The 56495-nt window shown below is 65.1% G+C and carries 50 protein-coding genes and 1 pseudogene (1 of these 51 running past the window's edge); 31 read left to right on the top strand and 20 right to left on the bottom strand.

From position 1 onward, the window contains the following. Both ACVWYQ_RS04305 and ACVWYQ_RS04310 read left to right on the top strand, forming a co-directional pair. Window positions 1–117, top strand: partial view of a DUF2950 domain-containing protein gene (locus tag ACVWYQ_RS04305; protein ID WP_271542175.1) — the end only. It extends 801 nt beyond the left edge of the window; only the last 117 of its 918 coding nucleotides appear in the window; its start codon lies beyond the left edge, outside the window; the stop codon is at window positions 115–117. Then, the gene (locus ACVWYQ_RS04310) at window positions 101–559 is read left to right on the top strand and encodes a hypothetical protein (RefSeq protein ID WP_271542176.1); all 459 of its coding nucleotides are present in this window, start codon (window positions 101–103) and stop codon (window positions 557–559) included. Before ACVWYQ_RS04305 ends, ACVWYQ_RS04310 begins: the two co-directional genes overlap by 17 nt. A 20-nt stretch (window positions 560–579) precedes the next feature. On the opposite strand, the gene ACVWYQ_RS04315 is transcribed toward ACVWYQ_RS04310, so the two are convergent. Continuing rightward, window positions 580–1098, bottom strand: a complete 519-nt coding sequence (locus ACVWYQ_RS04315) for a GNAT family N-acetyltransferase (protein ID WP_333919458.1) — start codon at window positions 1096–1098, stop codon at window positions 580–582. A gap of 154 nt (window positions 1099–1252) precedes the next feature. Here ACVWYQ_RS04315 and ACVWYQ_RS04320 point away from each other — a divergent pair, with 154 nt between their 5' ends. Genes ACVWYQ_RS04320 through fabI form a run of 4 tightly spaced genes read left to right on the top strand, consistent with a single transcriptional unit; the run spans window position 1253 to window position 6470 of the window. Continuing rightward, a complete protein-coding gene (locus tag ACVWYQ_RS04320) occupies window positions 1253–3481 on the top strand; it encodes a DUF3141 domain-containing protein (RefSeq protein WP_271542178.1) in 2229 nt (742 codons plus the stop codon). Between the two features lie 29 nt (window positions 3482–3510). Continuing rightward, the gene (locus tag ACVWYQ_RS04325) at window positions 3511–4473 is read left to right on the top strand and encodes a phosphate acetyltransferase (RefSeq protein ID WP_157284353.1); all 963 of its coding nucleotides are present in this window, start codon (window positions 3511–3513) and stop codon (window positions 4471–4473) included. Window positions 4474–4478: 5 nt separating this feature from the next. Next, a complete protein-coding gene (locus ACVWYQ_RS04330; protein ID WP_271542179.1) occupies window positions 4479–5672 on the top strand; it encodes an acetate/propionate family kinase in 1194 nt (397 codons plus the stop codon). A gap of 9 nt (window positions 5673–5681) precedes the next feature. Further along, window positions 5682–6470 carry an enoyl-ACP reductase FabI gene (fabI, locus tag ACVWYQ_RS04335; protein WP_025035483.1) on the top strand — a complete coding sequence of 263 codons (789 nt, stop codon included), beginning with the start codon at window positions 5682–5684 and terminating at the stop codon, window positions 6468–6470. Between the two features lie 19 nt (window positions 6471–6489). On the opposite strand, the gene ACVWYQ_RS04340 is transcribed toward fabI, so the two are convergent. Together ACVWYQ_RS04340 and ACVWYQ_RS04345 are read right to left on the bottom strand one after the other, a co-directional pair. Further along, window positions 6490–7089, bottom strand: coding sequence for a hypothetical protein (locus ACVWYQ_RS04340; RefSeq protein ID WP_157284357.1), 600 nt, complete (start codon window positions 7087–7089; stop codon window positions 6490–6492). Next, complete coding sequence (locus ACVWYQ_RS04345; RefSeq protein ID WP_271542180.1) at window positions 7086–8012, bottom strand: alpha/beta fold hydrolase; 927 nt, start codon at window positions 8010–8012, stop codon at window positions 7086–7088. Before ACVWYQ_RS04345 ends, ACVWYQ_RS04340 begins: the two co-directional genes overlap by 4 nt. A 132-nt stretch (window positions 8013–8144) precedes the next feature. Between ACVWYQ_RS04345 and ACVWYQ_RS04350 the strand changes: the two genes are divergently transcribed. After that, complete coding sequence (locus ACVWYQ_RS04350; protein ID WP_157284361.1) at window positions 8145–10652, top strand: alpha/beta hydrolase; 2508 nt, start codon at window positions 8145–8147, stop codon at window positions 10650–10652. Between the two features lie 9 nt (window positions 10653–10661). Then, the gene (locus ACVWYQ_RS04355; protein ID WP_271542182.1) at window positions 10662–11546 is read left to right on the top strand and encodes an alpha/beta fold hydrolase; all 885 of its coding nucleotides are present in this window, start codon (window positions 10662–10664) and stop codon (window positions 11544–11546) included. A 197-nt stretch (window positions 11547–11743) separates the two neighbouring features. Here the strand turns inward: ACVWYQ_RS04355 and ACVWYQ_RS04360 are convergent, their stop codons facing one another. From ACVWYQ_RS04360 to ACVWYQ_RS04370, 3 genes are read right to left on the bottom strand one after another with little or no spacing between them, the layout of a single operon-like run. After that, a complete protein-coding gene (locus tag ACVWYQ_RS04360) occupies window positions 11744–12202 on the bottom strand; it encodes a MaoC family dehydratase (protein WP_036028008.1) in 459 nt (152 codons plus the stop codon). Window positions 12203–12214: 12 nt separating this feature from the next. After that, window positions 12215–12865: a 3-oxoacid CoA-transferase subunit B gene (locus tag ACVWYQ_RS04365; protein ID WP_036039471.1), complete on the bottom strand. Its 651-nt coding sequence runs from the start codon at window positions 12863–12865 to the stop codon at window positions 12215–12217. Between the two features lie 4 nt (window positions 12866–12869). Next, entirely contained in the window at window positions 12870–13517 is a 648-nt protein-coding gene (locus tag ACVWYQ_RS04370) for a CoA transferase subunit A (RefSeq protein ID WP_035999395.1), read from the bottom strand. Between the two features lie 382 nt (window positions 13518–13899). On the opposite strand from ACVWYQ_RS04370, the gene ACVWYQ_RS04375 reads away from it, so the two are divergent. The 5 genes from ACVWYQ_RS04375 (at window position 13900) to ACVWYQ_RS04395 (ending at window position 20565) form a co-directional block, all read left to right on the top strand. Next, window positions 13900–14079: a hypothetical protein gene (locus ACVWYQ_RS04375; protein WP_128261698.1), complete on the top strand. Its 180-nt coding sequence runs from the start codon at window positions 13900–13902 to the stop codon at window positions 14077–14079. Between the two features lie 137 nt (window positions 14080–14216). Beyond that, entirely contained in the window at window positions 14217–14879 is a 663-nt protein-coding gene (locus ACVWYQ_RS04380) for a protein-L-isoaspartate O-methyltransferase family protein (protein WP_271542184.1), read from the top strand. Between the two features lie 204 nt (window positions 14880–15083). Continuing rightward, the gene (locus ACVWYQ_RS04385; RefSeq protein WP_157284370.1) at window positions 15084–16469 is read left to right on the top strand and encodes a TolC family outer membrane protein; all 1386 of its coding nucleotides are present in this window, start codon (window positions 15084–15086) and stop codon (window positions 16467–16469) included. 303 nt (window positions 16470–16772) lie between these two features. Next, the gene (locus ACVWYQ_RS04390; protein ID WP_271542185.1) at window positions 16773–17537 is read left to right on the top strand and encodes a PopZ family protein; all 765 of its coding nucleotides are present in this window, start codon (window positions 16773–16775) and stop codon (window positions 17535–17537) included. A 151-nt stretch (window positions 17538–17688) separates the two neighbouring features. Next, window positions 17689–20565: a valine--tRNA ligase gene (locus ACVWYQ_RS04395; protein ID WP_456725464.1), complete on the top strand. Its 2877-nt coding sequence runs from the start codon at window positions 17689–17691 to the stop codon at window positions 20563–20565. A 92-nt stretch (window positions 20566–20657) separates the two neighbouring features. On the opposite strand, the gene ACVWYQ_RS04400 is transcribed toward ACVWYQ_RS04395, so the two are convergent. Beyond that, window positions 20658–21260: a DNA-3-methyladenine glycosylase gene (locus tag ACVWYQ_RS04400; protein WP_271542187.1), complete on the bottom strand. Its 603-nt coding sequence runs from the start codon at window positions 21258–21260 to the stop codon at window positions 20658–20660. Window positions 21261–21388: 128 nt separating this feature from the next. Between ACVWYQ_RS04400 and lipA the strand changes: the two are divergent. From lipA to ACVWYQ_RS04415, 3 genes and pseudogenes are all read left to right on the top strand, one after another. Further along, window positions 21389–22346, top strand: a pseudogene (gene lipA / locus ACVWYQ_RS04405) (lipoyl synthase). A gap of 6 nt (window positions 22347–22352) precedes the next feature. Continuing rightward, a complete protein-coding gene (locus ACVWYQ_RS04410; protein ID WP_157284379.1) occupies window positions 22353–22823 on the top strand; it encodes a type II toxin-antitoxin system RatA family toxin in 471 nt (156 codons plus the stop codon). Between the two features lie 288 nt (window positions 22824–23111). Then, entirely contained in the window at window positions 23112–23894 is a 783-nt protein-coding gene (locus ACVWYQ_RS04415; RefSeq protein WP_404541139.1) for a mechanosensitive ion channel family protein, read from the top strand. Between the two features lie 6 nt (window positions 23895–23900). Here ACVWYQ_RS04415 and ACVWYQ_RS04420 read toward each other — a convergent pair whose 3' ends face one another. Together ACVWYQ_RS04420 and ACVWYQ_RS04425 are read right to left on the bottom strand one after the other, a co-directional pair. Then, on the bottom strand, window positions 23901–24509 hold the full coding sequence (locus ACVWYQ_RS04420; RefSeq protein WP_271542188.1) for a CinA family protein: 609 nt from the start codon (window positions 24507–24509) through the stop codon (window positions 23901–23903). A gap of 3 nt (window positions 24510–24512) precedes the next feature. Further along, window positions 24513–25694 (bottom strand): bifunctional 2-C-methyl-D-erythritol 4-phosphate cytidylyltransferase/2-C-methyl-D-erythritol 2,4-cyclodiphosphate synthase, encoded by a 1182-nt coding sequence (locus tag ACVWYQ_RS04425; protein ID WP_271542189.1) that lies wholly within the window; start codon window positions 25692–25694, stop codon window positions 24513–24515. A gap of 274 nt (window positions 25695–25968) precedes the next feature. Here ACVWYQ_RS04425 and dusB point away from each other — a divergent pair, with 274 nt between their 5' ends. From dusB to ntrC, 3 genes are read left to right on the top strand one after another with little or no spacing between them, the layout of a single operon-like run. Then, the gene (gene dusB, locus ACVWYQ_RS04430; protein WP_271542190.1) at window positions 25969–26970 is read left to right on the top strand and encodes a tRNA dihydrouridine synthase DusB; all 1002 of its coding nucleotides are present in this window, start codon (window positions 25969–25971) and stop codon (window positions 26968–26970) included. Further along, the gene (locus ACVWYQ_RS04435) at window positions 26967–28142 is read left to right on the top strand and encodes a two-component system sensor histidine kinase NtrB (protein WP_128261689.1); all 1176 of its coding nucleotides are present in this window, start codon (window positions 26967–26969) and stop codon (window positions 28140–28142) included. The genes dusB and ACVWYQ_RS04435 overlap by 4 nt, the downstream gene beginning before the upstream one ends. A 9-nt stretch (window positions 28143–28151) precedes the next feature. Beyond that, window positions 28152–29594, top strand: coding sequence for a nitrogen regulation protein NR(I) (gene ntrC, locus ACVWYQ_RS04440; protein ID WP_128261688.1), 1443 nt, complete (start codon window positions 28152–28154; stop codon window positions 29592–29594). Between the two features lie 166 nt (window positions 29595–29760). On the opposite strand, the gene ACVWYQ_RS04445 is transcribed toward ntrC, so the two are convergent. Further along, window positions 29761–29907: a hypothetical protein gene (locus ACVWYQ_RS04445; RefSeq protein WP_167361662.1), complete on the bottom strand. Its 147-nt coding sequence runs from the start codon at window positions 29905–29907 to the stop codon at window positions 29761–29763. 173 nt (window positions 29908–30080) lie between these two features. Here ACVWYQ_RS04445 and ACVWYQ_RS04450 point away from each other — a divergent pair, with 173 nt between their 5' ends. The 4 genes from ACVWYQ_RS04450 to hflX all read left to right on the top strand — a co-directional run bounded on the left by ACVWYQ_RS04450 (window position 30081) and on the right by hflX (window position 35769). Next, complete coding sequence (locus tag ACVWYQ_RS04450; RefSeq protein ID WP_456725465.1) at window positions 30081–32489, top strand: ATP-binding protein; 2409 nt, start codon at window positions 30081–30083, stop codon at window positions 32487–32489. A gap of 17 nt (window positions 32490–32506) precedes the next feature. Further along, window positions 32507–33877, top strand: a complete 1371-nt coding sequence (ntrX, locus tag ACVWYQ_RS04455) for a nitrogen assimilation response regulator NtrX (protein ID WP_036039494.1) — start codon at window positions 32507–32509, stop codon at window positions 33875–33877. A gap of 249 nt (window positions 33878–34126) precedes the next feature. Next, window positions 34127–34375, top strand: coding sequence for an RNA chaperone Hfq (hfq, locus tag ACVWYQ_RS04460; protein WP_007591126.1), 249 nt, complete (start codon window positions 34127–34129; stop codon window positions 34373–34375). Window positions 34376–34386: 11 nt separating this feature from the next. Beyond that, complete coding sequence (gene hflX / locus ACVWYQ_RS04465) at window positions 34387–35769, top strand: GTPase HflX (protein WP_198399778.1); 1383 nt, start codon at window positions 34387–34389, stop codon at window positions 35767–35769. Between the two features lie 92 nt (window positions 35770–35861). Here hflX and mazG read toward each other — a convergent pair whose 3' ends face one another. Then, complete coding sequence (gene mazG / locus ACVWYQ_RS04470) at window positions 35862–36707, bottom strand: nucleoside triphosphate pyrophosphohydrolase (protein WP_157284390.1); 846 nt, start codon at window positions 36705–36707, stop codon at window positions 35862–35864. Between the two features lie 127 nt (window positions 36708–36834). Between mazG and queC the strand changes: the two genes are divergently transcribed. After that, window positions 36835–37548, top strand: coding sequence for a 7-cyano-7-deazaguanine synthase QueC (gene queC, locus ACVWYQ_RS04475; protein WP_456725466.1), 714 nt, complete (start codon window positions 36835–36837; stop codon window positions 37546–37548). A 107-nt stretch (window positions 37549–37655) separates the two neighbouring features. Here queC and ACVWYQ_RS04480 read toward each other — a convergent pair whose 3' ends face one another. From ACVWYQ_RS04480 to nthA, 3 genes are read right to left on the bottom strand one after another with little or no spacing between them, the layout of a single operon-like run. Beyond that, window positions 37656–38033 carry a nitrile hydratase accessory protein gene (locus tag ACVWYQ_RS04480; protein WP_404541132.1) on the bottom strand — a complete coding sequence of 126 codons (378 nt, stop codon included), beginning with the start codon at window positions 38031–38033 and terminating at the stop codon, window positions 37656–37658. Continuing rightward, on the bottom strand, window positions 38033–38692 hold the full coding sequence (gene nthB, locus ACVWYQ_RS04485) for a nitrile hydratase subunit beta (RefSeq protein WP_275509875.1): 660 nt from the start codon (window positions 38690–38692) through the stop codon (window positions 38033–38035). The genes ACVWYQ_RS04480 and nthB overlap by 1 nt, the downstream gene beginning before the upstream one ends. Further along, window positions 38689–39321 carry a nitrile hydratase subunit alpha gene (nthA, locus tag ACVWYQ_RS04490; protein ID WP_404541130.1) on the bottom strand — a complete coding sequence of 211 codons (633 nt, stop codon included), beginning with the start codon at window positions 39319–39321 and terminating at the stop codon, window positions 38689–38691. Before nthA ends, nthB begins: the two co-directional genes overlap by 4 nt. Window positions 39322–39439: 118 nt before the next feature. Between nthA and ACVWYQ_RS04495 the strand changes: the two genes are divergently transcribed. From ACVWYQ_RS04495 to ACVWYQ_RS04505, 3 genes are all read left to right on the top strand, one after another. Next, window positions 39440–40246, top strand: a complete 807-nt coding sequence (locus ACVWYQ_RS04495; RefSeq protein ID WP_271542196.1) for an enoyl-CoA hydratase/isomerase family protein — start codon at window positions 39440–39442, stop codon at window positions 40244–40246. A gap of 228 nt (window positions 40247–40474) precedes the next feature. Beyond that, on the top strand, window positions 40475–41608 hold the full coding sequence (locus ACVWYQ_RS04500; RefSeq protein ID WP_404541128.1) for a methionine ABC transporter ATP-binding protein: 1134 nt from the start codon (window positions 40475–40477) through the stop codon (window positions 41606–41608). Beyond that, on the top strand, window positions 41598–42263 hold the full coding sequence (locus ACVWYQ_RS04505; RefSeq protein ID WP_057029183.1) for a methionine ABC transporter permease: 666 nt from the start codon (window positions 41598–41600) through the stop codon (window positions 42261–42263). The genes ACVWYQ_RS04500 and ACVWYQ_RS04505 overlap by 11 nt, the downstream gene beginning before the upstream one ends. A 6-nt stretch (window positions 42264–42269) precedes the next feature. On the opposite strand, the gene ACVWYQ_RS04510 is transcribed toward ACVWYQ_RS04505, so the two are convergent. Beyond that, window positions 42270–43259, bottom strand: a complete 990-nt coding sequence (locus ACVWYQ_RS04510; RefSeq protein ID WP_404541126.1) for a helix-turn-helix domain-containing protein — start codon at window positions 43257–43259, stop codon at window positions 42270–42272. Between the two features lie 182 nt (window positions 43260–43441). Between ACVWYQ_RS04510 and ACVWYQ_RS04515 the strand changes: the two genes are divergently transcribed. The 3 genes from ACVWYQ_RS04515 to ACVWYQ_RS04525 all read left to right on the top strand — a co-directional run bounded on the left by ACVWYQ_RS04515 (window position 43442) and on the right by ACVWYQ_RS04525 (window position 49202). After that, window positions 43442–44632, top strand: coding sequence for a serine hydrolase domain-containing protein (locus ACVWYQ_RS04515; protein ID WP_271542199.1), 1191 nt, complete (start codon window positions 43442–43444; stop codon window positions 44630–44632). 15 nt (window positions 44633–44647) lie between these two features. Continuing rightward, window positions 44648–46636, top strand: a complete 1989-nt coding sequence (locus ACVWYQ_RS04520; RefSeq protein WP_271542200.1) for a primary-amine oxidase — start codon at window positions 44648–44650, stop codon at window positions 46634–46636. A 577-nt stretch (window positions 46637–47213) separates the two neighbouring features. Further along, window positions 47214–49202 (top strand): TonB-dependent siderophore receptor, encoded by a 1989-nt coding sequence (locus ACVWYQ_RS04525; RefSeq protein WP_271542298.1) that lies wholly within the window; start codon window positions 47214–47216, stop codon window positions 49200–49202. Between the two features lie 52 nt (window positions 49203–49254). Here the strand turns inward: ACVWYQ_RS04525 and ACVWYQ_RS04530 are convergent, their stop codons facing one another. Genes ACVWYQ_RS04530 through ACVWYQ_RS04550 form a run of 5 tightly spaced genes read right to left on the bottom strand, consistent with a single transcriptional unit; the run spans window position 49255 to window position 55281 of the window. Next, the gene (locus tag ACVWYQ_RS04530) at window positions 49255–50706 is read right to left on the bottom strand and encodes an aldehyde dehydrogenase (protein ID WP_271542201.1); all 1452 of its coding nucleotides are present in this window, start codon (window positions 50704–50706) and stop codon (window positions 49255–49257) included. Window positions 50707–50741: 35 nt separating this feature from the next. Next, complete coding sequence (locus ACVWYQ_RS04535; protein ID WP_271542202.1) at window positions 50742–51473, bottom strand: ABC transporter ATP-binding protein; 732 nt, start codon at window positions 51471–51473, stop codon at window positions 50742–50744. After that, a complete protein-coding gene (locus ACVWYQ_RS04540; RefSeq protein WP_404541123.1) occupies window positions 51466–53136 on the bottom strand; it encodes a branched-chain amino acid ABC transporter ATP-binding protein/permease in 1671 nt (556 codons plus the stop codon). The genes ACVWYQ_RS04535 and ACVWYQ_RS04540 overlap by 8 nt, the downstream gene beginning before the upstream one ends. Next, window positions 53133–54008: a branched-chain amino acid ABC transporter permease gene (locus ACVWYQ_RS04545; protein ID WP_404541121.1), complete on the bottom strand. Its 876-nt coding sequence runs from the start codon at window positions 54006–54008 to the stop codon at window positions 53133–53135. Before ACVWYQ_RS04545 ends, ACVWYQ_RS04540 begins: the two co-directional genes overlap by 4 nt. 58 nt (window positions 54009–54066) lie before the next feature. Next, the gene (locus ACVWYQ_RS04550; protein WP_404541119.1) at window positions 54067–55281 is read right to left on the bottom strand and encodes an amino acid ABC transporter substrate-binding protein; all 1215 of its coding nucleotides are present in this window, start codon (window positions 55279–55281) and stop codon (window positions 54067–54069) included. A gap of 255 nt (window positions 55282–55536) precedes the next feature. Here ACVWYQ_RS04550 and ACVWYQ_RS04555 point away from each other — a divergent pair, with 255 nt between their 5' ends. Then, window positions 55537–56412 carry a helix-turn-helix domain-containing protein gene (locus ACVWYQ_RS04555; RefSeq protein WP_404541117.1) on the top strand — a complete coding sequence of 292 codons (876 nt, stop codon included), beginning with the start codon at window positions 55537–55539 and terminating at the stop codon, window positions 56410–56412. Window positions 56413–56495: the final 83 nt, after the last annotated feature.

Genomic DNA, 56495 nt, shown 5'->3' on the forward strand with positions numbered 1-56495 from the left:
CATGACGGCGTCGTCTATCAGAAGGATCTCGGCAAGCGCACGGCGTTCATCGCCGAGCGCACAACATTGTTCGATCCCGACGAGACCTGGAAGAAGGTCGATGCCGCAAAACCCTGAGCCGCGCGTGCGCGCATTTCGCCTGATCGCGCTGCTCCTGCTCGCGCTCGGGCTGACCCTGCCGGCGGCGCCGTCCTTCGCGCAGGCCACCGGTCAGGTCAGAGTGAAGATCGTCAAAGCGGGAGTCCTGGCCGGCGGTGGCGTGGGCAGCGGCGTGTTGACGTACCGGGGCAAGACCTATCCCTTCAAGGTCAGCGGCGTGAGCTTGGGCATCACGGTCGGTGCAACTGTCGGCCGCCTCGACGGCTGGGCATCCGGCATCCGGGAGGTCAGTGACTTCGCCGGCAACTACAGCTCCGTCGGCGGCGGCTTTGCGCTGGTCGGCGGCGCCAACGGTGTGCACCTCCGCAACGAAAAGGGCGTCACGATGGTGCTGCAAGGCCCGAAGGCGGGGCTCGAGTTGGCGGCCAATATCAGTCGGATCACGATCGCTTTGAGGTGAGGCTCAGGCCGCTCGCGCGATCAAAGCAAGAGCGACAGGCGCACGGTTCTCGGATCGTCACTCCGCGCAGGCTTGAAGCCCGCCTTCGCGAACACGGTTCGCATGGCTCCGTTGTCGGATAGAACCTCGGCCACGAGCTCTCGTAGACCTTGCGCGCGCGCAATCTCCGTCAGATGCTTCAACAACAGCGAGCCCACGCCGCGACCTTGCCAGGCATCCACCACGACGAAGGCCATCTCGGCCTGGCCGGGCTCGATGACGACATACCGGCCGCCGCCGACAATGGTGTATCGCCCCTGTTCTTCGGCGAGAGCGGCCAGCGCGACGTGATTGCTGAAATCCACGTCCATGAAGAAGGCGCGCTCCTTCTCGGAGAAATGCCGTTTCAAAACGAAGAACCGGTTCTGCAGCGACTGCGGTCCTGTACGCGCGACGGCGGCGAGCATGTCCGCCTCGTCGCTGGCGCGAAGCGCGCGGACCTGGATCGGGGTGCTGTCCTTCAGCACGGTTTGCACGCTGTAAGTTGCAGCTTGGGACATTGTCGATGTCGCTCTTTCAAAACCGCCCGGCCGGGTCTCTTGCCCTATAATGCAGGATAGACGCCTCCGAAGCGTGCAGATCATCTTGACCTAGATCAACGTTCGTCCTCGCTCAGCGCCGTCAATTGGCCAAGGCGACGGAGAGGTCGAGAACATGTCCATGCACAAGATGCAAATTCCGGGCGGTCCCATGTCGGGGCTGGTCGCCTCGGCAGTCGAATACCTCGTCGATGCGGGACAGCGCAGTATCCTGTTCCTGGATATCATGCGCCGGCGCGGGGACCAGTACAGGGAGCACCTCGCGCAAACCGCCCCGCATGTTCTGCAATATGCGGCGGAGTTGATCATCGACGGGCGCCAGCTCGCCGAACCCGTCAATTACGCGCTGGTGCGCATCGTTCCGCCCGCCAACGTCGAGATCGACATGAACCGGCGGCCGTTCGTCGTGGTCGATCCGCGTGCGGGCCACGGCCCCGGCATCGGCGGCTTCAAGGCCGACAGCGAGATCGGGGTGGCGATGAAGGCAGGCCATCCCTGCTATTTCATCGGCTTCCTGCCGGACCCGATGCCCGGTCAGACCATCGAGCGCATCGCGCGTGCCGAAGCCATCTTCATCGAAAAGGTCATGAGCCTTCACCCGGATGCCGACGGCAAGCCCTGCGTGATAGGCAATTGCCAGGCCGGATGGGCCGTCATGATCCTGGCCTCGCTACGTCCCGAGCTATTCGGCCCGCTGATCATCGCCGGCGCGCCGCTGGCCTATTGGGCCGGCGTGCATGGAAAATATCCGATGCGCTACTCGGGCGGGCTGTTGGGCGGAAGCTGGTTGACGGCCCTGACCTCCGATCTCGGCGCCGGCAAGTTCGATGGTGCTTGGCTGGTGCAGAACTTCGAGAACCAGAACCCGTCGAATACGCTCTGGACCAAGCAATACAACGTCTATTCCAAGGTCGACACCGAGGCGGATCGTTATCTCGAATTCGAGCGTTGGTGGGGCGGCCACGTCAACCTGAACGCCGAGGAGATCCAATTCATCGTCGATGAGCTGTTCGTCGGCAACAACCTCGCGGCCGGCAACATCGAAATGTCCGATGGCCGGAAGGTCGACCTTCGCAACATCAGATCCCCGATCGTGGTGTTCTGCTCGGAGGGCGACAACATCACGCCGCCGCAGCAGGCGCTGCATTGGATCCTCGATTGCTATGCCGATGTCGATGAGATCAGGGCCTATGGCCAGACCATCGTCTACACCGTGCACCAGAACATCGGCCATCTCGGCATCTTCGTCTCGGGCGGCGTTGCCAAGAAGGAGCACGCGGAATTTTCCAGCAACATCGACCTCATCGACGTTCTGCCGCCCGGACTCTATGAAGCGACTTTCGAGGCGAAGGATGAGGAAACCGCAAGTTCGGATCTGGTCGTCGGCCAGTGGGTGATGCGCTGCGAAGCGCGGACGCTCGACGACATCCGCGCCATGGGCGGCAATTCGCCTGAGGACGAGCGACGCTTTGCCACCGCCAAACGAATCTCGGAAATCAACCTGGCGGCCTATCGAAAATTCGTCCAGCCATGGCTCAAGCGCATGGTGACGCCACAGATGGCCGAATGGGCTCACAACATGCATCCGCTGCGGCTGCAATACGAGCTGTTCAGCAGCCAGAATCCTTTCATGGCGACGGTGAAATCATTGGCCGAGAAGGCCGCCGAGAAGCGCAAGCCGGTCGCTGCGGACAATCCGTTCCTGGCGTTCCAGGAGCAGATCTCGAAGCAGGTCGTTCACGCCCTCGACAGCTGGCGCGATTCACAGGAGGCGCTCAGCGAAGCGATGTTCCTCAGCGTCTACGGATCCCCGGCGCTCCAGGCGGCGGTCGGGATCGATCCGACGTCCACGCCGTCGCGTCGGCGTGAGATGTCCGCCGAGCATCGCACCATGCTCGAGAAGCGCATTGCCGAGCTGAAGTCGCGGATCGGTGAGGGCGGCCTCCGTGAAGCGGCGTTGCGCGCTTTGCTCTATGTCGGCTCGGCACGGGGGATGGTGGACGAACGCAGCATCGAGGCTCTGCGCCGGGTCCGCCGGGATCATGGCGGCGCACGCATGTCTCTTGCCGAGTTCAAGATGCTGGTACGCGAGCAGTTCTTCATGCTGCTGCTCGACCGGGAAGGGGCGCTCGCTGCAATCCCGAAATTGCTGCCTGACGACATGAACGTTCGCCGCGCAGCATTCGAGGCGATCGAGCAGGTGCTGTCGGCCAGTGCGGATGTCACCGGCGAGCGCGCAAACCGGCTGCGGCAGATCGCTGGCCTGTTTGGCCTCGACTCCGCGGAAGGTACCGAAAGGGCGTCGAACGTTGCCCCTTTCGATCCCAAGGCGAAGGCGTCGTAGCGCGAGTTGCAAGGATCGGGAGCGACATCATGTCAGCAGATGCGACGGCCACGCAGTCTCCCAGCAAGTATGATCGTCTGATCGCCGCTGCCAAGGCAATCCCGCCGACGCCGACCGTCGTGGTGCATCCCTGCGATGAGACATCCTTGCGCGGCGCTGTCGACAGCGCGTCTGCCGGCATCATCCGGCCGCTCCTGGTCGGACCGGAGCGGAAGATCCGGGATACGGCTGGCACGTTCGGCCTGGACATCTCGGGTTATGAGATCGTGGATGCCGCGCACAGCGACGATGCCGCGGCGAAGGGTGTCGAATTGATCCATGCCGCGCAGGGCGAATTGCTCATGAAGGGCAGCCTGCACACCGACGAGCTGATGCGGGCCGTCACGGCCAAGGTCGGGGGGCTGCGCACCGATCGGCGCATCAGCCACGTTTTCGTCATGGATGTGCCGGCCTACGCCGAGACGATCTTCGTCACTGACGCCGCCATCAACATCTTCCCAGATCTGGACGCCAAGCGGGACATCATTCAGAACGCGATCGACCTCTACAATCAGGCGGGCTTCGGCAAGTTGCCGCGGGTGGCCATCCTCTCCGCAGTCGAAACGGTCACCTCGAAAATTCCGTCCACGATCGAGGCCGCGGCGCTCTGCAAGATGGCGGATCGCGGCCAGATCACGGGCGGCGTGCTCGACGGGCCGCTGGCGTTCGACAACGCGATCGACCTCGAATCCGCGCGGATCAAGGGCATCAAGTCCGAGGTGGCCGGCCGCGCTCAGATCCTGGTCGTGCCCGACCTCGAAGCGGGCAACATGTTGGCCAAGAACCTCGCCTATTTCGCCAAGGCCGACGGCGCCGGCATTGTGCTCGGCGCGCGCGTCCCCGTCGTCCTGACCTCGCGTGCGGACAGCCCAAGAGCACGGATGGCGTCCTGCGCAGTTGCTGCACTTTATGCTCACGCGCGGCGCCAGAAGGCGCCGACAGTCGCGGCGTGACCGCCATGGACAGCATCCTCGTCGTCAACGCCGGCTCCTCGAGCGTCAAGTTCCAGGTCTTTGCGGTCGAGGGTGAGGGCGTTCTGCGCCGCCTGATCAAGGGGCAGGTGGACGGCATCGGCAGCCGTCCGCGCTTGCGGGCGAGCAGGGCAGGCAATGATCCCATGGCCGACCGGGCCTATCCGATCGAGACCATTCCGGACGTGCCGGCGGCGATGCAAGTCGCGGGGGAATGGCTGCGGAACGAGGCGCGCATCCATCCGTTGGCGGTCGGGCATCGCGTCGTCCATGGCGGGCCGGATTATGAGCGGCCAATCGTCGTCGATCATGGCGTGGTGGCACGGCTGGAACGCTTCGTCACGTTGGCGCCGCTACATCAGCCGCACAATCTGGCGCCGATCCGCTCGATCCTCGCCAATTTCCCGACGATACCCCAGGTCGCTTGCTTCGACACCGCGTTTCACCGCACGCACGGTCCGCTGGCCGATCATTACGCCATCCCTTACCAGCTTCACACCGAAGGTGTGCGACGCTACGGCTTTCACGGGCTCTCCTATGAATACATCTCCAGGGCCCTGCCGCAGATCGCGCCAGACATCGCAAAGCGCCGGGTGATTGTCGCGCATCTCGGCAGTGGTGCGTCGATGTGTGCGATGAAAAATGGGTTGAGCGTCGAGAGCACGATGGGATTTACCGCGCTCGATGGGCTGCCGATGGGCACGCGCCCGGGCCAGCTCGATCCCGGGGTCGTGCTGTATCTATTGTCCGAGAAGGGGATGACGCCATCGAAGGTGCAGGATTTCCTCTATCGCGATTGCGGATTGAAGGGGCTTTCCGGGCTCAGCAACGACATGCGCGAGCTGGAGGCGAGCCTTGATCCGCAAGCGAAACTGGCGGTGGACTATTTCGTCTATCGCATCGGCCTCAACGCCGGCATGCTGGCGGCGGCGCTGCAGGGTATCGATGCCTTCGTCTTCACCGCCGGCATCGGCGAGAACTCGAGCGGCATCCGCGCGCGTGTGGCGGAGCAGCTCGGCTGGCTTGGCGTGACACTCGACCCGGCCGAGAACACGCGCCATTCGCGGCTGATATCGGCAAAGGCGAGTCTCATTCCGGTCTACGTCGTCCCGACCGACGAGGAGCTCATGATTGCGCAGCACACGCTGACGCTGTTGATGAACGGTCAACCCCAGACATGAGAGGGTGTCATGATTCCAGTATTTCCGGACAGCAAGGTCGCACTAAAGGGGAAGAAGGGCCTCGTCGTCGGCATCGCCAACGACCAGTCGATCGCCTGGGGCTGCGCCAGGGCGTTTCGCGCGCTCGGCGCCGATCTCGCCGTCACCTATCTGAACGACCGCGCCAAGAAGCACGTCGAGCCGTTGGCGCAGGCCCTGGAAGCGCCGATCTTCCTGCCGCTCGACGTCATGGTCGAAGGCCAGACTGAAGCGGTGTTCGAGCGGATCAAGTCGGAGTGGGGGCAGCTCGATTTCCTGCTTCATTCCATCGCCTTTTCGCCGAAGGAAGCATTGCACGGCCGCGTCGTCGACGTCGGCCGCGACGGCTTTCTGAAGACCATGGACGTCTCCTGCTGGTCGTTCCTGCGGATGGCGCATCTTGCCGAACCCCTGATGAAGAACGGCGGCACGATGTTCACCATGACTTATTACGGCAGCCAGATGGTGGTGGAGAACTACAACATCATGGGCGTCGCCAAGGCGGCGCTCGAAGCCGCGGTCCGCTATGCCGCTGCCGAGCTCGGTCCGAAGGGCATCCGCGTGCACGCGATCTCGCCAGGGCCGCTCGCGACCCGCGCGGCCTCGGGCATTCCGGAGTTCGACGAGCTGATGGACAAGGCACAATCCAAGGCGCCCTCGCGCAGCCTCGTCAGCATCGACGATGTCGGCAATGCCACCGCGTTCCTGGCGCTCGACGGCGCCAAGCTGATCACCGGTGGCGTGCTCTACATCGACGGCGGCTATCACATCATCGATTGACCGGCGCAAGCGCGCGTGGTCATGCCGGCGGTGCGCCGATGCCGATGCTCTCGAGTAATTCGCGCCAGAGCTTGCGGACTCCGGCGTGACGCTGCGCGAGCGCCGCACTGACCGCGTCGCGATGCGGCGCAAGGTCTGTGCTCTTCAGAAACAGAATCTGCGCCTGCAACAGCCGGCCGCTCTCGAATTCGATCCGGTGCAGCGCCATAACAAAAGGATCCTGCGCATTGACCTCGAGCGGTAGGAGCGCAGCCGGCCGTATGCCGGCATGCACGGCGTGGGCAAGCGCTGCGAGGTGAATCATTTGGGCAAGGCGAGGGTCTGCGATCCCTTCGACCGGTGCAGGCAGCCAGGCGGACTCCCAGGAGGCAAGCATGTAACCCAGGGAAGGATCCAACACCCAGGACGTGGCGCGCAGCAGCAGCGAGACGATCTCGGTCTCGCGATAAAATTGAGCATTCAATTCGGTCTGCCATGCCGCGTCGAGCCTCGCGGGCAGCATGAAAGCGAATTGCCGAGCCAGGGCGCCGTGCGCCGAAATCAGGAATGCTGCGACCTTCGTCTGCTGGTACGGTGGAATGCGACCGTCCGGCGCGACGGGACCGAGGAAGCCGGTCATGGCAGCGCTCGCTTGACCGGGATGGCACGCAGATGATCGTAGCCGGCAGGAAACGGCGTGAGCTCGCCGCCGGGCTGGTCCGGCGCCACCCAGACCGCTTGATTGCCCTGCCAGCGGCCGGCCAGCACGTCTTCGGCAAAGCGCGCCAGCAGATCGGCGGTCAGTGTCCCTTTCTCCAGCGTGAAGGCGTGATAGGCCCTGGGGATGATCACCAATGAGCTATTCTGAATCTCAGCGCGCAATGTTTCGTGGAGACCCCGCGGCGTGAGAAAGTCGAACTCGCCGTTGAGAATCATGGTTGGAACGGCGATCTTGGACAGGTGCGGCGTGAGCGGCCGGAAGTCGAGAAAGGATTCCATCAGGTTCTGCAGCGCGTAGACGTCGTTGACCAGCCAACCTTGCCGCTTCACGCTATCGAGCTTGTCCAGCAGTGGCTTCAGCCATTGGTCGGAAAGGTTCATGGGTAACAGCAGGTCCTGGAGGTAACTTGTGCCGCCGAGGATCAGCCCGGTCCGCAGCGCATTGCCAAGCAGCAAGAGTTGCGGCGACAGGTCCGCAAAGCAGCTCATCGGCACGAGCCCGGCCAATCGCTTGCCGTGCTCGATCGCATATCGCAGCGCGATCAGGCCGCCAAAGCTGATCCCGCTCAGAAAGACTGGACCGTCCCCGAGTTCGTCGATCAGGAGGCGCAAAGCAGCGACCTGGTCGTCCTGGCTGATGAAGAGTCTCGGCTTGTCGGAGGCGCCCTGGCCGAGCAGATCGAAGGTCGCAACGCGAAAGCCTCGCGCCGATAGGGCCTCGCGATAGGCGCTCCACAGCTCGGAATATTGCGTCAGCCCGTTCACGAGAACATAGGCCGGTGCGCCCGCCGGACCGTCGAGCTCATAGCGGATCCGATATGAGCCGTGGCTTAGGAAAGGCATCGCGAGGGTACTGCCGGTGTTTTGATGCCCGCGATCCTCGATTCCTCCGAGCGGATTCCATTGAGCTAGATCAAACCTTCCGCGGCCGCCCTGCCTAGCGTTTCAGGAAAATCTTCCAGGGAGGATCGCATCATGGCCGGACGAGATGCGTTGAAGCGTTGCCTGTTGAGCCTGATCGTGCTGCTGCTCGGAACGGCGATCGCAACCGCACAGCCGTTCACGCGCCGCTCGTCGCAAGTGCAGCATGACGGGCTGAAGAAGACCTACGAGATCGCCAACTTCCGCCTGGGCGGCAAGTACGACCTGTCCGATCCCTCCAAATGGGAGAACGGCGGCGAGGGCGGCGTCACGCTGGAATCGCTCGGGGCCGGCAAGCTGCGCACGGCATACATTGCTGTCGGCAACGCAAGGCGCAATGCGGCCGGCGAGATCACCAATGCCATCGTGATCAACTCCTATTATTCCGGCGATTCCACCGACATGTACGAACAGTGGGTGAAGGGTGCGGCGTTGTCGGGTGGCGTACCCATCATTGGTCCGGGCCGGCCGATCGACACGGATCGTTACTATGTCATCATGGTCGATCCGCTCGGCACTTGGGGCGCGAGCAAGCCGTCCGACGGCCTGGGCATCAAGTTTCCGCAATACAGCTACTACGACATGGTGCAGGCGAACTATCGCCTGCTGCGTGACGAGCTGAAGGTCGCGCGCGTCGCACTGGTGACCGGCGTCTCCATGGGGGGCACGCAGACCTACGTCTGGGGCGTGATGCATCCGGAATATGTCAGCGCCCTGATGCCGATTGGCGGCACCACGCAATCGGATGGCGACGACCCTGTCGGCAACTGGACCTTCCAGATGATGACGGCCGCGATCCAGGGCGATCCGGTCTGGCAGGCGACCGAGGGCGATTATTACAAGCTCCCGAAGGAAAAGCATCCGGTGCCGGGCGTGGCCTTCGGCTGGTCGATCCTCGGCATGACGGGTTATGACTTTTCCTTCCGCACGACCCAGAACTGGGCGGCGGTACAGCCCGAGATTTTCTATTGGGATCCGCCGAACGAGAAGGCCGGCCTCAACGTCACCAATCGCGCCAAGCTCTACGACGCCGTCGACCTCGTCTGGCGCAATCGGGTCGGCGAGACCCATAACGTCAATCCCTATCTCGGTCGCATTCAGGCTCGCACGCTGGTGATGCACATCACCAACGATCTCTGGCTCAACTTCAAGCTGGCGCAGAAGGCCGTTGATCGCGTGCCCGGCGCTGATCTCATCGCACAGGAGAGCCCGGTCGCGCATTACGGCGTGTTCCCGATCATCAATCAGCGCAAGAACGATCCGAAGTTCGTCACCTTCATGGATGATGTGGCGGCCCTCGATCGCGCCCAGAAATTTGTCGACAAGAACTATCGCGTGCCCGACGTCGCCCAGACGATCGATCCCAAGAAGTCGTTCTGGAAGGCCCACGTGACCTATCCCTATCCGGTCAAATTCGGCAGCGCCAAGGACAAGAGCGGCAACTCCTGGGAAATCGGCTACATGGACGAGTATGCCGGCACCGACAAGGATCCGAAGGTGCTCGTCATCATCCACGGCAAGGGCGCGTTCGGCGGCCATTACGGCAACATCATGCAGTATGCGCTGCGCAGCGGCCTGCGCGTGATCGTGCCGGACCTACCGCATTACGGCATGTCGGGACCCGGGAATCTCGACAAGAACCCCGCTCGCACCATGCAGGACATGCGCGAGGTGATCTACGACCTCGTGGTCAACCAGCTCGGAGTCAAGAAGGCGTATTATCTCGGCCACTCGCTCGGCGGCCAGTTCGTCGTGGGCTACGCCCTGACCTGGCCTGATGCGGTGCAGGGCCTCGCCTTGGAGGCGCCGTCCGGCCTCGAGGAATATCCGCGCGAGATCACTATTGCCAAGGACAAGAAGGCGCCTCTCTTCGCCGACGGCCTCGGCCGAGACTTCGACAAGTGGAAGCAGGTCTGGGACCAGACCGGTATTCTCGCTGCGGAAAAGGCGCGGAGCGAGCAGAACGTCCGCGACTTCTTCTACTTCAAGAAACGTGATCCGGACACCGGCGTGGTATCGGCTGCGAAGAGCGGATACTTCTTCAACGACAGCGAATATGCCCGTTTCCATACCGAGCAGCGCGCCGGGCTTACCAAGGGCAACCCGAAGGAGCTCGATCAGTGGTGCAACGTCTTCATCTTCGACATCTACACGATCGGTGCTGAGCTCCAGCAGGATGACCCGAAGAACCTCTATGAGCGGGTCACCCAGATCAAAGCGCCGATCTTCCTGGCGTTCGGCGACAAGGAGCCGTTCATTCCGACGCCTGCGTTCAACGGCCTGACGGACCTCGGCCGCGACGTCATCACGCCGTTCATGACGCGCATGACCAATGCCGGCAACCGGCCGATGCTCAAGATCTATCCGGAGACCGGACACTTCATCCACACCGACAATCCAGTGGAATACGCTGCCGATGTCGTGGATTTCGTGACCAACGGGGAGGTGGACACATCATCGCCGCTCGGAACCGATCGCATGATCAAGGGCGCCGTCGTCTCTGCCTTGCCAGTGGCGCCGACACCGCCCGGAGCGGCGCCGACGGCTGGCCTCAACAAGTAGGGCCCGGCGATGCCAAGGGTGCAGGCGGGCGAACTCCGACTCGGCTGGCGGGAGTGGGGAGGAGGCGACGTCACCGTCGTCTTCATCCACGGAAACCTCGCCAGCAAGGACTGGATCGAGCTCGCCGCGCCATTGTTTCCGATCGGGCTCCGTGTGGTTGCAATCGATTGGCGCGGCTGCGGCGACAGCGACCGGCCGAAGCCGTCGGCCGACTATTCCAACTACTCCATGCGGCAGCACGCCGAGGACATGCTGGCGGCGCTCGATACGCTCGAGATCGGCTATTGCCATCTCGCGACACATTCCACTGGCGGCATCATCGCCGCCAGAATGCTGCTCGAGCAGCCGCAGCGCTTCGGCCGTGTGTTCGCGCTCGATCCGGTAACGCCGCTCGGCATGGCCTTCGATGCCGATCAGATCGGATTATTCAGGGCCATGATGTCGAGCAAGGAGCTGACGCGGTCCGTGATGGCTACGGCCGCTTCTTCGCTGTTCGTCCCGGAGAGCATGGGGCCGAACATGGTCCCGCGCTTTCGCGAGGGGCTGGGAGAGATCCAGACGCTGTTCGACCGGATCGTCGAGCAGACCTTCGGCGTATCGGAGGGGATCTGGATCGGCACGCCGGTGAACCTGACGCGGGAGAGGGAGAGCCGTGAGCTGGAGCGCCGCATGTCCGGGATCTGGCATCCGCACCTCGTGTTGTGGGGCGAGCGGGACGGTTGGATCGCGCCGGCCGATCTCCGGGCCATGGTCGTAGCGATGCCGGATTGCCGGCTGGTCATCGTGCCAGGCGTAGGGCATTCGATGAACCTCGAATCGCCGGCACTTTATGCTGGCTATTTCGGCGCCTGGTTCGGAGGACGTGCCGCGTCACCATCCATGGCGCCAAGCTGATCCCCGGCGGGGCCTCGACGTCGACGGCGGCCACCACATCGTCGAATTGACGCGCTGAGCAGTCCGGGACCCATGATCGATGGTGACATATTGCCAGTGTTTTGCCCGACGGGGCAACCGGTTCCGGGCGAACAGGAAACATCAATCAGATCAGCCCCATGGCTACTGTGCATGGGGTTGTTCTTCGACTCTTTGATTCAGCGATAGTGAAGCGCGATCAATTCGGCCACGCAGGCCGGCTTCTTGCCTCCCTCGATCTCGATCACGAGGTGGTAGTTGACGCGCAGCCCGTCCGGCGGCACGTCCTCCGCTTCCGCGATCGTGACCCGGCCGCGCAGCTTCGAGCCCGCCGGTACCGGCGCAAGATATCGGATCCGGTCCGCACCGTAATTGAGCGTGTTGCGCAGCCCCTTCAGGCCGATGACCGAGCGGATGAACAGCGGGGCAAGGGCAAGCGAGAGCAGGCCATGGGCGATAGTCTTGCCGCCCGGCATCTCCTGCTTGGCGCGCTCCTGGTCGACATGGATCCACTGCTCGTCGCAGGTCGCCTCGGCGAACTGGTTGATGCGGTCCTGCGTGATCTCGATCCAGTCGCTGGCGCCGATCTCGGTGCCGATTGCGGATTTGATCTCGTTGAAGTCGCTGAATATTCGCATGGGTTGACCTGTTCAGAGCTTCATTTCCGGAACATTGTCGGGAATGGCGAGCTCGGCCTCCGTCAGGGCCATGACCTCGCCGACGCTCATGCCGGGTGCTGTTTCCAGCAACGTCGCCTTGCCGTCGGGAAAACCGATCACGGCCATGTCGGTCACGACAAGGTTGACAGGGCGTGCCGAGGTCAGCGGCAGCGAGCATTTCACCACGATCTTCGACTTGCCCTTGGCCGCGTGCTGCATGGCGACGATCACACGCTTGGCGCCCGTGACGAGGTCCATTGCGCCGCCCATGCCCGGGACCATCTTGCCCGGGATCATCCAGTTCGCGAGATGGCCATGCGCATCGACCTGGAGACCACCGAGCACGGTGACATCGACGTGGCCGCCGCGGATCAGGCCGAATGACATCGCGCTGTCGAAGGTGGAGGCGCCCGGCAGCGCGCTGATCGGGCGCCCGCCGGCATCGGTGAGCGTCGGATGCGCCATCCCCTGCTCGGGAATCGGCCCGGTGCCGATCAACCCGTTCTCGGACTGGAAGAACACCTTCAGGTCCGACGGCACGTAATTGGCGACCAGGGTCGGAATGCCGATGCCGAGATTGACGAGGTTGCCGCTCCTCAGCTCCTTGGCGACACGCCGGGCGATGATGATCTGGGGATCCATGATGTCACCCGTTGGTGATGAGATAGTCGACGAGCGGCGCGGGGGTGACGACGTGGTCGGGCGCGATCACGCCGACGGGGACGATATGCTCCGCCGTCACGATGACGGTGTCGGCCGCCATCGCCATGACCGGGTTGAAATTGCGCGAGGTGAGGGCGTAGGCGAGGTTGCCGAGGTAGTCGGCGAGGAAGGCGTGCACCAATGCGAATTGCGCCCGCAGCGCCGTCTCCAGCAGGAACGGCTTGCCATCGACTTCGATCTGGCGCTTGCCTTCGGCCACCAGCGTTCCGACCCCGGTCGGCGTCAGCACCCCGCCGAGACCGCATCCGCCGGCGCGGATGCGTTCGACGAAGGTGCCTTGCGGCACGAGATCGACCGCGATCTGGTTCGCCAGCATCTGCTGCTGCGCCTTCGGATTGAGGCCGATATGCGTCGCCGTCAGCTTCGACACCAGCGCTTGATCGAAGAGCTTGCCGACGCCCTTGCCGGGCGTGGCCGCGTCATTCGAGATCAAGGTCAGACCCGTCTTCCTCTGACGCACGACTTCGTCGAGCAGCCGCTCCGGCGTTCCAACTCCCATGAATCCGCCAACCATGACGCTCGCGCCTGCCGGGATCATTGCGACGGCTTCTTCGACGGAAACAGCCTTCATGATCGAAACTCCCGGTCGGCCGACGATGGGCTGAAGGGCGGTGATGTGCGGATGTTGGCGGGCGGGCGACGGGCTCCCTTGATATGGGTCAAAGGCCTCTGGATCATTGCGCGCCGTCAGCGAGAAACCGACGTTTCCGTAATGAAACGCGACCCAGCCCAGGGGGGCAAAATCGTGCCCAAAACTCAATGGTTTGTGCTCGCATCCTCATGCGGCGCGCTATCTGCTTTCCCTGATTTTTGAACATTGCATCGGTAGTCCGGCGCGGAATCGCTCACAGAGAGATGAGTGTGTCGGCGTCGTCCCGCCATTGGGACGGCGCCAAATCGACTCAATTCACGTCGAGCGTGCATCCGCCAGACATTTGCGGAGCTGATTCCCCATGCCAGACATCAAGGTCGACCGTTCGGATATGGCCCCCTCGATTCTGCCGGCCGGCATCCCCGAGCTCAGCGACGATGAATGCCTCGCTTGTCTCGCGCGCGCAGTCGAGGCGCCGGATTCGGCGCGGCTGGACGAGGTCGCCGGCCTCATTGGCCGCCTGGCAGTCGCCATCGAATAGGGCCGGCCCGGCCCTCCATCAGGGGTGCGGAGCGCGAAGCGCGCATCGCCAACCGCTATGTTGCGTTTTGACCGAGCATGCTCCAAAAGATGCCGCGATTTTTCTCCGCGGCATCGTCCGCATTGCAGGGTCCGCAAATGTCCGGTTTTTCGACCGCGCGCCAAAAAATGGTCGATGGCCAGGTGCGCACCAATGACGTCACCGACCGTCGTGTTCTCGATGCCATGCTCACGGTGCCCCGCGAGGCCTTCGTGCCGGCCGGCCGGCAGGGGCTAGCTTACCTCGATCTCGACCTCGACGTCAGCGAAGGCGCCGCCAAGCGGTTCCTGATCAAGCCGGCGCTGACGGGCAAGTTGCTCCAGGCCGCCGAGATCGGCGCGGATGACAACGTGCTGGTCGTCGGCTGCGCCACCGGCTATCTCGCCGCACTGGCTGCCAAGCTCGCGCGGCAGGTCACGGCGACCGAGTGCGATTCGGCGTTGGCCGCCAAGGCCAGCGACGCTTTCACCGCCCAGGGTCTCGCCAATGTCGCCTGCAAGGCGGCGGCCTGCACCGAGGGGGATCCTGCTACCGCCCCCTATGATGTGATTCTCCTCAACGGCGCGGCCGAGGTGATGCCGGAAGCTCTGCTCGGGCAGCTGAAGGAGGGTGGGCGCCTGGTGGGGGTGTCGGCCGAATCGAGGCCGCCGCGCGCGATGATCGTGACCCGTACCCACGGCGAATTCGGTCATCGGACCCTGTTCGACGCCGCCGCCCCGGTGCTTCCCGGCCTGGAACGGGCGGCTGCCTTTGTCTTCTGACGGCCCCAAAGCCGCCCCAAATCCCGTTCTGAATCAGAAGTGTGGCCGGGATGCTGCACGTGAAGAGTTTCCACTGAGAACCACCCTCGGGTAGTTCCGTCGCGCTTGACCGCGTCCTATGTTGCGGCGGGGCAACGACTCCATTGGTACGGTACCCCGGCTCGCGGGCACGAGCCGGGCGCTAGAACGAACGGAATTTCACGGATGCATGGGGTGAAGCTCTTCACCGGAGCTGCGGTTTCGGTCCTGCTGCTGGCGCTTGCCGGGACGACGCCTGCCTTGGCGGATACGATCGAGGGCGCGCTGGTGCGCGCCTATCAGAACAATCCGCAGCTCAACGCGCAGCGTGCCCAGGTGCGCTCGACCGACGAGAACGTGCCGCAGGCCTTGTCTGGCTATCGTCCGCGGGTCTCGCTGACCGCAAGCGGCGGTTATCAGTACTCGGACTTCAAGAGTGCCTCTACTAGCGAGCCCGTTAACGGCACGGGCATTCCTCGAAGCGTGGGATTGACTGCTTCCCAGACGCTGTACAACGGCAACCAGACCGCCAACCGGACTCGCGCCGCGGAGAGTCAGGTGTCCGGTGCTCGGGAAGCGCTGCGCAGCCTCGATCAAAGCGTGCTGCTTCAGGCGGCCACGACCTACATGGATTATCTCCGCGACGCGGCGACGCTTGAAGTCCAACGCAGCAACGTGCGCGTGCTCGAGCAGACGCTCAAGCAGACCCGTGACCGTTTCAATGTCGGCGAAGTGACCCGCACCGACGTCGCTCAATCGGAAGCGCAACTGGCGGCCGGAAGGACCCAGGCGCTCACCGCTGAAGCGAATCTGACGACGACCCGCGCAAACTTCCGTCGCATCATCGGCAACGAGCCGACGAATCTTGCGCCTGGCTCACCTGTCGATCGGTTCCTGCCTTCGACACTCGCTTCGGCCATCGAGCTAGGCCTAGTCCAGCACCCCAACGTGACGGCCGCGATGTTCGGCATCGACGTCAACTTTCTGCAAGTGAAGGTCGCCGAGGGCGCTCTGCTCCCGTCAGTCACGTTGCAGGCCACAGCCACGCAGGCATACGAGCAGTCGCTGATACAGTACAGGGCCTTCAACGCGTCCGCGATCGCACAGATCTCGGTGCCGATCTATCAGGGCGGTGGCGAATACGCGCTGATCCGCCAGTCCAAGGAGAACCTGGCGCAGCAGCGCCTCAACCTCGAAACGACTCGCGACCAGACCCGTGCGACCGTTGTGCAATGGTGGGGCTCGCTGCAGGCCACCAAGGCGCAGGTGCAGTCGGCTCAGGCGCAGGTGACGGCATCCGAGATCGCCCTCAACGGCGTACGCGAGGAGGCCAAGGCCGGCCAGCGCACCACGCTGGACGTGCTCAATGCGCAGCAGGCGCTGGTGAACGCGCGCGTCGCGCTGGTGACCGCGCAGCACGATCGTGTAGTTGCATCTTATAACGTCCTCGCGGCGGTCGGGCGTCTGTCGCCGCAAGTCCTCGGCCTTGCGACTACGACCTACGACCCCAGCGTTCACTATCATCAGGTGCGGGACAGCTGGGCGGGTGTGCGCACGCCTGACGGCCGCTGATTCCCGTAATCATCCGGTCGATCTCGGCAATAGCCGAGGTCGACCGGTGCTTTGCTTGCAATCATCAAAATCCCTGACATAGCCTTGCCAAGATGATGCGGGTCGATTCGCCCCGCATTGATGTCACGTGCGTAACGCTTCGGCGCCGGGGCAGGGGCGCACCGCTGCGCGTCGAGCCGTGATCTGGGGACAAGTCGGGCTGCGGCGACGAAAATGGCGGACCCATCGTTGCGGAACCGGCCAATCCTGCCGTGCTTGGTGTAAAACAACGCATGCGAGGGCGTTGATGATGTGGAGTCGGAGATGACGCAGCCTGCAAAGGTCACAGAACCCTCGATGGAGGAGATTCTGGCCTCGATCCGGCGCATCATTGCCGACGACGAGGCAAAGCCTCCGCCGGCCGAGGCCGCCAAGCCCGAGAAGGCTGCTGCGCCCGCTGCGCCGCCGAAGCCGCAGGCGATGAACGACATTCCGCCATCCAAGGTCGCTCCGCCCAAACCCGCCGCCGAGAAGCCGGCACCGCCGCCGGCTGCAAAGCCGGCGCCGGCACCTGCGCCGGCGCCCGCGGCGGACGCATCCAACAGCCAGGACGATATCGACGCGTTGCTTGCGGGTCTTGATGCGGCCACACCTACGCCTGAAGTCCGCGCGCCCGAGCCAGAGCCCGAGCCCGAGCCCGACGTGCTCGAACTGACCGACGACATGGCGATGGACCCGACGCCGCCTCCGCCGCCGCCGAGCTTCCGCAAGGTCGAACCCCGCGACGATCTCGAATTCGCTGAGCCGCCGCGGCCCGCCCCGCCGCCGTCCTACGCGCCGGTGGATTTCGACGCGCCGCCGCTGCCCCCGCAGCAGCCGATCCTCGCGCAATCGACGGTCTCCGCGGTCGAATCCGCCTTCAACTCCCTGGCCCATACTGTGCTCAGCAGCAACGCCCGGACGCTGGAGGACTTGGTCAAGGAGATGCTGCGGCCGATGCTGAAGTCCTGGCTCGACGACAATCTGCCCGGCCTCGTTGAACGCATCGTGAAGGCCGAAATCGAGCGGGTCTCGCGCGGCGGCCGCTGAGGACGGCCGAAAGGCCCTCATAAAGCCTGGCTTCGGGTGTCATATTCGAGCCCGGACCGGGTCGGAAAGCGCTGTCGCCGCCGCGCTTTCCCTGAGCTTTTCGTTGACTTTTCGTTGACTTGGCCCCCTCGCGCGGCTTTCTAGCAGCCCCATGATCGAGAAAAATTACCAACCCGCCGATATCGAAACCCGCATGTCCGTGGTGTGGGAGGACAGCCTTGCGTTCAAGGCTGGCCGGCCCGACCGCCGTGATGCCGTGCCCTTCACCATCGTGATCCCGCCGCCGAACGTGACGGGCTCGCTGCACATGGGCCACGCCCTCAACAACACGCTGCAGGACATCCTTTGCCGGTTCGAGCGCATGCGCGGCCGCGACGTGCTGTGGCAGCCCGGCACCGATCATGCCGGCATCGCCACCCAGATGGTGGTCGAGCGGCAGCTGATGGAGCGCCAGCAGCCCGGTCGCCGCGAGATGGGCCGCGAGAAGTTTCTGGAGCGGGTCTGGCAGTGGAAGGCCGAGAGCGGCGACACCATCATCAACCAGCTCAAGCGCCTCGGTGCGTCCTGCGACTGGTCGCGTGAGCGCTTCACCATGGACGAGGGCCTGTCGAAGGCCGTCGTCAAGGTGTTCGTCGAGCTGCACCGCGAGGGACTGATCTACAAGGACAAGCGGCTGGTGAACTGGGACACCAAGCTGCTGACCGCGATCTCCGATCTCGAAGTGCAGCAGACGGAAGTGAAGGGCCACCTCTGGTATCTGCGCTATCCGATCGAGGGCAAGACGTTCAGCCCCGAGGATCCCTCGAGCTTCATCGTGGTCGCCACCACGCGCCCCGAGACCATGCTCGGCGATACCGGCGTGGCCGTCCATCCGGAGGACGATCGTTACCAGAAGCTGATCGGCAAGAATGTCGTCCTGCCGCTGGTCGGCCGCAAGATCAAAATCGTCGCCGACGAGTATTCCGATCCCGAGAAGGGATCGGGCGCTGTGAAGGTGACGCCGGCGCACGACTTCAACGATTTCGAGGTCGGCAATCGCCACGGGCTGCGCCGGATCAGCGTGCTCGACAGGGAAGGCTGTCTCGATCTCCTCGACAACGAGGATTATCTGCGCGACCTGCCCGAAGGCGCTGCGCAATCCGCCGAGGAATTCCACAAGGTCGACCGCTTCGCTGCGCGCAAGCGCATCGTCGAGCGGCTGGAATCGTTCGGCTTCGTCGAGCGGATCGAGCCGCACACCCACATGGTGCCGCACGGCGATCGCTCTGGCAGCGTGATCGAGCCCTACCTGACCGATCAGTGGTACGTCGACGCCAAGACGCTGGCGAGACCTGCGATCGCGGCGGTGCGTTCGGGCGAAACGACGTTCGTTCCGAAGAACTGGGAAAAGACCTATTACGAGTGGATGGAGAACATCCAGCCCTGGTGCATCTCACGTCAGCTCTGGTGGGGCCATCAGATCCCGGCCTGGTACGGCCCTGACGGCAAGGTGTTCGTCGCCGAGACCGAGGAGGAGGCCATCAGCCACGCGCTCGGCTATTACGTCGAGCAGGAGGTCATCACGCCCGAGCAGGGCCGCGAGATGGCGCTCGACCGCAACAAGCGCGAAGGATTCATCACGCGCGACGAGGACGTGCTCGACACCTGGTTCTCCTCGGCGCTGTGGCCGTTCTCGACGCTCGGCTGGCCCGACGAGACGCCCGAGGTGCAGCGCTACTACCCGACCAATGCGCTGGTGACCGGCTTCGACATCATCTTCTTCTGGGTCGCCCGCATGATGATGATGGGCCTGCACTTCATGAAGGAGGTGCCGTTCTCGACCATCTACATCCACGCCCTCGTCCGCGACGAGAAGGGCGCCAAGATGTCGAAGTCGAAGGGCAACGTCATCGATCCCCTCCACCTGATCGACGAATACGGTGCGGACGCGCTGCGCTTCACCCTGGCGGCGATGGCAGCGCAGGGCCGCGACATCAAGCTCGCCACCAGCCGTGTCGAAGGCTACCGCAATTTCGCGACCAAGCTCTGGAACGCATGCCGGTTCGCGGAGATGAACCACTGCGCCGTGCCTGATGGTTTCGAGCCTGCGAAGGCAAAGGAGACGCTGAACCGCTGGATTGCGCATGAGACCGCGCACACCACGCGCGAGGTGACCGAGGCGATCGAGGCCTATCGGTTCAACGATGCCGCCGGCAGCATCTATCGCTTCGTCTGGAACGTCTATTGCGACTGGTATGTCGAGCTCGCCAAGCCCGTGCTGCTCGGTCCGGACAGCCCTGCCAAGGACGAGACCCGTGCCATGGTCGCCTGGGCGCGCGACGAGATCCTGAAGCTGTTGCACCCCTTCATGCCCTTCATCACCGAAGAGCTGTGGGAGGTGACGGCAAAACGCGACGGCCTGCTCGCATTGGCGCCGTGGCCGCTGAAGCCGGTCGAGCCGACGCCGGAGCAGCTCGCGATGCTTGCGGCGACCACGGGACCGACCGATGCGCTGGTCTCGCCGGCCTGGGTGCTGCCGATCTTCGATCATGCCGACTTCACCGATCCGGCTGCCGAGGCCGAGATCGGCTGGGTCATCGACCTCGTCACGCAGATCCGCTCGGTGCGCGCCGAGATGAACATCGCGCCGGCAACGCTGACGGCGCTGGTGCTCGCAGGCGCTTCGGCCGAAACCAAGGAGCGCGCGCCGCGCTGGGCCGATGTCATCAAGCGTATGGCGCGGCTGTCGGACATCTCCTTCGCCGACCGAGCGCCTGACGGCGCTGTCCAGTTGCTTGTGCGCGGCGAGGTCGCCGCGCTGCCGCTCAAGGGCGTGATCGACGTCGCCGCCGAGCGCACGCGTCTCGACAAGGAGATCGGCAAGGCCGAGGCCGACATCAAGCGCGCCGAGTCGAAGCTGGCGAACGAGAAGTTCGTCGCCAACGCGGCCGAGGAAGTCGTCGAGGAGGAGCGCGAAAAGCGCGAGGCGGCGCTGGCCCGCAAGGCCAAGCTGCTCGAAGCGATGGAGCGGCTGAAGCAGGCGTCTTAGGGCATGATCCGGAAAAGTGTGCAGCAGTTTTCCGGAAAGATCATGCTCAAACAATAACCTAAAGCGCGATGATGATTCATCGCGCTTTAGGCCTATTTCGGAAACGGCTTGCTCAAAAACTTCGAGCCCCTGACGCCGTAGCGCCAAGGCAGCTCGACCGCCTTGGTGATGCCGATGCGGATGCCGGTTGCGACCTCGACATCCTCGGTTCGCGCATGCAGCGCGATGGGAGGCCGATCCAGCGGCAGGGCGTTGTGCGCGATGGTGATGCCGAGCGCCTCGGTCAGCTTGCCCGGGCCCGAGCACAGCGCATGCACGTCCTGCAGATGCCGGCGTCGGCGCATCGCAGCCAGGCCATGCGTCGGCTCCAGAGCACGGATCAGCACGGCGCTGGCCGAGCCTTCCTCCTCGCAGACGAAGTTCACGCACCAGTGGATGCCGTAGGAGCGGTAGACATAGGCAAAGCCAGGCGGGCCAAACATGACCTGGTTCCGCGGCGTCTGGCCATTGTAGGAGTGCGCCGCCGGGTCGGTATGGTGATAGGCCTCGACCTCGACGATGATCCCGCCGACGCCGTCGACGAGCATGGTGGCGCCGATCAGGTCGGGCGCGACCTCATGGACGCTGCGGCCGAAAAAGGTCCGCTTCAGCTGCTTGCCGAGCCGTGGTGTGGAAGGTTTCGAGATTGGAGCCATTCGAGGAGAATCGTCTGAGAACAGAGCAGGATATTGCCCATATCTGCCATGTTCCCTGAAGCGGGGCGAGCCGGGTTGCGATGCCAGGCCAGACCGACTAGGTAGGACCTGAACAGACCGGACACCCCATGGTCGTTATTGTCGATACCATCTCGAACCCGCTGCGCCCGCGCCACCCCGAAAAGGTGAACCGGCCCGATTCCGCTTCGCCGCCGAAGCCGGACTGGATCCGCGTGCGCGCGCCGAACACCCCGCGGCTATGCCGACACCCGCAACATCGTGCGCGCCAACGGCCTGCACACGGTGTGCGAGGAGGCGGGCTGCCCGAACATCGGCGAGTGCTGGGACAAGAAGCACGCGACCTTCATGATCATGGGTGACACCTGCACCCGGGCCTGCGCCTTCTGCAACGTCAAGACCGGCCTGCCGAATGCACTGGATGCGGCCGAGCCGCAGAACGTCGCCGAGGCCGTGGCGAAGCTGGGCCTCGCCCACGTCGTCATCACCTCGGTCGATCGCGACGACCTCACTGACGGCGGCGCCGAGCATTTCGCAGAGACCATCCGCGCCATCAGGGCCGCGTGCCCCTCGACCACGATCGAGATCCTGACGCCCGACTTCCTGCGCAAGGAGGGGGCGCTGGAAATCGTCGTCGCGGCCAAGCCCGACGTGTTCAACCACAATCTCGAGACGGTGCCGTCGCGCTATCTCACGGTGCGGCCCGGCGCGCGCTACTTCCATTCGATCCGGCTGCTGCAGCGGGTCAAGGAGCTCGACCCCACCATCTTCACCAAGTCCGGCATCATGGTCGGCCTCGGCGAGGAGCGCCACGAGGTGCTCCAGGTGATGGACGATCTGCGCTCGGCCGACGTCGACTTCCTGACCATCGGGCAATACCTGCAGCCGACCCGCAAGCATCACGCGGTGATGCGCTACGTGCCGCCGGACGAGTTCGGTTCCTACGAGAAGGTCGCCTACACCAAGGGCTTTCTGATGGTGTCGGCGAGCCCGCTCACCCGTTCCTCGCATCATGCCGGCGAGGACTTTGCGAGACTGCAGGCCGCGCGGGCCGCGATTGCCCGTTGAACCGATATGCCCCGTTTTTCGAGCAAGCGCCGTGTCAATCACAGCGCATCCGAGATGTTCGATCTGGTCGCCGACGTCGAGCGCTACCCGGAATTCGTGCCGCTGTGCAGCGCGCTGAAGGTGCGGCAGCGGATGGCCAAGCCCGACGGCACCGAGGTGCTGGTTGCCGACATGACGGTGTCGTTCAAGCTGATCAAGGAAACCTTCACCAGCCGGGTGACGCTCGACCGCGCCAATCTGAAGATCCTGGTCGAATATCTGCAAGGTCCGTTCAGCAATCTGGAAAACCGCTGGACGTTCGAGCCTAAAGGCGAGGGCGTCTGCGACGTCGGTTTCTTCCTGTCTTACGAATTCAAGAGCCGCATGCTGGCGATGCTGATGGGCTCGATGTTCGACGCCGCCTTCGCGCGGTTCTCCGCCGCGTTCGAGAAACGGGCGGACGCGATCTACGGGCGGCCGAAGCTGGCCTCGACGTAGGTAACTCTCATGTCCCGGACGCGCTGCAACGCCCTTAGCGTTGCTGCGCAGAGCCGGGACCCACAGCGACAGACTCCTCACTCGATAGATGGGCCCCGGCTCTGCAGCGCACCGCTGAAGGAGCGCTGCGCTGCGTCCGGGGCACGAGATCTTTCTCAATCCACTGACGGTGATCCTGGGGTGTCGCTTCGCTCACCCGGGCTAGGCGACTGCGTTCCGCCTCCGCCGTCGCGGGGATCATTTCGCATCGCGGCGCGTTCTCAACCGACTGTCCGGGTTGGAGCCGCCATGACCATCAATTTCGACGCGCTGCAAGCTTCGCTTGTCCTGTATGGCCTGAACGCGATCTACGCGGTCCTGCTGCTCGCGGTCGGCTGGTATCTGTCCGGCGCGATGCAACGCTTCGTCACGCGCGTCCTCAGCGTCACGCATCGCGTCGACCCGCTGGTGACGCTGTTCGTGGGCAGCCTTGCGCGTTATGGCGTGCTCGCGGTCGTCGGCATCGCCGTGCTGCAGCTGTTCGGCATCCAGACGGCGAGTCTCGTTGCCGTGCTGGGTGCGACCTCGCTCGCCATTGGTCTTGCCTTGCAGGGCACGCTGTCCAATCTCGCCGCCGGCGTGATGCTGCTCTTGTTCCGGCCATTTCACATCGGCGACGATGTCGAGGTCGCCGGCAAGGCGGGCAAGGTGAGGTCGCTGTCGCTATTCATGACCGAGCTGGTCGCGCCCGACAACACGCAGATCCTGTTGCCGAATGGACAGGTCTGGGGCGCGGCCATCATCAACCACAGCGCCTATCCTGGCACGGGCGAGATCAAGGTGACGTTTCCGGTACCCGCCGGCGCCGCTCCGGCGCTGGCCGATCGCATCCTGAAGGAGCTTCGCAAGGATTCCCGCATCGACGATCAGGCGCAACCCGCCGTCTCCGTCAGCAAGGTCCTCGATGTCGCCAATCCCGCCGCGCCGATCCTGGAATTGACGGTTAGCGCCAAGGCGAAACCGTCTGAAGCTGGCGCGGTCAAGCAGTGCGTGCTCGATCATGCGAGCGCGCTGCTTGCCACGGCCGCCTGAGACGATTTATCCCCGCGGCGGACGCGGCGGCCTGCGTTTCACCACATGCCGGCGCGGCGAGCGGGTCACACGCGGGCGCAGGCGGCTTGCGGCGGCACGCTGCGGCTTGGCCGCGACTTGCGGGCCGCGGGCCAGATCCATCAGCATGCGCAAAGCCTCGACAACAGAACGGGCGCGCACCGCGCTGCGGCCGATGGCGCCGAAGCGGTGCTCGCGGTGGATGATGCGGCCGTCGCGCGCGGCGGCGGCGAAGTGCACGAGACCGACCGGCTTGCCGGGCGTGGCGCCGCCCGGGCCGGCGATGCCGGTAATGGCGACGGCGAGATCGACATCGGCGCGCTCAAGCGCACCGATTGCCATTGCGGTGGCGGTCTCCTTGCTCACGGCACCGAAATTGGCCAGCGTGCTCGCCTCGACGCCAAGCATCGCGCGCTTGGCCTCGTTGGAATAGGTGACGAAGCCGCGGTCAATGACGTCGGACGAGCCGGGAATGTCGGTCAGTGCGCCCGCAACCAGGCCGCCGGTGCAGGATTCAGCGGTCGCGATCGTCAGCTTGCGCATCCGGCACAGATCGAGCAGCGAGCGGGAGAGGGCGCGTGCGTCGCTGCCGCCCATGGCCTAGACGCCCCAGGGAAGGCGGATGGTGGCGCTCGCGGTCGCCGCGATGCCTTCCTCGCGGCCGGTGAAGCCGAGCCGCTCGCTGGTGGTCGCCTTCACTGCGATGCGCGAGATGTCGACGCCGGAGATCTCGGCGATGCGCGCGCGCATGGTGTCGCGCAACGGGCCGATCTTCGGCCGCTCGCAGATCAGCGTCACCTCGAGGTTGGCGACGCGGCCGCCGCGCGCTGCGACGCGCTCGATGGCATATTTCAGGAACTGGTCGGAGGAGGCGCCCTTCCACTTCGCATCGCTCGGCGGGAAGTGCGAGCCGATGTCGCCGTCGGCGAGAGCGCCGAGAATGGCGTCGACCAGCGCATGCAGGCCGACATCGCCGTCGGAATGAGCCAGGAAACCTTTGGTGTGCGGCACGCGCACGCCGCAGATCATGACATGGTCGCCTTCGCCGAAGGCGTGCACGTCGTAGCCGGTGCCGGTCCTGATGTCGCCGAGCTGGGCGGCCAGGCGCGCTTCCTCGCGCACGAAATCCTCGGGAGTTGTGAGCTTCATGTTGGCAACATCGCCTTCAAAGGTTGCAACCGTCAATCCCGCCCATTCGGCAATCGCGGCATCGTCGGTGAAATCCGAGCGTCCATCCCTTGCCGCGCGACGATGCGCCTCGAGGATGACGTCGAAACGAAAGGATTGCGGCGTCTGTGCGATCCGCAAGGAAGCGCGGTCCGGCGTGGCCTCGACGTTGCCGCTTTCGCCGGTGACCTTGATGGTGTCGGTGACGGCGACGGTGGGGATCGCAGCGCCGGCGCGGCTCGCCGCCTCGATCGCGCGCGAGATCACGCCTTCCGAGACGAAGGGGCGCGCGGCGTCGTGGATCAGCACGATGTCCGGATTGTGCTTGGCCAGCGCTTCGAGGCCGGCGAGCACCGAAGCCTGCCGCGTCGCGCCGCCATTGGTCGGTGGCTCGTGCCTGAGCCCTGCGACCGCTGCGGTGAACATGGCGCTGTCGTCGGGGTTCACCACCGGCTGCACCGCGAACACCTCAGCGTGACGGCTGAAGGCTTCCATGGCGCGGCGGATCACGGGCACGCCACCGATCTCGCGATATTGCTTCGGCCCACCGGCGCCGGCACGCAGTCCACGCCCGGCTGCGACGAGGACGACCGCGGTGCGCTGTGATTTCGCCATAGGACTCAAATACTCAGTTGCCAATAAGAGCAGGGGTGATTTGCCGGCATGCCTCTAGCACGGCAGGCCCGCAAAAAAAGGGGGTTTCCCCGGATTGTGGGAAACAGCATTTTGCTGCACTGCACTTGAAAGATCTACAGAACTGTCTAAACTGTAGGCATGACGCTTGACTGCACAAGAATTGTGCGCAAGATAGATCATGGCAGGCGCGATGAGGCCCTGCCCAGTCAACGGGACCCCTGTGACCGGCTCGGCAGTATCAGGCTCTAAGCCGTTGAAAATAGGCGATATTGAAGTCGCCACCCCGGTCTTCCTGGCGCCGATGTCGGGTGTGACTGACTCGCCCGTCCGCCGGCTGGCCGCCGAGCTTGGGGCTGGTCTCGTCGTGTCCGAAATGACCGCGAGCGATGAGCTCGTCAATGGACACCGGATGTCCCGGTTGCGCTGCGAAGCCACCGGCATCGGCCCGCATGTGGTCCAACTCGCCGGCTGCGAGACGCATTGGATGGCCGAAGGCGCCCGGATCGCCGAAGCGGAAGGCGCCGATATCATCGACATCAACATGGGCTGTCCCGCCCGCCACGTCACCGGCGGCCAGTCCGGCTCGGCCTTGATGCGCGACCTCGACCATGCCGTCAGCCTGATCGAAGCGACGATCGCGGCGGTGAAGGTGCCGGTGACGCTGAAGATGCGCCTCGGCTGGGACGACCGCAGCCGCAACGCGCCCGAGCTGGCGCGGCGCGCGGAGGCCGCCGGGGTCAAGCTCGTCACCGTGCACGGCCGCACCCGCTGCCAGTTCTACAAGGGGGAGGCCGATTGGGATGCGATCCGCGCCGTGCGCGAGGCCATCTCGATTCCGCTCGTCGTCAACGGCGACATCACCTCCTACGAGAAGGCGCTGGCGGCATTGGACGCCTCGGGCGCCGACGCCGTGATGATCGGCCGCGGCGCGCAGGGCCAGCCCTGGCTGCCGGGCCAGATCGGCCGCCGCCTGCAGGGCGGAGCCGAGGAAGCCGTACCCTCGCTCCAGACGCAGCTGCATTATGTCCGCACACTCTATGACGGCGTTTGTGCGCTCTATGGCCTGCGCATCGGGCTGAGGCACGCCCGCAAGCATCTGGGTTGGGCGCTCGACGTCGCAGCGCAGGCGAGCCGTGCGCCGGCCGAGAAGCTGAAATCCTGGCGGCAGAAGATCCTGGTCTCGGAGGATCCGCGCCTCGTTCACGTTTCACTGCAAGACGCCTTCGACGACTTCGCATGGAGCGCTGCTGCATGAGTTCAGCCGCTGAACATCGTCGGCCGCTTCAGTCCGACAGCGACGCAATCCTGGATGCCTTGCCCAACCCCGTGCTCATGATCGGGCCCGACGGCAAGATCGTCGCCGCCAACATCGCCACCGAAGCCTTCTTCGAGATCTCGACGCAATTCCTGAAGCGGCAGTCGCTGAAGGAGCTGGTGCCGTTTGGAAGCCCTCTGTTGGCGCTGATCGACCAGGTGCGTTCCTCGAACGCGCCGGTCAACGAATACAAGGTCGATCTCGGCACGCCACGCATGGGCGGCGACCGCCAGGTCGACCTGCACGTGGCTCCACTCACCGAGCGGCCCGGCCATATCGTCGTGATGCTGCAGGAGCGCACCATCGCGGACAAGATGGATCGGCAGCTCACCCATCGCAGCGCCGCGCGCTCGGTGATAGCGCTAGCAGCAATGCTCGCTCATGAAATCAAGAATCCGCTTTCGGGCATTCGCGGCGCAGCGCAGCTGCTCGAGCAGCAGGCCTCGTCCGAGGACCGCATGCTGACGCGGCTGATCTGCGACGAGGCCGATCGCATCGTGACGCTGGTCGACCGCATGGAGGTGTTCGGCGACGAGCGCCCCGTGGTGCGCGGTCCCGTCAACATCCATTCGGTGCTCGACCACGTGAAGCGGCTGGCGCAGTCGGGCTTTGCCCGCAACATCCGTTTCATCGAGGACTACGACCCCTCGCTGCCGCCGGTCCTGGCGAACCAGGACCAGCTGATCCAGGTGTTCCTCAATCTCGTGAAGAACGCTGCCGAAGCGCTGATCGACGTGCCCGACGCCGAGATCCAGCTCACAACCGCGTTCCGCCCCGGCGTGCGCCTGTCAGTCCCCGGTCAAAAATCCCGGGTATCCCTTCCGCTCGAATTCTGCGTGAAGGACAACGGACCCGGCGTGCCCGACGATCTTCTGCCCAACCTGTTCGACCCCTTCGTGACCACCAAGCAGACCGGCTCGGGTCTCGGCCTTGCGCTGGTCGCCAAGATCGTCGGCGATCACGGGGGCATCATCGAATGCGAATCTCAGCCGCGCAAGACCACCTTCCGCGTGCTGATGCCGATGTATTCCACATCGGTCAAACACGCCGATCAAAGCAGTCGCGACGGCTCTGCCGGGAAGTCGTCGCCTGCGTCACAGGGGGCAAAATGAGGATCAACAATGCCCGCAGGTAGCATTCTCGTAGCCGATGACGATACCGCCATCCGCACCGTTCTCAATCAGGCACTGTCCCGCGCCGGTTACGAAGTGCGGCTGACCGGCAATGCCGCAACGCTATGGCGCTGGGTCAGCCAGGGCGAGGGCGATCTCGTCATCACCGACGTGGTGATGCCCGACGAAAACGCGTTCGACCTGTTGCCGCGGATCAAGAAGATGCGGCCGAACCTGCCCGTCATCGTCATGAGCGCGCAGAACACCTTCATGACGGCGATCCGTGCGTCCGAGCGGGGGGCCTACGAATATCTGCCGAAGCCGTTCGACCTCAAGGAGCTGATCGCGATCGTCGGCCGCGCGCTCGCCGAGCCGAAGGAGCGGACCTCGACGCCGGATGAGGACGCCGAGATGGAGGCGATCCCGCTGGTCGGCCGCTCGCCGGCGATGCAGGAAATCTATCGCGTGCTGGCGCGCCTGATGCAGACCGACCTCACCGTGATGATCACGGGCGAGTCCGGAACCGGCAAGGAGCTGGTGGCGCGCGCGCTGCACGATTACGGCAAGCGCCGCAACGGCCCCTTCGTCGCGGTCAACATGGCGGCGATCCCGCGCGACCTCATCGAGTCCGAATTGTTCGGCCACGAGCGCGGTGCCTTCACCGGCGCCAACACCCGCGCCTCCGGCCGGTTCGAGCAGGCCGAAGGCGGCACGCTGTTCCTGGATGAGATCGGCGACATGCCGATGGAGGCGCAGACCCGCCTGCTGCGTGTGTTGCAGCAGGGCGAATACACCACGGTTGGCGGCCGCACCCCGATCAAGACCGACGTGCGCATCGTTGCGGCCTCCAACAAGGACCTGCGCGTGCTCATTCAGCAGGGCCTGTTCCGCGAAGACCTGTTCTTCCGCCTCAACGTCGTTCCGCTGCGGCTGCCGCCGTTGCGCGAGCGCATCGAGGACCTGCCGGATCTCGTGCGGCACTTCTTCACACTGGCCGAGAAGGACGGCTTGCCGCCGAAGAAGCTCGACACGCTGGCGCTGGAGCGGCTGAAGCAGCACCGCTGGCCCGGCAACGTGCGCGAGCTCGAGAACCTCGCCCGGCGCCTCGCCGCGCTCTATCCCCAGGACGTGATCACGTCCTCCGTCATCGACGGCGAGCTCGCGCCCCCCTCGGTCAGCCCGGGGGCTGCGGTCCAGCAGGGCGTCGACAATCTCGGCGGCGCCGTGGAGGCGTATCTGTCCTCGCACTTCCAGGGCTTCCCGAACGGCGTGCCGCCGCCCGGCCTCTATCACCGCATCCTCAAGGAGATCGAGGTGCCGCTGCTCACGGCCGCGCTCGCCGCCACCCGTGGCAACCAGATCCGCGCCGCGGACCTGCTCGGCCTCAACCGCAACACGCTGCGGAAGAAGATCCGGGATCTCGACATCCAGGTGTATCGGAGCGGGGGCTAGTCTCTCGACGCGGCCGGTGGCTCAGCTCCCCCTACCAAGGCAGAGCTGAGCCTGTCCGGATCGCGCTGGCCGTTGTGGCTGACGCGGTGAGCACAAGTCCTGACGGGACTCTAATGTTCCGCCCGCACATTCAAATTGGTCGTCGGCCGCAGCGCGGCCATTGCGCCTATCTGACCAGTCCGCCGGATGCTGGCACCACGCTCGCGACATTCAGCGGCGGCTGCTGAAGGCCGAGGCCGTTGACCAGGAGGTCGGCGGCCACGATCAGCAGCAGAACGGCCGAAACCATCGTCGCGAGAAAGATCCTATCCATGCGGATTAAGCCGGGACGGCGGGAATCCGTTCCGCCCAGGCGGCATGTGCCTGTGGATTGCGCGGGTCCGCCAGGGCGAACACGCCGCGGAATTGTCGCAATTCGGCAACAATGTGGTACGAATACATCAGTATCCGCCCGTCCGCGGACCCGTTTTCAGCATCATTGCCGGAATGACCAGCGCAGATACCTCGGCCGCACACTTTGACACGGCCACAGCGGAAGAGCCCCGGCGTTGGTCGGTGCGACGCTGGCTGGCACCCTTTGCCGTCGCGCTGGCGCTGTTGTCGGCCTTCCTGACCTTCCTGGTCCTGACGGGTCTGAGCACGATCGAGCCGACGCCCGCGGTGGTCCGCACATTCTATCTGATCAATGCCGCCACGATCCTGCTGCTGGTCGGGATCATCATCCGGGAACTCTGGCAGCTGATCCTGGCGCGGCGGCGGGGCAGGGCGGCGGCGCGTCTCCACGTCCAGATCGTCAGCCTGTTCTCGATCGTGGCGGTGCTGCCGGCGGTGCTGGTCGCCGTCGTTGCCAACGTCACCATCGAGCGCGGCCTCGACCGGTTGTTCTCCGGGCCGACCAAGGAGGTGATCCAGAACTCGCTGACGATCGCGCGGGCCTATATGCAGGACCATGCCCAGCTGATCCGCGGCGACATTCTCGGCATGGCCAACGACATCGCCCATGCCCGGCCGCTCTACGACCAGGACCGCCGCTCGTTCCGCGAGATGCTGACGGCGAGCGCCGCGTCGCGCAACCTGCCGGGCGCGATGATCATCGACAAGAACACCAACATCCTGGAATCCGCCGACACCGGCATGCGGCTCGCTTATTCGCCGCCCGCGCCGGACTTTCTCAGCAACGTCAACGAGAACGAGCCCGAGATCGCGGTCCTTCCCGATGCGAGCTTCGTTGCCGCGGTGATCCGCCTGCGCGCCTTCAACGACACCTTCCTCTATGTCGCCAGGCCGCTTGATCCGAATGTCGTCAATCAGCTCAAGCAGACCGAGGTCAGCGTCGCCGAATACGCCCAGATCGAATCGCGCAGGCTCGGTATCCAGGTCGCTTTCGCGCTGATGTTCGCGGTGATCGCGCTGACCATCCTCATGGCTTCGGTGCTGATCGGTCTCAACTTCGCCAACTCGCTGGTCTCGCCGATCCGGCGACTGATGAACGCGGCACATACAGTTTCGACCGGCGACCTGCACGTCCAGGTGCCCGTGCACCAGTCGGAGGGCGATCTCGCCCAGCTGGGCGAGACCTTCAACAAGATGACGCAGGAATTGCGCAGCCAGCGCGACGAGCTGGTCAATGCCAGCGACCTCATCGACAGCCGCCGCCGCTTCATCGAGGCGGTGCTGTCGTCCGCGAGCGCGGGCATCATCGGCGTCGACGCGTCCGGCAGCGTCGGCATCCTCAACCGCTCCGCAGAGAAACTGATCGGGCACTCCGAAGCCGAGACGCTCGGCCATCCGCTCTCCGACGTGCTGCCCGAACTCGACGAGATGATGAAGACGGCGCGGGAAGGGACCCAGCGCCTGGTGCAGGGCCAGATCACGATCACCCGTGACGGCACCGAGCGCAACCTGTCGGTCCGCGTCAGCGCCGAGAAGAACCAGCCGCATGACAGCTACATCATCACGCTCGACGACATCACCGAGCTGGTCTCGGCGCAGCGTACCTCGGCCTGGGGCGACGTGGCGCGCCGCATCGCGCATGAGATCAAGAACCCGCTGACGCCGATCCAGCTCTCGGCCGAGCGCATCCGCCGCAAGTTCGGCAAGGACATCACCGAGACCAAGGACAAGCAGATCTTCGACCAATGCACCGACACCATCGTCCGCCAGGTCGACGACATCAGGCGCATGGTCGACGAGTTCTCGCGCTTTGCGCGGATGCCCAAGCCCGTGATGGAAGGCGAGGACGTCGCCGACACGGTGCGCCAGGCCGTGTTCCTGATGAAGGTCGCCCATCCCGAAATCGACATCGAGGCCGAGTTCAAGCAGGATCCGCTGCGCGCCCAGTTCGACCGGCGCCTGATCTCGCAGGCTGTCACCAACATCGTCAAGAACGCCACCGAGGCGATCGAGCAGGTCCCGCCCGAGGAGCTCGGCAAGGGGCGTATCGACGTCGTGGTGTCGCGCGAGGGCGACGACGTGCTGATCGACGTCATCGACAACGGCATCGGCCTGCCCAAGGTCGCGCGCTCGCGTCTGCTCGAGCCCTACGTTACCACGCGTGCCAAGGGCACCGGGCTGGGGCTTGCGATCGTCGGGCGCGTGCTGGAAGACCATGGCGGGCGGATCGATCTGAAGGACGCCTCGGACTTCCGTGCCGGCCAGCGCGGCGCCTGGATGCGCATGCGCTTTGCCGTGTCGGGGCAACCCGCGAAGTCCGCGAGAACGGAGCAAGTGCCGGCGGTCAACGGCGCGACCGGGACAACCTCCAAGCCCGACATCACGCAAACGGCGACGGAATCCATCGAGACCCAGGCAACAAAAGAGCCGGCCGCCGGAACCAAAGAGCCGGCTGAAAAGACCAATGATTCAACCAAAATCGAAGCCTCAACAGGCAGCTGACAAGACAGGCGCGATCCATGGCAAGTGAAATTCTGATTGTCGATGACGAGGCCGATATTCGCGATCTCGTTGCGGGCATTCTCGAAGACGAGGGGTTCGTCACCAGGACCGCACGTGACAGCGACACGGCGCTCGCCGAGATTGCCAATCGTCGGCCGCATCTGGTGTTTCTCGACATCTGGCTGCAAGGCTCCAAGCTCGACGGCCTGCAGCTCCTGGAGCAGGTCAAGAAGGACAATGCCGATCTGCCCGTCGTGATGATCTCCGGCCACGGCAACATCGAGACCGCAGTCGCCGCGATCAAGCGCGGCGCCTATGACTTCATCGAGAAGCCGTTCAAGGCCGACCGCCTCATCCTGGTCGCGACCAGAGCGCTGGAGAACTCGCGGCTCAAGCGCGAGGTCAAGGAGCTGAAGCAGCTCGCCCCGAGCGCCAGCCAGCTCGTCGGCCGCTCGCCCAGCATGAACCAGCTGCGCCAGACCATCGAGCGGGCGGCCAAGGCCAACAGCCGTATCCTGATCGTCGGCCCCGCCGGCGCCGGCAAGGAGCTGACCGCGCGCACGCTGCATACCGCTTCGGGCCGCGCCGACGGTCCGTTCGTCGTCATCAACGCCGCCGCGATCACGCCCGAGCGAATGGAGCATGAGCTGTTCGGCGTCGAGCAGTCCAACGGCGAGCAGCCGCGCAAGCCCGGCGCGCTCGAAGAGGCGCATGGCGGCACGCTGTTCATCGACGAGATCGCGGACATGCCGCGCGAGACCCAGAACAAGATCCTGCGCGTGCTGGTGGAGCAGTCGTTCCAGCGCGTCGGCGGCACCGCCAAGGTGCAGGTCGACGTGCGCATCATCTCATCGACCGCACGCAATCTCGAAGAGGAGATCGCGGCCGGCCGTTTCCGCGAGGACCTCTACCACCGGCTCTCGGTGGTGCCGATCCGCGTGCCCGCACTGTCGGAGCGGCGCGAGGACATTCCGGAACTGATCGACTATTTCATGGAGCAGATCTCGGCCGGCAGCGGCCTGCCCAAGCGCCAGATCGGTCAGGACGCGATGGCGGTGCTGCAATCGCATGTCTGGCCCGGCAATGTGCGCCAGCTCCGCAACAACGTCGAAAGAGTCATGATTCTGGCGGCCGGAGGGCCGGAGGTCATCATCACGGCCGACATGCTGCCGCAGGATGTCGGCTCGATGGTGCCGGCGATGCCGACCAGCAACAATGGCGAGCACATCATGGGCCTGCCGCTGCGCGAAGCCCGCGAGGTGTTCGAGCGCGACTATTTGATTGCACAGATCAGCCGTTTCTCAGGAAATATTTCTCGAACGGCCGAGTTCGTTGGCATGGAACGCTCGGCCTTGCACCGGAAGTTGAAAGCACTCGGCGTCGGCTAATGCTGCGACGCTGCGGCGGCATCTCGGGAATAGGCAAAGAAAATCATCGATTTCCGTAGTTTTTCGGGGCAATAGGGCCACGCCTGCCGCTTGAAGCGGCTTGCCTAATATCCCGACCTGTCCTCTAATCCAACCGCTGTTCCTTCCGAGGGGGATCTCATGAAGGACGGCAACCGGAGGAGGCCCCGAACTCCACAAAGAGGGCCGCATCCGGCGCAATAAAAAGAAACTCAAAGCGAGAAAAAAACAATGGCGGCAGACCGCGCACAAAACCTACAGGACACCTTCCTTAATCACGTTCGCAAAACCAAGACGCCACTGACGATCTTTCTGGTCAACGGAGTGAAGCTCCAGGGCATCGTGACCTGGTTCGACAATTTCTGTTTGCTGCTTCGGCGCGACGGTCATTCGCAGCTGGTCTACAAGCATGCGATCTCGACCATCATGCCGGGCGCTCCGATTCAGTTGTTCGAAGGCGGCGAGGACCAGCCGGCTTGAGAGTGACCTGATTGGAACCCCGGAATTTCGACGGGGATGCCGACCGTCCGCGGTCGGCAGGGGCTACGCAGACGGGGCGGGTGCTTGTCATCGGCCCCTACTTGCGCGTGCGCGCGGGCAGCGCCGACGTGCAATCGGTGACTCATGCTCTGCGAGATACCGAGGCCCGGCTCGATGAAGCCGCGGGCCTCGCGCGGGCGATCGATCTCGTCATTGCCGACGCCATCGTCGCGCCGGTCAGCCAGATCCGCCCCGCGACCTATATCGGCAAGGGCAAGGTCGAGGAGATCGCCGGGCTGATCAAGACCCTCGAGGTCGAGCTCGTGGTGATGGATTGCGCATTGTCGCCGATCCAGCAGCGCAATCTCGAAAAGGAATGGCACGCCAAGGTGCTCGACCGCACCGGGCTCATTCTCGAAATCTTCGGCCGCCGCGCCAAGACCCGGGAAGGCTCGTTGCAGGTCGAGCTTGCGCATCTCAACTACCAGCGTTCGCGCCTGGTGCGCTCCTGGACCCATCTCGAACGCCAGCGCGGCGGTTTCGGCTTCATGGGCGGCCCCGGCGAGACGCAGATCGAGGCCGACCGCCGCCTGATCCAGGAGCGCATCTCCAAACTCGAGAGCGAGCTTAAAAAGGTGCAGGCGACGCGGCGCCTGCACCGCGCCGGCCGTCAACGCGTGCCGTATCGTGTTGTCGCGCTGGTCGGCTACACCAATGCCGGCAAGTCGACGCTGTTCAATCGCCTGACCCGCGCCGACGTGCAGGCGGCCGACATGCTGTTCGCAACGCTCGATCCGACCTTGCGGGCGCTCAACCTGCCGCATGGCGGCAAGGCGATGCTCTCGGACACCGTCGGCTTCATCTCCAACCTGCCGACGCAGCTCGTCGCCGCCTTCCGCGCCACGCTGGAGGAGGTGCTGGAGGCCGACGTCATCCTGCATGTCCGCGACATCTCGCATGAGGACGCCGAGGCGCAGCAAAGCGACGTCGACGCGGTGCTGCGCCAGCTCGGCATCAACCCGGACGATTCCGGCCGCATCATCGAGGTCTGGAACAAGATCGACCGTTTCGACCCTGAGCAACGCGAAGAGCTGCTCAACATCGCGGCGCGCAGGCCGGAGGATCATCCGGCGATGCTGGTCTCAGCCGTGTCGGGCGAGGGCGTCGATGCTCTGCTCGCCGCGATCGAGCAGCGGCTCGCGGCGAAACGGACAACGCTCGATCTCTCCATCGACGCCGCCGACGGTGCCGGCATCAGCTGGCTGCACCGCAATGCCGAGGTGCTGTCGAAGGAGCTGCACGACGGCCGCTTCGACATGACCGTGCGGGTGGACGAGACCAAGCGGGATATCGTGGTGAACAGGTTCGACGCGGTGCCGCATCTGCCGGCGTAACCGAGCCTCACTTCGTAGCCCGGATGGAGCGTTAGCGAAATCCGGGATGTCACAGCGCAAAGCGATCCGGATTACGCTTCGCACCATCCGGGCTACGAGCTTCGCGCTTGTGACACCGGCTTCTCATCGCCCTTCGCCGCATTCCACAGCGCGTCCATCTCCGCCAGCGACGCCTGCTCCAGCGTCCGGCCCTGCGCCTCTAGTGCCCGCTCGATATAGGCAAAGCGCCGCTCGAATTTTGCATTCGTCGCGCGGAGCGCAGCCTCCGGATCAGCATCGACATGGCGGGCGAGGTTGACGAGGGCGAACATCAGGTCGCCGGTCTCTTCCGCAATCTCCTGCTTGTCGTTGCGGTCCAATGCTGCCTCGATCTCGTCGACCTCCTCGCGTATCTTGTGCAGGACCGCGCGCGGGTCGTTCCAGTCGAAGCCGACGGTGGACGCCTTGCGCTGCAGCTCCATCGCACGCGTCAGCGCGGGCTGGCCGGCCTTCACGCCCGAGAGCAGCGACTTGTGCGTCGGCGCCCCTTCCGGCGGCCGGCGCGCGGCGCGCTCGGCCTTTTCCTCGGCCTTGATGCGGTCCCAGACTTCCTTGACATGGGAGGAGGCGAGATTGCCGTCCTTGTCGGCGAAGACGTGGGGATGGCGGCGGATCATCTTGCGGGTGATGGCCAGGACCACGTCACCAAAATTGAACGCGTTCTGCTCGGAAGCCATCTGGGCGTGGAACACCACCTGGAGCAGGAGATCGCCAAGCTCCTCTCTGAGATCGTCGAGATCGCCGCGGGTGATGGCGTCGACTACCTCATAGGCTTCCTCGATCGTGTACGGCGCGATCGTCGAAAAATCCTGCTCGAGGTCCCAGGGGCAGCCGGTCACCGGCGTGCGCAGCGCCGCCATGATCTCGATCAGGCGGGAAATGTCGCGGGAAGGGGTCATTGCCGGGCAGTCTCCTGGGATCCAGAGCCTTATGCCAAAAGCGGGCCCCCGATCCCAGCGCAAGGCGGCGGAACTGGCCGATTTCCACCGATTGGCGGGCAAGTCGCGCGATGCTAAAGCGCGGGCCATGAGTGATGCATTTTCCTCACAAACCGCGCTGGTGCTGTTCTCCGGCGGCCAGGATTCCACCACCTGCCTCGCTTGGGCGCTGAGCCGCTTCGCGCGCGTGGAGACGCTGGGGTTCGACTACGGCCAGCGCCACGCCATCGAGCTTGCCTGCCGCGACCGCCTGCTCGACGGCATCAAGGCCCTGCGCGCCGATTGGGCTGCAAGGCTCGGCGAGAGCCACACGCTGTCGATCCCGACGCTGGCGGCGGTGTCCGAGACGGCGCTGACCCGCGACGTCGCGATCGCGATGGGCGCGGACGGCCTGCCGAACACCTTCGTGCCGGGCCGCAACCTCGTGTTCCTGACCTTCGCCGCGGCGCTGGCCTACCGGCGCGGCATCAGCCACATCGTCGGCGGCATGTGCGAGACCGATTATTCCGGCTATCCCGATTGCCGTGACGAGACCGTCCGCGCCATGCAGGCCGCGCTCTCGCTCGGCATGGCCAAGCAGTTCGAGCTGCACACGCCCTTGATGTGGATCGACAAGGCCGCAACCTGGAAGCTGGCGCACGACCTTGGCGGCGACGGGCTGGTCGATTCGATCCGCGAGCAGTCGCACACCTGCTATCTCGGCGAACGCGGCGCGCTGCACGAATGGGGTCATGGCTGCGGCGAGTGCCCCGCGTGCAGTTTGCGGGCGAAGGGGTGGAACGAGTACGTGGCGGGACGGTAGGCTCGCTCTGTCGTCATTGCGAGGAGCCCTTGCGACGAAGCAATCCAAACTGTCACCGCGGAGGGATTCTCGATTCGCTGCGCTCGCAATGACGACGGAGCGATCAGCTAGCCAAAATCCTCTGGCCTGAGCTCGATCGGCTTGCCGTGTGGCGTGCGATCCGCGGCGTGGTCCCACGCATTCCGATAGCGGTGCAGCGTCTCCATCGACGCGACGCCCTTGCGGGCGACGAGGCCCTCCAGCGTGGCGAGCCAGTGCAGATAGTAGGTCTCGCCGGTTTCGGGGTCGCCGGCGGCCTGGGCGCGCTTGATCTCGTCGGCGAGTGCTGCGGCCCATTCCGGCCAGGTGAATACGCCGCGCTCGTGCAGGCTCAAGGCCATCGCGAAGGCATGCGCCTCCCAGGGCGCACGGAACACCGGGCCGTCGTCGTCGCACGGAATGCTCGGGATCGCCGCCGTCGCGGCGGCCGCAAGCGCGCTGCTCATCACGCCGGCTCCAGATAGGGCTCGAACGCGTCGATCGAGACCTTCAGCGTGGGATCGCCGTCCTCGCCCCAGAGATCGCGGCCCTCGAACACCACGGTATAGAGCCATTGCGGGTTCTCGCCGCGCTCCATCGCCGCCGTATCCGGAAAGACGTGGCAGCCGTGGTTCAGCTCGACCACGCCGATATGGCCGCGCACATAGCGCGGCAGCCGCGTGTGCGTGGCAGGGTGAATATTCCTGGCGCGGACGCGATCGCCGATGTTGAATTTCGCCGGAGCCGGGGCAGGGCGGCCGAACTTGCCGCGCACCATCACGCGCTCGACATTGGCGCGGTCGAACTTGCCGTGCTTGAGCGCCTTTGCAGGCTGCATCGCATGGCCGGCGGCGACCTCCTCGCGGGTGAGATAGCCTTTGTCGATCAGCATCTCCTCGAGCCCGAGAAACCATTTCTTGTAATAGGAGCTCGACAGGTAAACATGCGGCGGCAAGGTCTCGCGATAGAAGCGCGAGGTGTCGATGTTGAAGGCGCCGGCCGCGCCCATCGCGCGCACCATGGCCAGCACGCGCGACTCCCATTCCTCGTGAAACATCGGCTCGTTCGGCTCGGGCTCGACCTTGCCGAACCCGTCCATGCCGCCCATGTCGTGCACGCCGTTCACGACGGTGCTCCCGGCGTCCTGGGGAAACCGGTGCCGATCATGGAATCGCGCGTCACGAGGTCGGCGAGCTGCTCCTCGCTCCAGCCTTCCGTGCCCGCGGGGCGCATCGGCAGCACCAGGAAGCGCGTCTCGGCCGTGGAATCCCACACCCGGATCTCGATGTCCTTGGGCAGTGCGACCCCGAAATCGGCGAGCACGCCGCGCGGATCCTTTACCGCGCGCGAGCGGTAGGGCGCGGCCTTGTACCAGACCGGCGGCAGCCCGAGCATTTCCCAGGGGTAACAAGAGCACAGTGTGCACACGACCATGTTGTGCCGCTCGGGCGTGTTCTCGACCACGACGAGATGATCGCCGACGCGGCTGACATGGCCGAGCGTGCCGATGGCCTTGGAGCCGTCCTGCAGCAGCGCCGTCTTGAACGCCGGATCGGTCCAGGCCTTGGCGACCACGCGCGCGCCATTGTGCGGGCCGATCTTGGTCTCATAGGCCTGGATGATGGCATCGAGCGCAGCCGGCTCGACATAGCCTTTTTCGGTCAGGATCGTCTCGAGCGCGCGCACGCGCAGCTCGGTCTCGGACAGCTCGGAACGATCGTGATCGTGGTGATGATGGTCGTGATCTTGGCTCATGTCGCGGAAGATAGGCGCAATGGCTAGGGGCTGTCGAGGGCTCGTTGCAGCGCAGTCCTGGCACATATGCGTGAGGGCATTTGTACGCTAGCATCCCGCAAACAGCGTGGAGATGATGGTGACCGATTACGTGAAGATCGAGAAGGGTCTCGGGCCGGAGGGGCGGATCGCGGTCGTGCGCTTCGACCGCGGCGACGGCATCAACGCGCTCTCGCCGGAGGCGCTGCGCCAACTCACGGCGGCCGCGCGCAGCTTCGAGGACGATGCAGCGACCTCGGTCGTCGTGCTGACCGGCAGCTCGGGCGCCTTCAGCGCCGGCTTCGATCTCAAGGACGCCGAGGGACGCTCGCGCAAGGAGATGGACCTCGGCGCGCTGCGGCGGCACCTCAAGCTCGGGCCGCGCCTCACCCAAGCCTGGCAGGACATGGAGCAGATCACGATCGCCGCGATCGAAGGCTTTTGCGTCGGCGGCGGCGTCGCCCTCGCGGTGGCGCTCGATTTCCGGGTGATGGGGCGCGATGCGCATCTGCGCGTGCCCGAGATCGGGCTCGGCATGAATATGAGCTGGCAGGGCATCCCGCGCATGCTGCATCTGATCGGGCCGGCCCGCACCAAGCAGGCAGTGATCCTGGCCGACCAGCGCATCAGCGCGGACGAGGCCTATGAATGGGGGCTCGTCGAGCAGGTGGCGGATCCCGGCCATGCCTTCGATGCCGCCATGGAGCTTGCCCGCAAGGTTGCCGCGCAACCGCCGCTGTCCGTCGCCATGACCAAGCTGACCGTCAACCGGCTCGCGCATGCGCTGGACGATCTTGCAAGCCACATGGATGTCGATCAGTTCGCGCTCGCCAGCCTCAGCGAAGACCACAAGGAAGGCGTGGAGGCGTTCCTGACGCGCCGCAAGCCGCGGTTCCGGGGTCGGTGATCACAGCGCCGAAATTCGGCGGATAAATCTTCCTCGTCAGGAGACGATCGGGAAAATTTCGTCCACGTCCTTCCAAATATCTGAGATTGCAAGGAAGACCAGAAAGAGCGAAGGTGCGTGCTGCGGTGCAGCGCGCTCGATTGAGCCCTCGTCGCCATTTTCACCACGTCGCAGAGACGCGACCGGTTCCCATGTGCCCTGGGCATGCGGGTGACCGAGCTATCGTGCATGAAGGCCGTCTCCATGAATGCCCACCAATCGCTCGCGATCGGACGACCGATCGAAACGCTCGAAGCGATTTCACCCGCGCCCGCCGAGCCGGACGCGATGGTCCGTTTCGCCGGCATCTCCAAGACCTATCCGGCCTATCGCGGCAAGCCCGGCGTCAACGCGCTGCAAGACATCGACTTCGCCATTCCGCGCGGCTCCATCACCGGCGTGATCGGCCGCTCTGGCGCCGGCAAGTCGAGCCTGGTCCGGCTGATCAACGGCCTGGAGAAACCGACCACGGGCCGTGTGATCGTCGACGGCCGCGATATCTCGGCGCTGACCGGCCGCGAGCTTCGATTGGCGCAGCGCTCGATCGGCATGATCTTCCAGCACTTCAATCTGCTGTCCTCGCGAACCGCCGCCGACAACATCGCGCTGCCGCTCGAGATCGCCGGCTGGACCAAGACCGACATCAAGGCCCGCGTCGCCGAGCTGCTCGCGCTGGTCGGCATCGCCGACAAGCACGACCGCTATCCTTCCGAACTGTCCGGCGGCCAGAAGCAGCGCGTCGGCATCGCCCGCGCGCTGGCGACGCGGCCAAGCGTGCTGCTGTCGGACGAGGCGACCTCGGCACTCGATCCGCAGACCACGCGCGCGATCCTCGATCTGCTTGCGAACATCAACCGCGAGCTCGGCGTGACCATCGTGCTGATTACCCACGAGATGTCCGTGGTGCGCCAGCTCGCCAAGGAGGTGGTGGTGCTGGACGCCGGCCGCGTGGTCGAGAGTGGCCATGTCGCCGATATCTTCACGCAGCCAAGACATCCGATCACGCAGTCCTTCCTGGCGGAGGTGATCGGCGACAGCCTGCCGGTGTCGCTGGCGAGCCGGATCGTTTCGGAGCGGCCTGCCGGCGGGCAGGCCGTGATCCGGATCCAGGTGCGCGGGGCAGGGGCCGGCGACACCGTGGTGGCGCGGCTCGCGCGTGAGCTAGCGCTCGACGTGTCGCTGCTGTCGGCGCGCATCGACGAGATCGGCGGCCAGCACGTGGGCTCGCTGACGCTCGGCATTCCCGTCGGCGAGGACGCGGTGACGCTCGCCTGGCTCTCTCAATATCAACTCTCGGCGGAGCGTCTCGGCTATGTCGCCTGAACTCATCAACCTGATCGTCCAGGCTACCTTCGAAAGCCTGTACATGGTCGGCATCGCGGCGCTGCTCGGCACCGCCTTCGGCCTGCCGCTCGGCGTGTTCCTGGCCACCAGCCGCAAAGGCGAGCTGTTCGCGGCGCCCATCGTCAATCGCGTGCTCGGCATCGTCGTCAATGCGACACGCTCGACGCCCTTCATCATCCTCGTCGTCGCCATCATCCCGTTCACGCGCCTCGTTGCCGGCACCTCGATCGGCTCGACGGCCGCTATCGTGCCGCTAACGATCGCTTCGACGCCGTTCATCGCGCGGCTCGTCGAGGCTGCGATCCGCGAGGTCGACGGCGGCCTGATCGAGACCGCGTCCTCGTTCGGCGCTTCACCGCTCCAGATCGTGCTCAAGGTCCTGATCCCGGAGGCGCTGCCGGGACTGCTGCTGGCGCTGACGCTCGCGGTGGTCAGCCTACTCGGCTATTCCGCCATGGTCGGCGCAGTCGGCGGCGGCGGCCTTGGCGATCTCGGCATCCGCTACGGCTACCAGCGCTTCATGCCGGAGATGATGCTGGCCGTCGTGGTCGTGCTGATCGCACTGGTGCAGATCGTCCAGAGCGCCGGCGATTACCTGGCGCGCCGGGTCAATCGCCGGTTGCGGCATCGCTGAATCCGATCAGGCGGCACACCTCGCGCGACGCAGCGTCTGCGAGGGCAGCTCGCCGAAGTGGCGCTTGTAGTCGAGCGAGAACTGGCTGAAGTGCCAGAAGCCGTGCTGCACCGCGACGTCGTAGACCGAGGTCTCGTTGCCGCCGGCGCCCTTGAGATCGCGCCGCACACGGTTCAGCCGCATCGCGCGCCAATAGTGCATCGGGCTCGTACCCAAAACCTCCTGGAAGCAATAGCCGAGCTTGCGCGGGCTGGCGCCGACGGCCTTGCAGACCTCCAGCAGCGAGAGCGAGCGATCGCCCCTGCCATGCATCAGCTCGCGGGCACGATCCACGGTTCGCTTCCGAGCCGCCGCGCTGCGGCCGGGATCGCTCGGGCGTGCGGTCGGCAGCATGTCCATGATCTCGACGAGGAGGGCGTCTTCCAGGGCCAGCCGCGCCGCCGGATCGTTGAACGTTGCCGGAGCGGTCGTGATCGTCGCTTGAATGGCGGCCAGATGCGCCCGCAGCCGCGCGACCGGCGCTTCCGCCATTTCGATCATCTGCAGCCGGTGCCAGGCGGTGCGCGGCAGCTCGATGTCGAGCCGGGCGGCGAGCTCTGCGATCAACACCGTGCTGGCAACGACGCCGCGCAGCTCGAAGGCTTTCGGCGTACACATGTCGATCTCGGCGTCGATGCTGGCGAGGACGCGGGCGCCGCTGGCACCGGTCCCGTTGAAGCTGAGCTCGCTGTCGCCGTGCCATGGCAGGCCGATGCCAAAACTGTCGGCGCCAAGCTGGCCATATTGACGGACCTGCTGGCTGGTGATCTCGCGGAACACCTCCAGCCGGGGCAAGGAGAGTTGCGTGAAGCTGCCCCGGAACGCGCCGGCGCTGATCTGGTCGTAGCTCAGCCGCCAGCGGCCGAGGCTTGCGCAATGCTCATCGACATCCGTGCTGTTCGCCTGGAGCAGGCTGGCAGCCGAGTCCTGAATCGGAAGAGTTGCCCTTAAGGCCATGGCAATACGTCGAAATCCTTGAGCCCAGCACTGAGCAGGAACCGCGCCAGACTGGCACGGCCATAGACGCTGTCCAGCAAAATATTGCCGGATCTCGATAACGCCTGAGAGCGCCGCGGTGCAGGCTTACGTCCTGCCGTTCCGACATCGCAGCCGGGACGGCGCTTCGCGGAGAGATCGAGATGCGACCGACCGATGTCATGCGCGGCAGCCCGCCCGCACCCGAGGCTCAGGTGACGCGCGCCAATTGGCGCAGCTTTCCCGCGATCCGCTGGGGTTTTACCCACACCCGCGAAGTGCTGCCGACCGCAGAGATCCGCCGCTCCGCCCGGCCGACGCCGATGAGAAGCGCCCCGCGCGAACTGGCAAAGCTCGGCTTCACCGGGCCTGATGGCAAAGCGACCACGATCGAATGTGCGCTGCGCGAAACGTTTGCCGACACGCTCCTCGTGATGCATCAGGGCACGCTGATCCATGAATGGTACGGCGACGGCATGAGCGCGACCACGCCGCATCTGATCTGCTCGATCAGCAAGGCGATCGCTGGCACGCTCGGCGGCGTGCTGGCCGCGCGCGGCCTGGTCGATCCAGAGGCGAGGGTGCTGCGCTACGTGCCGGAGCTGGAGACATCGGTCTACGCCGGCTGCACCGTCCGCAACCTGCTCGACATGGCCGTCGCCATCAAGTTCGAGGAGGATTACGAGGACCCCGCCGGGGACCTCGCGCGCTATCGGTTCTCCTCGGGTTGGGACGTGCCGCCGCCGGGCGTTGAGCCCAGCCATCAGCGCGCTTATCTGACGACGCTGCGCGGCAGCGGCAAACCGCACGGCAAGGTGTTCCACTACGTCTCGCCCAATACCGAGGTGCTCGGCTGGGTGTATGAACGCGCCTGCGGGATGCCCTACCATCTCATTCTCTCCGAGTTTCTCTGGCAGCCCCTGGGCGCGGAGGAGGACGGCTCTCTCACACTCGATAGCCACGGCATGGGCCGCATTGCCGGCGGCATCTCGGTCACGGCGCGCGATCTCGTCCGCTTCGGCGAGATGATCCGCTGCCGCGGCGTCGTCGAGGGCCGGCAGGTGGTGCCGGGCTGGTGGATCGACGACATCCGCGAGAACGGTGATCCCAAGGCGTGGGCCGATGGCGACCTCGCCGAGTTCTTCCCGGGTGCGCGCTACCGCAGCAAATGGTTCACCATCGATCCTTCGCGCAACGCGCTCACCGCGATCGGCATTCACGGCCAGCACCTCTATGTCGACCTCGACTCCGACACCGTCATCGTCAAGCTCGCAACACAGCCCAAGGCAATGGACGTGCCGATCGACCAGCGCTGGTTTGCTGCCTTCCGCGCCATCACCGCACATCTCGCCTGATATTTGGACGTCCTCATGCTTGAAACCGCCAAAGCCCAACCGCGAGCGCAGACCGCGACACCGCATCCGCTCGATCCGCTGACGGCCGACGAGATCACCGCGGCTTGCGCTTTGGTGCGGGCGGGGGCCACCTCGGCGGCGAACTGCCGTTTCCCGACGGTGCGGCTGGAGGAGCCCACGAAGCAGGAGTTGGCCGCAGGCGAGGTGGAGCGCCGCGCCTTCGCGTTGACGCTCGACGTCGCCACGGGCGAGGCGATCGAGCATATCGTTGACCTCGGCCGCGGCGAGATCGTCGGCCGCAAGGTCGTGCCGAACCGCGAGGCGCCCTATGGGCAGCCGCCGGTGATGCTGGAAGAGTTCTTCAAGTGCGATGCCGTAGTGAAGGCCGATCCCGCCTGGCGGGCGGCGATGGTTCGGCGCGGGCTGACCGACAAGGACATCGAGCTGGTTCAGGTCGACCCGTTCTCCTCCGGATTCTTCGACAAGGAGTTCGAGCGCGGCGCCCGCATTGTGCGGGCCGTCAGCTATTTTCGCGAGCATCTCCAGGACAACGGCTACGCCCATCCGATCGAGGGCGTGGTCGCAGTGGTCGACCTCATCGGGGGCAAGGTCATCGAGCTCACGGATGAAGATCCCATCGTGCCGATTCCGCGCAAGAAACGGAACTACGGCGCACATGAGGTGCCAAACCCGCGCACCGACATCAAGCCGCTGCATATCGAGCAGCCGGAAGGGCCGAGCTTCAAGGTCGACGGCTGGAAAGTCGACTGGCAGAAATGGAGCTTCCGCGTGGGCTTCACGCCGCGCGAGGGCCTCGTGCTGCATCAGCTCGCCTACCAGGACGGCGCGCGCAAGCGGTCGCTGATCCACCGCGCCAGCGTCACCGAGATGGTGGTGCCTTATGCCGATCCGACCGCGAACCATTTCTGGAAGTCGGCCTTCGATGCCGGCGAATACGGGCTCGGCATGCTCGCCAACGCGCTGGAGCTAGGCTGCGACTGTCTCGGCAACATCCATTATTTCGACGTGCCCGCAGCCGACAGCAAGGGCGAGCCCTTCGTCATGCAGAACGCGCTCTGCATTCATGAGGAGGATTACGGGATTGCCTGGAAGCACTACGAGTTCCGCAACGGCCTGTTCGAGGTGCGGAGATCCCGGCGGCTCGTGATCTCGTTCTTCGCCACCGTCGGCAATTACGATTACGGCTTCTACTGGTATCTCTATCAGGACGGCACGATTCAGCTGGAGACGAAACTCACTGGCATCATCCAGACCGCCGCGGTCCAGTTGGGCGAAAAGTACCGATGGGGTGGCATGGTCGACGATAATCTCGGCGGCCCCACGCACCAGCACTTCTTCAACGTCCGCCTGCATATGGATCTCGACGGCGGCGGTAACACGGTGACGGAGCACGAGTTCGTGCCGCGGCCCTGGGGCGATGACAATCCGCACGGCAACGTGTTCGACACCACCACGCGCGTGCTGTCGCGCGAGCGCGACGCCGCGGCGGTCGCCAATGGCGAGACCGGCCGGTTCTGGAAGATCAGTAATCCGAACGAGACCAATTCGGTCGGCGGTGCACCGGCCTACAAGCTCGTCATCAATCCGAGCCCCTTGATGCTGGCGCAGGAGGGCAGCTATGTGCGCAAGCGCGGCGGCTTTGCCACCAAGCATGTCTGGGTGACTGCATTCGATCCGGCCGAGAAGTACGCCAGCGGCGACTATCCCAACGTTCACGCCGGCGGTGACGGCCTGCCGCGCTATGCCGCGCAGAATCGCAACATCGAGAATGCCGACATCGTGGTGTGGCACTCTTTCGGCCACACCCATGTCTGCAAGCCCGAAGACTTTCCGATCATGCCGGTGGAATATGCCGGCTTCGTGTTGAAGCCAACCGGATTCTTTTCGGCGAATGCGGCTGGCGACCTCCCGCCGGACCGCAACAGCCGCAGCGTGCTGGCTGGCGAGAAGAGCACGACCTGTTGTCACGCGGACCGGACGTGACCTTCATCCGCTCGCACCCCTGGCTTTGGTCGCAACGCTGATTGCGCGACGCGCGCCGTCGCATCCGGTCGGGCTCCTAGCACACTGACAGAATCATTTTAGAGGGATTCCAATCCCAAAGAAGCAGCGCGCATGAGCGCATGCCTCGCAGGTGCTGTGCACACGTCTGGAGAAATTCTAACGCTGTTCCTATCGCACTCCGAAACCGCCTGAGTTAGGGCGGGCCATCAAGAACGATACCGGCAAAGCCGGCAGTGCGTGGGGCTCAACAGACGTGACCGATTTCCAACCTTCTTCGCGTAAGAACACGCGCCGCCGACAGATTCAGATGCTCTTCCTTGGCGCGGCCAGCACATTCGCTCTCACCGCGCCCTTCGGCTCTGCCCAGGCCCAGACGCAGATTCCTCCGGTCACCGTCGAAGCGCCGGCGCAGCGCGCTCGTCCGGCGGCAATTGCGTCGTCGCGAAGGGCGGCGACACGTACTGCACGCGCCAACCGCCGCGCGCCGGCGCAGCAGGCCGCACCGACCCAGTCGGCCTCATCGAACGGCGCAACGGGCGAACGCGCCAATGGTCCGGTGCGCGGTTTCGTTGCGACGCGCAGCGGCACCGCCACCAAGACTGATACGCCGCTGATCGAAACGCCGCAGTCGGTGTCGGTCATCACCACCGATCAGATCAGAAACCAGGGCGCGGTCTCGATCGGCGAGGCCTTGCGCTACACCGCCGGCGTCAGCGGCGACGTCAATGGCGGCTCGGACACGCGCTTCGGCGGCCTCCAGATCCGCGGTTTCGACATGACGATGCCGGGCCTTTTCGTCGACGGCCTGCGCATTCCCTCCAGCAATTACGTGCACTTCAATGGCCTCGAGCCCTATGGGGCCGAGCGCATCGAGGTGCTCAAGGGTCCGTCCTCCGCGATGTATGGCGGCAGCGGCACCGGCGGCGTTCTCAACTACGTGACCAAGCTGCCGACGGCGCAGCAGTTCGGCGAGGTCTCGATCTCGGGCGGCAGCTTCAATCGCTATCAGGGCCAGTTCGACATGGGCGGCCCCGCCAACAAGGAAGGGACGGTGCTGTGGCGCCTGACCGGCGTCGTGCGTGACGGACAGACCCAGGTGGACTTCAGCAAGGACAACCGCGTCTTCATCGCGCCCGCGGTGACGTTCAAGCCGAACGAGGACACCACCATCACCCTGCTCGCCAACTACCAGCGCGACCGGGCGGGGTGGGGCCTTCAGTTCCTGCCGGCGTCGGGCACGGTGTGGCCGAACAACGGCCGCACTATCCCGGTCTCGTTCTTCGCGGGCGTGCCGGGCTTCGACGCGTTCAACACCGAGATCGCAACCGTCGGCTACCAGCTCGCGCACAATTTCACCGACAACGTCACGTTCCGGCAAAATCTGCGCTACGCCTATCAGCACAACGAGGAGAAGGTGTTTTACGGCGGCGGCTATACCAACGAAGCCGCAGGGCAGCTCGCGCGCTATGGCAGCTACAGCAACTCCTACATCAACTCATTGGCCGTGGACAACCAGCTCCAGGGCAAGTTCACCACCGGCATTCTCAGCCACACCACGCTGGTTGGTGTCGACTATCGCAACACGTCCTTCCGCGACACCGCCTTCGGCGTCACGACCTCGTCCCCCGAGATCAACGTCTTCAATCCGAATTACAGCTACGACTACGCCATCGGCGCTATGAACGACAATACGGGCGTCAAGCAATCCCAGGTCGGCGTCTATGCGCAGGATCAGATCAAGCTCGGCCGGCTCTCTTTCCAGCTCGGCGGCCGCCAGGATTTCGTGACGACGCAGGTCGACAACGGTATCGCCAACACGACGGCCGCGAAGGACGCCTCGGCCTTCACCGGCCGAGCCGCGGTGATGTACAATTTCGACAACGGCATCGCGCCTTATTTCAGCTACTCGGAATCGTTCCTGCCGCTGCTCGCGACCGGCTTTGGCGGACAGATGCTCAATCCCGAGACCGGCGTCCAATACGAGGTCGGCGTCAAGTACCAGCCGGTCGGCTGGAACGCGCTGTTCACCTTCGCCGCCTTCGACCTGACGCGCGACAACGTCGCCGTGTACGTGCCCGCGGCCACCTTTTACGAACAGATCGGGCAGGTGAAGTCGCGCGGCATCGAGCTCGAAGGCACGATGTCGCTCGCCGATGGCTGGAACCTGCGCGCCGCCTATGCCTATGTCGACGCCATGGTCACGCAGGATCCGGTGAATGTCGGCAAGGCGCCAACTACGGTGCCGCTCAACCGCGCCTCGCTGTGGAGCGACTATACGCTCCAGAACGGGCCGCTCGCGGGCCTGCAATTCGGCGGCGGCATCCGCTATGTCGGCGCGACCTGGGGCGACGAGGCCAACACGTTCAAGGTGGGATCGTCGACCGTTCTCGACGCGCTGCTGGCCTACAACAGGGACAATTGGCGCCTGGCACTGAACGTCACCAATCTCGCCGACACCCGCTATGTCGCCGCATGCTACAGCATGTCGGGCTGCTTCTACGCGGAAGGGCGGAAAGCCATCGCCAGGCTGACCTACCGCTGGTGAGCACAATCCGAGGGACAGTCCGGCCTTGGAGGCCGGATCTGCATCCCGCCGATCAGAACGGATAGTGCCGGGGCCCGGTCTGCACGGTGATCCAGCGCAGTTCGGTGAACTCGTCGATTGCGGCCTTGCCGCCGAAGCGGCCATAGCCTGACGCCTTGGTGCCGCCGAACGGCATCTGAGGCTCGTCATGCACGGTCGGGGCGTTGACGTGGCAGATGCCCGCCTCGATCCGCCTGGCAACGCCGAGCGCACGGGCGATGTCGCGGCCGAACACGGCCGAGGAGAGGCCGTATTCGGTGTCGTTGGCCACGCGCACGGCTTCGTCGATCCCGCTCACGCGCACCACGGTCACGACCGGACCAAAGCTCTCCTCGCCATAGATACGCATCGCCGGCGTGACATGATCGACGATGGTGGCGGGCATGATGGTGCCGCTGCCGTGGCCGCCGGCAGCAAGCACCGCGCCCTTGGCGACGGCATCGTCGATCAGGCCCCGGACGCGCTCGCAGGCGGCGTCACTGACCAGCGAGCCGAGCACGACATTGCCCTTGCGGGGATCGCCGAAGGGAAGGCTCCTGGCCTTGGCGGCGAACTTGGCGATGAAGGCGTCCGCCACCTTGTCGTCGACCACGATCCGCTCGGTCGACATGCAGATCTGCCCCTGGTTCATGAAGGCTCCGAACGCTGCCGCATTCACGGCAGCGTCGAGATCGGCATCGTCGAGGATCACGAGCGGGGCCTTGCCGCCAAGCTCCAGCAGCGCGCGCTTTAGGTGCTTTGCGCATGCGAGTGCGATGAGGCGGCCGACGCGGGTCGAGCCGGTGAAATTGACGCGGCGGATCGCAGGATGGGCGATCAGCGCCTCGACCACCGCCTGCGCATCCTCGGGCGCGTTGGTCACGACATTGACGACGCCGTCACCGAGGCCGGCCTCCGCCAGGCAGCTTCCGATCAGACGATGCACGCCCGGGCTCATCTCGGACGCCTTCAGCACCACGGTATTGCCGCAGGCGAGCGGCATCGCGACCGATCGCACGCCGAGGATCACGGGAGCGTTCCAGGGCGCGATGCCGAGCACCACGCCGACCGGCTGGCGAAACGCCATGGCGAGGTTGTCGGGCTTGTCGGTCGGAATGACTTCGCCGGATATCTGCGTCGTCATGGCCGCGGCTTCGCGCAGCATGCCTTCGGCCAGGTGCACGTTGAATCCGGCCCAGCCCGCGGTGGCGCCGGTTTCGGCGACCATCAGCGCGGTGAATTCCGCGGCCCGGCGTGCGAGGATGTCGGCGGCCGCATTGAGCCGCTTGCGGCGCTCGGACGGACCGAGCTGTGACCAGGCCGGGAAGGCGGCGGCCGCAGCGTCCGCGGCCCGCATCGCGTCGTCGATCGAGGCCGCCGCCACGATGGTCGCGACGTCGCCGGAGATCGGGTTGTGGCGCTGGAAGGTGCGTTGATTACTTGCCGACTGGTCCTTGCCGCCGATGAGAAGGTCGATCGCGTTCATGATGCACTCCAAAGGTTGCAGGCGGGATTGAGCGATTATGGTGGGGACGGGGCCGCGCGGGCCTTGCCGAGATAGGCGCGCTGAACCTCCGGATCGTTCTTCATCGCACTGGCCGGTCCGCTGCCGGCGTTGCGGCCGGACTCGATCAGGTAGACACGGTCGGCGATGTCGAGGCTCGCCCGCGCATTCTGCTCGACCAGCAATACGCTGAGGCCGCCGCTGCGAATCTCCGCCAACGCGCGGAAGACCTCCCGGCTGAGCAGGGGCGACAGGCCGAGCGAGGGCTCATCGAGCAGGAGCAGCAGCGGGTTCGACATCAGCGCCCGGCCGATCGCCACCATCTGCTGCTCGCCGCCGCTCATGGTGCGAACGGCCTGGGCCATGCGCTCGGCAAGGCGCGGGAACAGTCGCAGGATCCTCGCGAGCCGGTCTGCCTCGCCTGCGCGGGCGCGGGCGGGGTAGGCGCCGAGCTGCAGATTCTCGGCAACCGTCAAATCGCCGAACACGCCGCGGCCTTCGGGCACCAGCGCGATGCCGCGCTCCACGATCAGATGGGCGGGCAGTTCGCCAATGTGATGTCCCTCGAACCGGATCGTTGCGCCCGGCGCGGGCTTGACCAGCCCGGCGATGCTCTTGAGCAGGGTGGACTTGCCGGCGCCGTTGGCGCCGAGGATCGCGACGATCTCGCCTTGCCCGATAGCAAGCGCAATGTCGGCGAGAGCCTGGTGCTTGCCATAGAAGTGGGAGAGGGCGGCGACCTCAAGCATCGTCGCCTCCGAGATAGGCGGCAACGACTCTTGGATCGGACAACACGGCCTCCGGCGCGCCGCGCGCGATCACGCTGCCGGCATTCATGACGATGCAATGGCTGCACAGCGCTCGGATCGCATCCATGACATGCTCGACCATGATGATGGTGAGGCCGCGATCGCGCAATTTCGCGATCAGCGCGATGCCGGTCTCGAGCTCGCTCGGATTGAGACCCGCCAGCCATTCGTCGAGCAGCACGAGGCGCGGCTGCAGCGCCAGCGCGCGGGCAAGCTCGAGCCGCTTCTGGTCGATATAGGTCAGCTCGCTCGCGGGCGCTTCCTGCAGCTTGCCGAGCCCGACGAGGTCCAGCAGCTCGCTTGCCGTTGCGCCCGAGCCGTTCGAGGTCGAGAACAGCCGCGCCGCCGCAACGTTTTCGGCCACCGTCAGGTCCGGCATCACGCGCACCAGCTGGAACGTGCGCGCAAGGCCAAGGCGCGCGATCTGGTGCGCGCGCATACCGTTGAGGACGATGCCGCCCAGCCGGATCGTGCCCGAGGAGGGCCGCAGCGCCCCGGACAGCGTATTCAGCAGCGTCGTCTTGCCGGATCCGTTCGGGCCGATGATGCCGATGATCTCGCCCGTGGTGACCGTGAAGCTGACACCGTCGACGGCGCGCAATCCGCTGAACGATTTGCTGACGCCGTCGACCGCGAGCAGCGGTGCATCGCCCGCGCGGGCGGGCGCGGTGGCAGGACCGCCGGCCGGAACGCGCCAGCGGCTCACCCCGAACAGGCCGACCACGCCGTTCGGCAACACCATCACGATGAACACGAAGATGACGCCGAGCACGATGCTGAAATGGTTGGGCAGCGTCGCGGTCAGCACCTCGAACAGCAGGACCAGGGGAATGACGCCCAGCACGGGCCCGAACAGCGAGCCCGCGCCGCCCAGCAGGGCCATGATCACGACCTGGAACGAGATGGTTGGATTGAATGCAATGGCCGGATCGATATAGGTCCAGCGTGGCGCCATGACCGCGCCGGTCACCGCCATGAAGGTCGCGCTCAGAATGAAGACGCCGAGCTTGATCCGCGTGGCATCGATGCCGGAATGGCTCGCCGCGGTCTCGTCGGCGCCGATGGCGCGCAGGGCCAGCCCATAGCGCGAGCGCCCGAGCATCCAGCCCACCAGGAAGACGACCGCGGTCAAGCCCAGCAGCTGCCAGTAGAGAACGTCCTGCGTCACCGCACTGAAGAGATAGCGGCCGACCGACTTGTGGATGTTGACCTCGTACCAGATCACGAGCTGCCGGATCAGCTCGGCCAAGCCGAAGGAGAAGATCACGAAATAGATCCCGGACAGCCGCAGCGTCGAAAGCCCGGTGATTGCGGCGGTGAGTGCGCCCACGCCGGCTGCGGCCAGCAGCACGACCGGCCAGGGCATGGTCTCGCCGAGCACCGCAGCCGTGTAAGCGCCGAGCCCGAAGAACGCGACCGTGGCAAGCGAGATGTAGCGCGTCGGGCCCGAAAACATCGCCCACGCGGTCGCCAGGATCGTGAAATAGAGCACGCTGATGCCGAGCGCGAGATAATAGCCGTTGGCATAGAGCGGATAGGTGACGAGGCATGCGGCGAGGGCGAGGCCGGCGCACCACAGCAAAATCCGGACGGGCCCCGTCATGACGCGGCCCTGCCGAACAGGCCGGTCGGCTTGATCACGAGCACGCCGAGAAACAGGGCGTAGGTCGCAGCCAGCGTCAGACCGGGATCGACCAGCCGCGCCACCGCGGTCTCGACCACACCAAGCAGCAGTCCGGCGACCAGCGCACCGATGACGTTGCCGACACCGCCCATGATGACGACGACCAGTGCCTTCATCGTGAAGACCACGCCCATCGCGGCATTGAAGGTGAGGAACATGCTGATCAGCACGCCGCCGACGGCGACGAGGCCGCCGCCAAAGGCAAACGCCAACCCCGACAGGGCCGCGACGTCGATGCCGACGAGACGCGCGGCGTTGGCATCGACTGCGATGGCGCGTACCGCAGTGCCGATCCGGGTGCGGGTGAGGGCGAGATACACGGCGCCGCCGACAAGCGCCGCGAACAGCAGAGCGGCGAGCCGATTGACAGCAAGCGTCGAGCCCATGATCGTCAACGGAATGGAGAGATAGCTATAGCTGTAGTACTGGCCGCCAAAGGCGACCAGCATGGCGCCCTGGATCACGAACAGCACGCCGAAGGTGACGAGGATGCTGTCGATCTCCTGCGCGCCCCGGTCCTTGCCGCGCCGCATCAGCCGTTCCAGCAGGAAGCGATACAGCAGCCAGTTCAGCACCATCGCGACCGGGACCGCCAGCAGCAGCGCCGCGAGCGGGCTCAGCCCAAGGCCGCTATAGAGCGAGAACGCGCCGAAGGCGGCCGCGACCAGCGACTCTCCATAGGAGAGGTTCATGATCCGCGCCACGCCATATTGCAGCGTCAGCCCGAGCGCGATCAGCGCGTACATGCCGCCGAGCACGAGGCCCGGCAGGATGATGTCGACAAGCAACATGAAGCGGCGCCCCCTTGAGCGGACGGCAGGCTCGCCGACGCAAGGCCTGCCAACCAGCCTACTGCCACTGCGGCTTGGGCACGACCGCGGCACGCGCGCCCGGCAGCGAGGTCGGTGCGAGGGCGTAGAACTCGCCGTTCTGCCACTGCCCGACGCTCCAGACCTCCTGAAGCAGCCCGTCCTTCAGCTTGACCTTGCCGATGATGGTCTCGAACGTGCCCGCACGGATTTCCGCCGCGACAGCGGTGCGATCGAGCTTGCCGACCTTTTCGATGGCCTGCTGGAGCACCTGCAGGCTCGCATAGGTGATCGAGCTCGCCCAACGATCCGGTTCCTTGCCGGTCGTGGCCTTGTGGCGCGCCAGATACTCCTTCAGCTGCGGAGACTCGGCATTCCAACCGCCGATGCCCATCACGCCGTCGCTGTTGGCGGCAAACTTGCCCTTGTAAAGCGGGAACGCGGTGCCGACGCCGACGTAGAAAACCTTCGGGTTGAACTTCAACAGCTGCGCCTGCTCGGTCAGCGCGATCGTATCCGGCGGATAGCTGAAGGCGACGAACGCATCCGGGTTCGACGCGATCGCATCCTTCAACAGAGGCTGGAGATCCTGCGTGCCCATCGGATAGGTCTTGTCATAGCCGAGCTTGAAGCCGTGCTTCTTGAAGGCCTCGCGGCCCGCGGCGGACAGCTCGATGCCGAACTGGTCGGCGATGCTGACCATCGCGATGTTCGCCCCGATCTTGCCTTCGCTCTTCAGCTTGCCGAGCAGATCGGCGAGCCCCTCGGATATCTGGGCCGACGTCCCGAGCCAGAACGTCGCGTTCGACCAGCGCTTGGCAAGCTCCGGCGCCTTGTCGGTCACCGACGTGACCGCGAGGTGAGGGTAGCCCAGGCGGTTCAGAGTCGGGCCGACCGCGAGATTGAGACCCGTGCCCCACGGCGAAAGAATGAAATCGACCTTGTCCTGGTTGGCGAGGCGCTCGATCGCCTTGACGGCTTCTTCCGAGCTGCTGCGGTCGTCATATTCGACCACCTCGATCGGCAGCTTCTTGTCGCCGAGCTTGATGCCGCCGGCGGCATTCACGTCCTTCACCCACAGCTCATAATTGGGCAGGGTGGTGATGCCGGCGCCGCCGGCATAAGGACCGGTCTTGGAAATGGCGTAGCCGATCCGAATCTTCTCCTGCGCGTCGGCCGAGGACGTCCCCAGCGTTCCGGCCAGAGCCGCAAGGCCAGCGACGCGCAGCAACGTTCGACGGTTCGCTGAAAACATATCGTGTCTCCCTCCTGTTGCACTCAAGCGATGGTCGGCATCGCAGTGAGTGGTCGTTTCCTCTTGATCCCGACTTTCTCTAGGGCGGCATCATTGAGCCGGCCGCCACCGGGACTTGACCTAGCAAGCATCCCAAGCTTTGCTCGCACAATGGACAAATCCGGTGAAAGATTGGACGTTTCTGGCCTTGATGGCCAAGTGCGTCGAGGCGTCGCGGGCCCAGATCCGGCAACGGCAACCGTCCCGAGTGGGGCTGTGCCTGTGGGCGCCGAGCTGATCGCGGCGCATTACGTCGCGCGGCGATGGACGCTGACCTCGAAAGCGGCCCGTCCGTTCATTCATCTGCTCTGCCTTCCCGGCGGGGGGACCGCTGAGATCGGTCAGGCCGGCAGGACCATGCGGACGGTCGGACCCGCGCTGGTCTGGCTCCCGGCAGGATCCGCCGACTATCTGGAGGTGTCGGCAGGCACGACGGCGCAGCTGCTGCAATTGCGCGCCGGTATCTGGCATCGCTATCTCCCGCCGTCGGCGGAGGCGGCCTATCTCGCGCTCGAGGGCGCAGGCGGCATCCTGGCGTTGCAGGTCGAGGCCGATCTCGCGGCCACGATCGCGCGTTCGATCGCGGCGATCGCCGCCGAGATCGCCTCGCCCGCACGCAGCGGTGCAGCGTCGATCATGTCGGCGGAGCTGACGCTGTGCGTGCTGCGATTCTGGCGCCTGTTCGCTGGCGACGGCAACCGCAACGAGGAGAGCAGCAGCACCGAGATCCTGAGCCGGTTCCGCAGGTTGCTCGAGGAGCGCTATCAACAGCACCTGCGCGTCAGCGATTACGCGAGGTTACTCGGCACCACGCCGGATCGCCTGCACGCACTCTGCAGCCGCGAGCTGAAGCGCTCGCCGAGCGAGCTGATTCAGCAGCGCCTGGTCAGGGAAGCGGCGGCACGGCTGGAGGCGGGAACCATCGCCGTCAAGCAGATCGCATTCGCGCTGGGCTTCACGGACACCGCCTATTTCAGCCGCTTTTTCCACAAGCACACCGGCGAGGCACCGGGCGTATGGCGTCGGCGCGTTGCGGCACGCGCGAGAGCGGGGCGATCGAGACCGACGCTGAATTTTGCCGATTGGCCGTAACGCACGCGGCTGCGCGAACACCCGATCACGCCTGGACGCTTTGTCGCGCAGCTTATTGGCCAGTCTCGACAAATTCTAATGTC

The organism is Bradyrhizobium sp. USDA 3397 (assembly GCF_054060965.1).

Excerpts from the sequence above, each read along its gene's own strand:
- ACVWYQ_RS04400 (WP_271542187.1), bottom strand. The coding sequence starts at position 21,260 with ATGGCTCCAATCTCGAAACCTTCCACACCACGGCTCGGCAAGCAGCTG.
- ACVWYQ_RS04515 (WP_271542199.1), top strand. The coding sequence starts at position 43,442 with ATGCGACCGACCGATGTCATGCGCGGCAGCCCGCCCGCACCCGAGGCT.
- ACVWYQ_RS04330 (WP_271542179.1), top strand. The coding sequence starts at position 4,479 with ATGGACAGCATCCTCGTCGTCAACGCCGGCTCCTCGAGCGTCAAGTTC.
- ACVWYQ_RS04345 (WP_271542180.1), bottom strand. The coding sequence starts at position 8,012 with ATGCCTTTCCTAAGCCACGGCTCATATCGGATCCGCTATGAGCTCGAC.
- ACVWYQ_RS04340 (WP_157284357.1), bottom strand. The coding sequence starts at position 7,089 with ATGACCGGCTTCCTCGGTCCCGTCGCGCCGGACGGTCGCATTCCACCG.
- ACVWYQ_RS04420 (WP_271542188.1), bottom strand. The coding sequence starts at position 24,509 with ATGGGCGGCAGCGACGCACGCGCCCTCTCCCGCTCGCTGCTCGATCTG.
- ACVWYQ_RS04380 (WP_271542184.1), top strand. The coding sequence starts at position 14,217 with ATGTCCGGTTTTTCGACCGCGCGCCAAAAAATGGTCGATGGCCAGGTG.
- ACVWYQ_RS04415 (WP_404541139.1), top strand. The coding sequence starts at position 23,112 with ATGACCATCAATTTCGACGCGCTGCAAGCTTCGCTTGTCCTGTATGGC.
- ACVWYQ_RS04365 (WP_036039471.1), bottom strand. The coding sequence starts at position 12,865 with ATGGATCCCCAGATCATCATCGCCCGGCGTGTCGCCAAGGAGCTGAGG.
- ACVWYQ_RS04410 (WP_157284379.1), top strand. The coding sequence starts at position 22,353 with ATGCCCCGTTTTTCGAGCAAGCGCCGTGTCAATCACAGCGCATCCGAG.
- mazG (WP_157284390.1), bottom strand. The coding sequence starts at position 36,707 with ATGACCCCTTCCCGCGACATTTCCCGCCTGATCGAGATCATGGCGGCG.
- ACVWYQ_RS04425 (WP_271542189.1), bottom strand. The coding sequence starts at position 25,694 with ATGGCGAAATCACAGCGCACCGCGGTCGTCCTCGTCGCAGCCGGGCGT.
- hfq (WP_007591126.1), top strand. The coding sequence starts at position 34,127 with ATGGCGGCAGACCGCGCACAAAACCTACAGGACACCTTCCTTAATCAC.
- ACVWYQ_RS04360 (WP_036028008.1), bottom strand. The coding sequence starts at position 12,202 with ATGCGAATATTCAGCGACTTCAACGAGATCAAATCCGCAATCGGCACC.
- ACVWYQ_RS04535 (WP_271542202.1), bottom strand. The coding sequence starts at position 51,473 with ATGCTTGAGGTCGCCGCCCTCTCCCACTTCTATGGCAAGCACCAGGCT.
- ACVWYQ_RS04435 (WP_128261689.1), top strand. The coding sequence starts at position 26,967 with ATGAGTTCAGCCGCTGAACATCGTCGGCCGCTTCAGTCCGACAGCGAC.
- ACVWYQ_RS04445 (WP_167361662.1), bottom strand. The coding sequence starts at position 29,907 with ATGGATAGGATCTTTCTCGCGACGATGGTTTCGGCCGTTCTGCTGCTG.
- ACVWYQ_RS04450 (WP_456725465.1), top strand. The coding sequence starts at position 30,081 with ATGACCAGCGCAGATACCTCGGCCGCACACTTTGACACGGCCACAGCG.
- ACVWYQ_RS04350 (WP_157284361.1), top strand. The coding sequence starts at position 8,145 with ATGGCCGGACGAGATGCGTTGAAGCGTTGCCTGTTGAGCCTGATCGTG.
- ACVWYQ_RS04390 (WP_271542185.1), top strand. The coding sequence starts at position 16,773 with ATGACGCAGCCTGCAAAGGTCACAGAACCCTCGATGGAGGAGATTCTG.
- queC (WP_456725466.1), top strand. The coding sequence starts at position 36,835 with ATGAGTGATGCATTTTCCTCACAAACCGCGCTGGTGCTGTTCTCCGGC.
- ACVWYQ_RS04500 (WP_404541128.1), top strand. The coding sequence starts at position 40,475 with ATGAAGGCCGTCTCCATGAATGCCCACCAATCGCTCGCGATCGGACGA.
- ACVWYQ_RS04320 (WP_271542178.1), top strand. The coding sequence starts at position 1,253 with ATGTCCATGCACAAGATGCAAATTCCGGGCGGTCCCATGTCGGGGCTG.
- ACVWYQ_RS04530 (WP_271542201.1), bottom strand. The coding sequence starts at position 50,706 with ATGAACGCGATCGACCTTCTCATCGGCGGCAAGGACCAGTCGGCAAGT.
- ACVWYQ_RS04315 (WP_333919458.1), bottom strand. The coding sequence starts at position 1,098 with ATGTCCCAAGCTGCAACTTACAGCGTGCAAACCGTGCTGAAGGACAGC.
- ntrX (WP_036039494.1), top strand. The coding sequence starts at position 32,507 with ATGGCAAGTGAAATTCTGATTGTCGATGACGAGGCCGATATTCGCGAT.
- nthA (WP_404541130.1), bottom strand. The coding sequence starts at position 39,321 with ATGAGCCAAGATCACGACCATCATCACCACGATCACGATCGTTCCGAG.
- ACVWYQ_RS04550 (WP_404541119.1), bottom strand. The coding sequence starts at position 55,281 with ATGTTTTCAGCGAACCGTCGAACGTTGCTGCGCGTCGCTGGCCTTGCG.
- ACVWYQ_RS04310 (WP_271542176.1), top strand. The coding sequence starts at position 101 with ATGCCGCAAAACCCTGAGCCGCGCGTGCGCGCATTTCGCCTGATCGCG.
- ACVWYQ_RS04325 (WP_157284353.1), top strand. The coding sequence starts at position 3,511 with ATGTCAGCAGATGCGACGGCCACGCAGTCTCCCAGCAAGTATGATCGT.
- ACVWYQ_RS04510 (WP_404541126.1), bottom strand. The coding sequence starts at position 43,259 with ATGGCCTTAAGGGCAACTCTTCCGATTCAGGACTCGGCTGCCAGCCTG.
- ACVWYQ_RS04370 (WP_035999395.1), bottom strand. The coding sequence starts at position 13,517 with ATGAAGGCTGTTTCCGTCGAAGAAGCCGTCGCAATGATCCCGGCAGGC.
- ACVWYQ_RS04545 (WP_404541121.1), bottom strand. The coding sequence starts at position 54,008 with ATGTTGCTTGTCGACATCATCCTGCCGGGCCTCGTGCTCGGCGGCATG.
- ACVWYQ_RS04540 (WP_404541123.1), bottom strand. The coding sequence starts at position 53,136 with ATGACGGGGCCCGTCCGGATTTTGCTGTGGTGCGCCGGCCTCGCCCTC.
- ACVWYQ_RS04355 (WP_271542182.1), top strand. The coding sequence starts at position 10,662 with ATGCCAAGGGTGCAGGCGGGCGAACTCCGACTCGGCTGGCGGGAGTGG.
- ACVWYQ_RS04395 (WP_456725464.1), top strand. The coding sequence starts at position 17,689 with ATGATCGAGAAAAATTACCAACCCGCCGATATCGAAACCCGCATGTCC.
- ACVWYQ_RS04505 (WP_057029183.1), top strand. The coding sequence starts at position 41,598 with ATGTCGCCTGAACTCATCAACCTGATCGTCCAGGCTACCTTCGAAAGC.
- ACVWYQ_RS04480 (WP_404541132.1), bottom strand. The coding sequence starts at position 38,033 with ATGAGCAGCGCGCTTGCGGCCGCCGCGACGGCGGCGATCCCGAGCATT.
- ACVWYQ_RS04520 (WP_271542200.1), top strand. The coding sequence starts at position 44,648 with ATGCTTGAAACCGCCAAAGCCCAACCGCGAGCGCAGACCGCGACACCG.
- fabI (WP_025035483.1), top strand. The coding sequence starts at position 5,682 with ATGATTCCAGTATTTCCGGACAGCAAGGTCGCACTAAAGGGGAAGAAG.
- ACVWYQ_RS04375 (WP_128261698.1), top strand. The coding sequence starts at position 13,900 with ATGCCAGACATCAAGGTCGACCGTTCGGATATGGCCCCCTCGATTCTG.
- ntrC (WP_128261688.1), top strand. The coding sequence starts at position 28,152 with ATGCCCGCAGGTAGCATTCTCGTAGCCGATGACGATACCGCCATCCGC.
- ACVWYQ_RS04385 (WP_157284370.1), top strand. The coding sequence starts at position 15,084 with ATGCATGGGGTGAAGCTCTTCACCGGAGCTGCGGTTTCGGTCCTGCTG.